We start from the raw sequence: 57,671 nt of genomic DNA, 5'->3' as shown, positions 1-57,671 counted from the left end.
CCGCCGGCGAGTTCGACCTCGCGCTCGGCACCCGGCCGCCGCCCAGCGGGGAGCGCTGCGCGGAGGCCGCCCTGCTGCCGTTTGATTCCCACCGCCAGGCCACCGTCCAGGTGCAGACCCAGGGCCGCGCGGACGACTTCACGCTGGACTGCATGACCTGGCCGCCCGGTCCCGACTCCGTCTACCGCTTCCGGGTGGACCAGCCGAGCGACTTCACCGCGACACTCGGCGACGGCGACCTCTGGGGAGGAAGCATGCTCGCCCTGCGCTCCGCGTGTGACGGAGTGGACCTGGGCTGCGGCCCTGCCCTCTCCGTCGCCGACCTCGCGCCGGGCGAATACCTGCTCTTCGCCGATTCAGCCTTCGACGGGACGAGCAGTCCCCTCACGGTGACGGCACAGCTCACCGGGGCACGCCCCCAGGGCGAGACGTGTGGACGTGCCGTCCCCCTCACGCTTTCAGGCGGCACCGCCCACCTCACCGACACCCTCCGCGGCGCGACGAACGACGTTCCCGAGCGCTGCAGCGACTCCATCAACGCTCCCGACCGCATCTATTCGTTCACGTTGGACCAGCCCATGCTCGTCAACGCCACCGCCACGCGGCTGGGAACGAGCGGCGCGCTCTCCGTGCGCGTACAGGAGGCCCGCTACTGCGGGACGTCCTTTTCGACGGGTTGCCAGTGGGGAGCGACGTCCGCCACCGTCCAGGAGCTGCTCCCCGCGGGCACGTACGTCCTCGTCGTCGAGTCCGCCACCGGCATCGACTACACGCTCGACGTGAGCGCGGTGCCCCCACCCGAGGGGGAGTCGTGCACCAACCCTGTCGGCTTCGACCTTCCCGCGGGGGGCGGCACGCTCACGCATCAGGCCAGCACGCGGGGCAGCTCGCAGGAGAACTACGTCTATGAATGCATGGGCGCCAACCTGCTCGACCTGCCCGACCGCGTCTACCGCCTCACGCTCACCGATCCGCATTCGAACCTGGTGGTGACGGCCACCGCGACAGGCGCGAACAACGAGGCCCCGGCCCTGCTCCTCGTTACGGATTGCCTGGGCACCACACCCGTGGTCCAGAACTGCGAGTCGACGGTCCAGGCCTCGCGCGTCCTGCGGAAGACGGCCCTCCCCGCGGGCACCTACTTCCTCTGGGTGAAGAGCCCGAAGGAGGCCGGGGCCGACTACCGCCTGGACGTCTCCGCGACGCCGACCCCGGAGGGCGACACCTGCGCGGTCGCGACCCCGGTGACGCTGTCCGGAGGGCCTGCGGGCGGCTTCGCCACGCTCACGGGGACGACCGAGGGAATGTCGGACGACCTCCGCGACTGCACCCCGGCCAGCACCGCCTCCTTCCCAGAGCATGTCTATTCGCTCACGCTCGACCGCGAGCTGGACGTGAAGGTGAAGATGACGCCCGCGCAGGCCTCGGCCCGGGGCATGGTGTCGCTCGCCGACGCCGCGTGCCAGGTGTCCCAGAGCGTGTGCGGGCAGCAAGGCGCGGACGGGGTGACGACCCTGCGCGCGGGGAGCCTCAAGGCCGGCACCCACTTCTTCTCGGTCGACCATACCTCCGGAGGCCCGGACGCCTATTCGCTCGAGTTCTCCGCGACCCCGCATCAGCCGGGAGAGACCTGCGCGAATCCGCGCCCGCTGGTGTTCTCCGAGGGCGGCGCGGGAGGCACCGCGGTCCTCGCGTTCGACGCGCGTGACTTCTTCGATGAGCCGTTCTCCGACTGCTCCGTCGACGGGGCGGACGCGTACTTCACGTTCACCACCGACCGCGTGCTGGACCTGTACGTGGACGTGTCGCACGACGAGTCCAAGGGGGCGCCGCTGCTGTCGCTCATCCGGACCTGCGGCGAGAGGCTCTCCTGCCAGCCGGTCTCTCTGACCACGGGTCCATTCGGACGGGGCAGCCTGCAGCCGGGCACGTACATCCTCGCCGTGGACTTCTATTCCGCGCAGTCGGAGAGGCCCGTGACGATTCAGGCCTTGCTGACACCGCCCACCCCCGGTGACACCTGCGCGCTCGCCCTCCCGCTGGGGCTTCCCCCGGAGGGAGGCACCACCGTGCTCTCCGGAACCTTCACGGGCGCCTTCGACAACCACCAGGGTGATTGCACGTATTCGGGCCTCTCCGGCGAGGACCGCGTCTACACCTTCACCACCTCCGTGCCGATGAGCTTCATCGCCGAGGCCACCGCGGGCACGAGGGCCCCGACCCTCACCCTGCGCCGCGGCACCTGTGACGGCCCGGAGGCCAGCTGCGCCGTGGGCGGTCTGGCGCGCGCGTCCATCCGCGACGCGAACCTGGCCGCGGGGACCTACTACCTGTTCGTGGACAGGGCCTACGAAGGGACCACGGACTACTCGCTGAAGGTGTCCCTGGGTTCGATACCGGCGGGTGACGTCTGCGCCAACGCGCTCCCCCTGGGCCTGCCGACGAGCGGCCCCGGCCAGGTCACCGTCCAGGGCGACACGGGGCGCTTCTTCCACGACCTGACGCCCTCCTGCGGGGAACCGTACGAGAGGCGCGCCGCGCCGGACACCGTCTATACCTTCACCACCACGGAGCCGATGAACCTGCGCCTTTCCACGAAGGCCCTCACCCCGGGTTTCCGGCCCACCGTGGCGCTGCGCCGGGCGTGTGGCGGCGCCGAAACCGACCTGCGGTGCGCGGCGACTCCCGACAATTCGCCCGACACCTGGACGAGCTACCGCGACCTGCCCGCGGGCACGTACTACGTCGTCGTCGACGGATTCAGCACCGCGTACGTGGGTGACTTCGAGCTGGTGGCGCGCCTGTCCCGGCTGGACCATGCGGAGCCAGGCGAGAGCTGCGCGAATCCGGAGCCGTTGACGCTCTCCCAGGGCGGTTACGGGCGCGCGACGCTCACCCGCGCGTTCGGGGACTTTCCTGACCACGAGGGCTGCGGGAGGAGCGATGGCAGCGATGCCGTCTTCGCGGTCACCACCGACCGTCCACGGCGCCTCCATGCCCGCGTCTCGGGCTCGCGGGCGGAGACACAGCCGGCGCTGTCCGTCCGGCGCAGCCCCTGTGACGACACCGCGTCGCAGCTTGCCTGCATGCTCGCCCAGAACGGCCACTCCCGCGTCTCCACGGACCTGCCCGCGGGCACGTCGTACCTCCTCGTCAAGTCGGGACTGCTCACCCCGGCGGGCACGTTCCAGCTGGACGTGGAGGTCGACGACTTCGGGCCGGGCGACCTCTGCGCGGGCGCCCTCCCCCTGGCCCTCTCGAATGGCGCGGCGGGCGGCACGGCGACCGCCACCTTCAACCCGGCCACGCACGGCTCGGACGCGACGCTGACGTGTGACTCCGGCAGCCGGCCAGACACCTTCTTCACCTTCACCACGGACCGGGTGCTCAACCTGTCGGCCACGCTCCTGCGTCCGAATCAGTACACGGGCGAGCCGTTCTCCATGGGGCTGCTCGCAGGCTGCGGAGGTCCAGAGCTGGCGTGCCGCGGCCCCGACTCTTCCTTGGACCCGCTGGTGCTCACGCGAAGCGCACTGCCCGCGGGCACCCACGTCCTCGTCGTCCGGGGTGGACTGGGCACCACCTTGAACCTGACGCTCAACCCCTGAGCGTCAGCACCGCCGAGGGGCGCCGCGACTGTTCACCCGGGCAACCGAGGCGGCGATGCGTGCCGGGCGACGGGTGACGTCCCGCCCGTCCCGGCGGAGAGTCACCCCATGCGCCATGGACTCGTGACCTCGTTCCTCTCCGCCCTCCTGCTGAGCGCCGTCTCCGGAGCCCAGCCGGTGGAGACCGCGCCCCCGAACGTCCCGGAGTTCAAGCCCGCGTTCCCGCAGCAGACGCGCGCCCCGGAGGTGAAGACGCGCACGCCCATCGTGGTGACGGAGATCGCCTCCGGCTTCAACAAGCCGTGGGCCATCGCGTTCCTGCCGGATGGGCGCTTCCTCGTCACGGAGAAGCCCACGGGCTCGCTCTTCATCGTCACCACCGCTGGCAAGAAGTCGCCCCCGGTGGCGGGCCTCCCCAAGGTCGACGGACGCGGACAGGGCGGGCTGCTCGACGTGGAGGTGGGGCCCGACTACGCGAAGAGCGGGCTCATCTACTGGACCTATTACGAGCCGCGCGAGGGCGGCAACGGGCTCGCGGTGGCGCGCGCGAAACTGGTGGATGGCCCGAAGCCGCGCATCAAGGGACTCCAGGTCATCTTCCGCATGCAGCCCACGCTCGAGTCCACGCTGCACGCGGGCGGACGGCTCGTCTTCACACCGGACGGCAAGCTCTTCGTCACGCTCGGCGAGCGCTCCATCCTCCCCGGCCGCGTCCAGGCGCAGGACCTGAAGAGCGACTTCGGGAAGGTCGTCCGCATCAACCCGGATGGCTCCATTCCCCAGGACAATCCCTTCGTGGGCAGGAAGGACGCCCGGCCGGAGATCTGGTCCTCCGGACACCGCAACATCCTCTCCGCGGCCCTGGACGCCCAGCAGCGGCTCTGGATCGTGGAGATGGGACCGCGCGGAGGCGATGAGCTCAACCGCCCGGAAGCCGGCAAGGATTACGGCTGGCCCACGATTGGCTATGGCGAGGAATACTCGGGCCAGCCCATCCACAAGACAACGCAGGCCGCGGGCATGGAGCAGCCTGTCTATTATTGGGATCCGGTCATCTCCCCCTCGGGGCTCACCATCTACTCGGGGGCGCTCTTTCCGGAGTGGAAGGGGAACTTCTTCATCGGCGGCCTGTCCAGCCAGGCGCTGGTGCGGCTCGTCTTGAAGGACGACCTCGTGGTCGGAGAGGAGCGCCTGCTCACGGAGCGCAACGCGAGGATTCGCGAGGTGGTCCAGGGGCCCGACGGTGCGCTCTACCTGCTCACGGACGCGTCGAACGGCCGCCTGTGGAAGCTCACCCCGGGGACTCCATGAATTCCCAGGAGAGATATGCTTCAAGCCGAAACATCCTCACCGGGAGACACACATGATGACGTCGTTGAAGAAGGCGGGCCGGGTGCTGTTCGCGATGGGCGCGGGTGCGTTCGTTTCGTTTGGGGCCACGCTGGCGCTGTCCACGCCCACGACCGCGGAAGCATCTCAGGTGGAGTGCTACGCCGAGGAGTGCAATGCCAGCTGTGTGGCGAAGGGCTTCCGCCTGGGCAAATGTGTCAAGGCGGCCTGTACCTGCTTCTAATACCGAAAGCTTCGTGTCGTTGGCGCGTCTCGAGCCTACGCCCTGGGCGTCGAAACCGGCCCCTTCAGGTCATGGACTCGCCGCGGTCGCGCCCACGAGTGGGCCGGAACGGAGGTCGTCGATGACAGTTCCGGCTCGCATTCTGGTTGTCGAGGATGACGCCCCCATCGCCGCGGGCCTCGTACGTGGCCTGAAGCAGGCGGGGTTCCAGGTGATGCTCGCCACCGACGGGGAGCTCGCATTCGAGGCGTCCGAACACGAGCGGCCTGATTTGGTGGTTTTGGACCTGAATCTCCCCGGGAAGGACGGCTTCGAACTGTTGGACGCGTGGAAGGGCCCCGGCTGCGCTCGTTTGGCCTGGGGGCGGTGGACTATCTCGCCAAGCCCTTTTGGATGGAGGAGCTGGTCGCGCGCATCCGCGCCAGGCTGCTGCTCCTGGAGGAGCGACCGCGCCGCGTCCTGCGTTGGGACGATGTACGCCTGGACCTCGATGCGCGCGAGGTGAGCATCGAGAGCACAGGCCCCGTGTCGCTGACCCGCCATGAGTTCAACGTGCTGGCGTATCTCGTGGAGCGCCCCTGCAGGGCCATGACGCGGGCCCAGATTGCCCAGCACGCCCTCCCGCCCAATGAGGAGCGCGATGACCGGACGGTGGACTCCCATGTCGCACGCCTCCGGAAGAAGCTCGGGCCGGCGGGAGCGCGTATCCGGACGTCCTGGGGCATCGGATACCAGTTCGCCCCGCCAGAGGAGTCTTCGTGAGGCTGTACAACCGTCTGGCACCGCGCATCCTCGCGGCCTCCTCGCTCCTGGGCCTCCTGGGGACGCTCGGGACCTCCTACCTGGCGACCTTCATGGGGGTGGATACCGCGTTGCCGCGGAGCACGCGCTTCGCCACCTCGCTCATCCAGTCCACCCATCGCGAGGAATGTGTCGGTTTCTCGTTGGAGTTCTCCAGCAACATGCCGCGAGGGTTGAGGGTGGTCATCGAGGGCCCCCAGTCGTGAGGCGGAGGGCCGTGGGTGGCGCGTTCGTGCCTCGTCACCCCATGCCACTCGCGGACGTCAGCGAGACTTGCGTATGCAGATCTTCTTCAGGGTCGCCGCGCAGGTGTCTTCCAGGGCCTTGTCGCTCTTCTTGTCACCGACCAGGACCGTGTACTTCAGCGCGTACTCTTCATTCATCATGTTGAAGCGGACGCTGCCCGTGTACGTCTTTCCCCGCGGGTCCGAGGTGGACTCGTCGGTGGGCATGTCCACGCCGTTGGCCCAGGCCCTGACTGCAAGGCACATGGCCGCGGTGGCCACCCAAAAGGCTTTCATGATTTCGCATTCCCCTCAGGTCGATTCCCCATGCGTTCACTGCGCCCCCATGGGCGACCGTGTCGACCTGCCCTCCACCATCGCGTCGAGATGTTGAGGAAGTGTGGAGAGCGTGCTCAAGGCGGGTAGACCTCGGAGTGGCCCGACGCGTTGATATCCTCCAGCAGGCTCATGGTGGAAAGGTGAGGCGATGAGGTACGGATTCGGAGGAGCGCTGGCCTCGTGCGTGCTCGTATTCGTGCTCGGGTGCTCGACACCGCAGGAGCACCTCGTTCTGGCGCATCGAGACGGGGGTGCCGTGTCCGCGGGTGACTCGCAAGCTGTGCGAGGAAAGGTGCTGGGCCCGCGGGGGGCCGTCGCGAATGCCGTGGTGCTGGCGACGGTCGCCCGGTCACCGAAGCCGCTGGAGATGATTCCCTGTCCATCCCGCGACGACTGGGAGGACTACGGGCTCCTCTCACCCCACTGCCGGGCGGCGTTGTTCACGCTGGAGTCGTGGCGCTCGGAGCGGTTCGAGGAGGAAGGTGTCCTGGTGCGCACCACCACGGACCGCGAGGGTCGCTTCACGCTGACGGGGTTGGGGGCGGGGAGCTTCACGCTCTGGGTCGAGAGCCCCTCGGGCGCGGGCCTTCGGGAGGGCATCACCGCCGGAATGCAGGACGTGGAAGTGCGGCTGGCGGAGCCGCGTCCGCTGCGGGGGCGGGTACGCGACGACAGAGGACAGTTCGCCGGGGACGTCCTGGTCACCGCCATCCACGTCACGCACCGCCGATACTTCGAGGCTCGCACCGACGCGGCGGGCCGGTTCGGGCTCCCTCCGCTTCCTCCTGGCGAGTACGTCATCCTCTTCCAGCGGGAGGGGCTGCTCTCCAGGTTCGAGGAGCTCCACGTCGCGACCCCTCCTCCTCTTGAAGTGACGATGTCGCGCTCACGGACGCTGCCAGGGCGCGTGCTGCGGGGGACGAAGCCGGTGGTGGGGGCCCGGGTGTCACTCCACGGCCCGTTTCCCAGCAGGGAGACGACGACGGACAGTGCCGGACGCTTCACCTTCGAAGGCGTGCATTCGGGGCTTCATCTCCTCGCTGCCCATCACCAGGGGCTGGACGCGCTCTCGGAGGTGAAAGTGCGAGAGGGAGAGGAGGCTCCGTCAGTCGAGCTCTCACTGGGGACAGGCGTGCGGCAGCGGGGCCGGGTCGTGGACGCCAGGGGGCAGCCCATTCCCGGTGCGACCGTGTACGCGCGGATCCGGGGTGGCACGGAGTTCGACTCCGCCTGGCCTGCGAGGAGGAAGACGAAGTCCGCCGCCGACGGCACGTATGAATTGGGCCCCCTGGAGCCTGGGCGCTACCTGTTCCAGGCCCTCACCGACGGCTTCCTCGGTGAGTGGGGCACGTGGATTCGAGTGGACGGCGTGAAGCCCAAGACCTTCGTGCTGCGCGACGCCGCGGTGGTGCGGGGGGCCGTGGTGGACACGGAGGGCCGGCCGGTGGGCGGAGCGCGACTCGAACTGTGGTCCAGGAAGGACGACATGGTCCCCTCGGACCTGCGCCACCTGGGGCCTCCGTGGTACCTGGGACTGGAGTCGGGGGGCTCCACGACGTCCCGTCAAGATGGAGCCTTCTTGCTCAACGCCACGGCGGCGGGCCCCTGGTTCCTGCGAGTCCAGCGGGAGGGCTTCCAGGACATCGTCCTTCCCGTGACGTCGCCGGGTTCGGATTTGCGCATCACGCTCGGAGAGGGCGCGCGCGTGAGGGGTGAGGTGACGAACTCGGAAGGAGCGCCCGCCCGGAACGTCCGCGTGAGTCTGTTGCCTGTCCATGACCCGACGGACTCCCTGCCCGAACTGGCCACGATGACGGATGCTCAGGGCTCCTTCACCTTGAGGGGGCTTCCCCCAGGGAAGTACCGGCTCCAGGCGGAGGCATGGAGTTCCCTCGAGAAGCGGTGTGTGGGGAGGGACTTGGAGGTTGCCGGTACGGAGGCGAAGCACGAGTCCTTGCGGCTTGACCAGGGGCTGCGTGTCTCGGGGCACGTGGTGGACTCCGCGGGGAGACCTCTGGTGGGCATGGAGGTGAGCCTTCAGCGAGATGGCACGTCGCAGGGGGGGGAAGGGCCAGGCTCCGTGTCATGTCCTTCGCACCTGTCCACCTCACGCGCCTGGGTTGGAGATGATGGGCGCTTCGAGGTGCTCCGTCTGGACTCCGGACCACACGAGCTCACCGTGCGCGCGCGGGACTACGCGTTGGATGCCCAGGCGAGCACCGGGATATCGGCATCCGAGCACGCCAAGGCCGTTGTCGTGCAAGCGGGAAGCTCGGGCGTGCGCCTGGTGCTGCGCCATGCGCCCGGCATCCGAGGGCGGCTCACCCGCGAAGATGGCTCCCCCATCACACGCTTCAGGCTGGGCGATGAGGTGGTCGAGGACTTCGAGGGCGCGTTCTATCTCTCCACGGAGGACGCGCCGCGGACGTCCCCGCTGGTGTTCAAGGCGGCTGGGCTCGTGCCTGTGTCACGCGTGGTGACAGCGAGCAGGGGGGAAGACGTGGACCTGGGAGCGGTGGTGGCGGCCCAGGGGCGGGTGGTGAAGGGGCGGGTGACGAACGCCGTGACGGGGGCCGCCGTCGTTGGCGCGCGGGTGCACCTGGATGGAGTTCCCGAGGACGCACAAGCGTGGACGGAGTGGGTGGACGTATCAGCCGCCGAGGGAGGGGTGCGCACGGCGGTGGATGGCACCTTCACCCTGACGCAGGTGGGGGAGCTCCCCGGGACTCTGCTCGTGACGCATCCCCGATTCGTGCAGGCGCGCGTGCCCCTTGCCGAGCAGGGCGTCTCCGTGCGGCTCGAGCCCGGGGCCACGGTGCAGGGCACGGTTCGTGACGTGCATACTCGCTTGCTCCGGATTGTCCTGTCCCGCCAGGGAGAACCCTTCGCGGATGACATCCGCCTGGAGGGAGAGCACTTCTCACGCTCGGACATCCCCGCGGGCACCTATGAAGTCTCCGTCGAAGCCTCCAGTGACAGGGCGCCCCCGTTCGAAATCAAGTCACAGACCGTCACGCTCCCGCCGGGAGGGACAGCGACGTTGAGCTTCATGAACATGAAGCGGGTGACGCTGCGCCTTCGTGCCCCCATCAACCTGGAGCACCTCGAGACAGCGCTGGTTCCGGGGAAGGTGCCCATGCCGAGAAGTGAAGCCGAACGGCAGAGCATCCTCATGGACGCCGACCCCATCTACGAAAGTGACGAGCGCACCTGGGTCTTCAAGTCCCTGAAGAGCGGGACCTATACCTTCTTCGTCTTCGAGCCGAGGGGCAGCGTCGTCCGGACGTTGCGCCAGGAGGTGACGTTGCCGGACCGGGGCGAGGTTGCCCGCGCACTGGAGATGAACTGGGTGGACGTGCCAGTGAGCAAGGCGGACGAAGGTGCGCTCGGTACCGGGACGCCCCGACGCTGAATGACACCCCGCACAGCCCGGGCGGCCCGCGCAGCGGAACAGGCGCACGCGGGCGGAGTTCGTCTTGACGCCCTGCCCGAATCAGGCGACGAACCGGGCCCATGCCCTACACTCCCATCGTCGCCACGCTGGGCTACGTGATGTCGCCGGACGGCCAGCAGGTGCTGCTCATCCACCGGAACGCGCGCCCGGAGGATGCCCATTACGGCAAGTACAACGGCCTGGGCGGCAAGATGGACCGCGACGAGGACATCGCCGCGTGCATGCGCCGCGAGATTCGCGAGGAGGCCGGCATCGAGTGCACGCGCATGGCCCTGCGCGGCACCCTGTCCTGGCCCGGCTTCGGCAAGCACGGCGAGGACTGGCTGGGCTTCATCTTCCGCATCGACGCCTTCGAGGGCACGCCCCTGGAGAAGAACCCCGAGGGCTCCCTGTCCTGGGTCCCCGTGTCCTCCATCCTGTCCCTGTCGCTGTGGGATGGAGACCGGCACTTCCTGCCGCTCGTGTTCGACGCGGACCCGCGCCCCTTCCACGGCGTCATGCCCTACGAGGGCGGTCGCGCGGTGAGCTGGTCCTTCACCCGACTGTAGGGCTCCCTCCGGGCGTCCTCCGACCAACGCTCACGGCCGTTTTCCAACCAGCGCTCCGGCCTGGACCGCTAGAACCTCCGCCTCACACTTGGGACTCACGTGAAGGAGCGCGGCGCATGGACCTCATCGGACAGCTCTCGCAGCAGCTTGGAGTGGATGGCACGCAGGCACAGGGGCTCGCGGGTTCGCTCCTGAAGCTGGTGCAGGGCTCGGTGCAGGAGAAGGTGGGCCCGGACGCGGCCCGGCAGATGGACCAGGCCATCCCGGAGATGCAGGGCTGGCAGCAGCAGGCACAGGCCCCCGCGGGTGACGGCGGCGGCCTCATGGGCGCCCTCGGCGGCATGCTCGGCGGCGGTGGTGGCGGTGGTGGCGGTGGCGGCCTCATGGGCGCCCTGGGCGGCGCGGCGGCCCACGCGGGAGAGATCGCTGGCGTGGTGGCCATCCTCCAGCGCTTCAACCTGGACGCGAGCAAGGCCACCCTGGTCGCGCCCCTGCTCCTCAACTTCCTCAAGTCCCGCCTGGACCCGGGCCTGGTGGGGAAGATCCTCGCCGTGATGCCCATGCTCGCGGGCGGCGCCGGTGGCGGCAGCGGCCCCCAGGGCGGCGGCGGACTGGGCGGAATGCTCGGCGGCATCCTGGGGAAATAGGAGCGCCGCAGCCCCTGCAAGGGCCTGTCACTCCAGGGGGTTGGGGGAAACGTCGTGCGGGAATGCAAAACAATTCCGCTCGCGGTGACTTGAAGGGGAACGGCGGGCTCACACCCGCCAGGAGCCCCGGTCATGACCTTCCTGTCCCGCATGCAGCCCTCCCCCGCTCCCATCGCCCCCCGCCGGCTTCCGGAGGCCCCGTCGCAGGGCCCCGCGAACCGTCCGGCGCAGCGGCCCGCAGTCGGGCGGCCGGGAGACGGGTTCGAGGTGCGCGGTGGGCGCGCGGGTCCGGCCGGGGTGGGTGGATGCGCGGCTCCGGCCGGAGCTGGAGGCCATGCGGCTCCGGCCGGAGGTCCGGGAGGCATCGCGGCGGGCGGCGTCAGCGGCGGCACGCAGGCGGGCCCCGTGACCGGCGGGGCTGGGAGTGATGGGCCTGGAGCCCTGGGGCTCGAAGGTGGCGTCGCGGGACAGGTACAGCCCGACGTCCTGGCCACAGGCGGCGTGGGCGGCACCGTGCAGCCGCAGGGCGCGATGGAGCAGCTGCTGCAGAGCGCTCGCGACAACGTGCCCGGCTTCACCTGGCTGGAGTCCAAGGTGGACGGGGCCCTCAAGGTGCTCGGAGCCGGCACCGACGTGACGGGCTCGCAGGCGGACATCGAGTCCATGAAGCCGGGGGACAAGTTCTCCACGTCCGGCGGCTTCGACGGCGGCTACAAGATTGGCCGCCTCCAGACGCGCGCGCAGATTGAAGTCAGCTGCGAGGAGGGCATGCGCACCCACCCGTCCACGGGCGCGCGCGAGCCGGGGCCCAACTACCGGCTGAGCATCGACTCGGAGGTCCTGGGCGGCGTGGGCTTCGAGAACAGCAAGCTCGACGCGAAGCTGCTCGCGGGGGGTGGCGGCAAGGTGGAGTTCAAGTTCGAGACGCCCGCCGAGGTGGCCCGGGCCAATCGCATCATGGACCGCATGAAGACAGGCATGCAGGCCAACATCGCGGGCGCGGCCGACATGCCTCCCAAGGAAGACATCGAGTGGCTGCAGAGCAAGATGGCCGCCGTGGAGCTCCGTGGCACGGGCGCCGCGCAGTTCGCCGCGGACATCCCCGTCCCGGGCGGCCCGCTGGTGAACAACCTGGACGTGGGCGGCAAGGCCCGCTCGGACCGCACGGTCCGCATCGAGTTCCCGGAGGGCAAGCCGCCCGAGGTCGTCATCAAGGACGCCGTCCAGGTGGAGGTGGGCGGCGGCCCGAACCGGAACCTGGAGGTGGACAAGTCCATCGTCGGGCCGGACCGGATGAAGCTCCCCATCAAGGGCGGCGTGAAGGTGGGCACGTCGCTCAAGGGCAGCGGCAAGTTGGAGGTGGAGACGCGCATCCCGCTGCCCGCCGGCTCAAAGACAGACGAAATCCTCAAGGACCCGAAGGCCGCGCTCGGCCCCGCGCTCAAGGACCTGACGGCGAACTCGCGCAGCAAGGTCACGCTGACGGTGGAGGGCGCCGGCCTGGTCCAGGGCAACGGCAAGGGCACGTCCTATGAAGTCAGCATCGAGGGCAACCCCGGCACGCTCGTGAAGAACGGCGCGTTCGGCAAGCTCCTGGAGGGGGACGTGCCAGGGGCGTTCAAGAAGGCCGGCGAGGACGCGAAGGTGGAATACAAGGAGACGTCCTACACGCAGCGCGGCGTCTCCATGGCGCCTGGCTTCAAGGTCGGCCCCGTGAAGGTGGGCTGGGAGCTGGAGGTGGCGCGGCGCACCGTGGACGGCACGCCCACGACGTGGACGGGCAATGGTGCCGACGCGGCCCGGTGGCTGGAGGGCACCCCGGAGAAGCAGGCCGCCTGAGGCTACAGCGCCATCGTCCCGGCGATGATTTCCTTCATCACCTCGGACGTGCCGCCGCCAATGGTGAGCATGCGCACGTCGCGCCACGCCCGCGCGACGTGTGACTCCTCCACGTAGCCCATGCCGCCGTAGAACTGCTGGCAGTCATAGGCCACGCGCTGGGCCAGTTCGGTGGTGAGGAGCTTGGCCATGGCAATCTCCTTCACCGGCTTCTGCTTGCGTTTGCGATTGAAGAGCTGCACCGCCTGATAGGTGAGCTGCCTTGCCGCCTCCACGCGGGTGGCGTGGTCCACGAAGGTGTGGCGCCACACCTGGAAGTCCAGCAGCCGCTTTCCAAACGCCTGACGCTCACGGCCGTAGCGGATGGCTTCACGCAACAGGTCGTCCATCACCGCCACCGTGTAGAGCGCCGTCACCAGGCGCTCCGCGTGGAAGCTGTTCATGATGTGGAAGAAGCCGTCGTTCTCCCGGCCCAGCACGTAGCGGGCGGGGATGCGGCAGTCCTCGAAGTAGAGGATGGCCATGTCCGACGAGCGGTGGCCCACCTTCTGGAGCTTCTTCGACACGGAGAAGCCCTTCACGTCCGTGGGCAGCGTCACCAGCGAGATGCCCGGCGCCCCCTCCCCGCCCGTGCGCACCGCCAGCACCAGGAAGTCCGCGCGGGCGCCGTTGGAGATCCACGTCTTCGCGCCCTGGATGACGTAGTCGTCGCCGTCCCTTCGCGCGGTGGTGCGCAGCCGGGCCAGGTCCGAGCCCGCGTCCGGTTCGCTCATCGCCAGCGCCGCGATGCGCTCGCCGGTGAGCGCGGGGGCCAGGAACTCGCGCTTCTGCTCGTCGGTGCCCAGTTCGTTGATGACCGGCGTGGCCATCTGCCCCTGCACCAGGAGCGACATCGCCACGCCCCCGTTGCGCGCCCGCGCCAGCTCCTCCGCGAAGGCGGCCACATACCAAGAGTCCAGCCCGCTGCCGCCATATGCAGGGTCGTGGCTGATACCGAAGAAGCCCAGCTCGCCGCAGCGGCGGAACACGTCGCGAGGGAACTCGCCGGCCTGGTCCCACTCCAGCGCGTGCGGAGCCAGCTCCTTCTCGACGAACTGACGCACGGTGCGGCGGAACGCCTCGTGCTCCGGGGTGAAGCGCTCATCCATGGGGTGGGATGCTGTCAGGGCCGGCCCCGCGCTTTCAAGCCGCGCCTCCGTCAGCGTGCGCGGATGAACGTGAAGGACAACGCCTGGCCGCCCCGCAGGAGCGCGAGCACCGCGGGGCTGCCCGGCGCGCCCAGCTCACGCCGCCGGGCCTCGCCCATGTCCAGCACCACCGCCCCGTCGATGGAGCGCAACACGTCCCCCACCTGGAGGCCCGCCACGTCCGCGCCTTCCGCGATGCCGCTGATGACGACGTCCCGTCCCGTCATGCCGAAGGTCAGGCCCAGCCGCCCCGGCTCCACGCGCTGAAGCCCCAGGCGCCAGTCCCCCAAGGCCTGCGTCTTCCCGGCGGCGAGCAACACCCGCCGGTCCACCAGCTCGCGCCCCCGGCTCCACGCGGTGAGCCGGTGCGCGCCCGGGGCCAGGTCCTTCAACTCGAAGCGTCCGTCCGCGCCCGTGGTGGGAGATGCGATGCCGTCCGCGTCCACATACGCGCCCGCCAGCGGTTCGTTCGTGCGCGCATCCACCAGCCGTCCGGACACGCCGCCGCCCGCGTCCACCACCACCTCCACGGCGGCCTCCGCGCCGGACGCGAGCGTCACGTCCACCTTGCCCGCGCGCCCGTCCGGCAGCGTGACCGTGACAGTGACGCGCGTGGGGAAGACGTCTTCCACCTGGAATGAGTCCCCGGAGAACTGACGCTCCACGCGGGAGAGGAAGTCGTCCTCGCCGCGCGCCGCGGTGACGGTCAGCGTGAAGCCCCGCACCTCGCGGCCTCCCGCCGAACGCACGGTGCCCCTCAATCGGGCCGCGGGCTTCAGCTGGAGCGTGAGCTCCTTCTGGGACGCGGACACGCTCGCGGCCTCGCCCTGCCGTCCGCCATTCGTGGACCAGACGCGCCACGCATCCGAACCCAGGCCGTCCAAGGCCAGCACCGCCCGGCCGGAGGCGTCCGACATCTCCTCCGCCTGGATGTCCGTGTGGCCCGCCTCCGTGGCCATCACCGTCGCGTGGACGCTCGGCGCGCCGTTGGGCTCCAGCACCGTCACGCGGAGCGGCTTCCTGGGCTCGCCCACCACCAGGTCCACGTGGCGCCGGCCTCCCGCCTCCAGCTCCACCACCTGCTGCTGGTCGCCGTTCTGGAAGCGCAGCGCGGACAGCCACGCGCTCAACTGGTAGCGCCCCGCGCCCACGCGCATCGACCACGTTCCATCCGGCTTCGCGGGCACGTCGACGGACTCGGAGGCGGGAGCACCCACCCGGTGCGCGGTGACCGTCACCGCGCCGGACGGCCGCGCTCCGTCCTCCTTGCGCACGGTGCCCTCCAGCACGCCTTCACCCACGAGCGTCAGCCGCGCCGTCGCCGTCTTCCCCGCCTCCACGCGCACGGGCTGGCGCACTTCGTCCTCGCTGTCCGCGCGGCGCGCCGCGACGTACACGGTGCCCTCCGGCACGTCCTCCAGCGTGAAGCTCCCCTGCGCATCCGTCACCGAGGGCAGCGCGTCCGGCAGCGGCCTCCACTTGAGCTGGGCCACCACCGTCACGCCGGAGAGCGGCGCCTCCGTGCCATCCACCACCGTGCCCTTGATGCGTCCCGGCGCCGCGAGCTCCAGCACCAGCTCGAAGCGCTGCCCCGCGAGCACGCCCAACCCCGTGCGCGTGAGCGGCTGGAAGCCCGGAGCGCGCACCTGAAGGTCGTAGGCGCCCGGCGCGAGTCCGCCGACCTCGAAGCGTCCATCCGCCTCCGAATGTGCCTGGAGAAGGTCCGCCCGGTCGCCATGCGCGCGCACGCCCACCGTGGCCCCCGCGATGGCCTCGCCCGAATCCTTGCGCCGCACCACGCCCACGAGCGACGCCGCGCCGCTCAGGCGGATCCGCACGTCCTTCACCGTCATGCCCGGCCCCACGACGATCGGGCCCTCGGCCGCGCCAGTCTCCGCCTTCATCGTCAGGCCCGGCCCCGCGACGGCAGCGCCCTCGGCCGCGCCAGGCTCCGCCTTCACCCTCATGCCCGGCCCCACGACGGCCGCGCCCGTCTCCTCTCCGTGGCGGGCCGTCACCTGGAACGACCCGGGCGGCACGTCCAGCGAGAAGCTCCCTGTGTCTCCGGCCTCCACCTCCACGGCGCCGTCCTCGCCCCAGGCGCTCACGCGCGCTCCCGGCGCGGGAGTTCCATCCGCGCGGGTGACGAAGCCCTCGATGAACGCGGAGCCGTCCAACTCCACGCGCACGTCCGCCCCAGGCACGAGCACGCGTGCGATGCGACGGGGCGCGTGGCCCGGGGCTCGCGCCTCCAGTTGATACTCACCGCGCGCCAGCCCATGAAACCCGAACGCGCCCCGTGCGTCGCTGAGCGCTTCATGCCGCGCCTCGTCCGGCACCGACGCGCCCGCCTGGAGGAACACGGGAAGCGCGTCCTCGAAGCCGGTATGCGGCGTGAGCGTCAGCTCCGCCATCGGCACGGGCGCGCCGCCCGCGCGCTCCACCGTCAGGCCCGTCAGCGACACACCGGGTTCCAGCAGGAGGCGGACCGGGGTCACCGCTTCGCCATGGGGACGCGTCACCTCCGCGCGCGCCAGCGCCAATCCTTCCGCATGCGCGGTGACGAGATAGGGCCCCGGACGCGCGGGCAGCACCAGCGCTCCCGCCGCATCCGTCCGGCCCTGCCCCGCCACACGCCACGACGGCAGCCGTGAGCCCGGGGACGCCGGACCTGGCAGGTACAGCGTTACCTCCGCGCCCACGAGCGGCCCCGAGGCCGTGGCGGTCTCCACGCGCAGCGCTCCATCCGCGTCCCGCATGGGCTGTTCCACGGGCGCGGTCGCCCCGCCCCCATTGCGCACCGGGGCCCGCGCCGGGACGGACGCGGGCCGCTCAGGGGATGCCACCGCTTCAGCGCGCACCTCCGCCGCGGGCGCGGAGGCGCGCATCCAGACGAAGACGCCGGCCAGCAGGAGCGCCAGCCCGGCCACCACGACGAACACCTTGCGAGACGACATGCACCCTCCGGGGGAGGTGGGGAGCCGCGCCCCAAGACACCTCACCCGGCCCCCCGGTTCCAAGGGGGCGTCTCGCGTTTTTCCGCCGCAACGCAGCGCTACAGGGGCAGGAACGCGATGCGAATGCCCAGGGTGAACAGCGCGTGGAAGCCGTCATTCACGGGATCGAGCCCCTGGTCGCGGGTGCCCACGCCGGTGATGTCCAGCGTCTGCGAACCGGTGCGCACCGTGTACTGGCCCACGGACGCGGTGATGATAGGCCCCACCGCCAGGGCCCGCGTCAGCCGCACGTCGCCGCCCAGCGTGAGGCGCGCGATGGTGGGCCCCCGGTCCGTGACGTGCGTGTCCACGTGCGTGGGGAGGAACACGCCCGGGGCGACCTGCACCTGCGTGTCTCCCTCCACGTGGCTCTTGAGGATCTCCAGGCCCAATCCCAGGCCAATCCACGGATCGAAGCTCGCGCCCGGCCGGAGGTGGTAGCGGACCTCCGGCCCCACGCGCCACTGGTAGGTGTTGCAGTCGAAGCCCTCCGGGCACGACACCTCGTTCGTCTTCGTCAGCACCGGCTCCCAGCTCCCCCACACGCCCAGGTAGAACCGCGGCGTCACCCGGAAGCCCAGCTCCGCGATGATGGGAAAGGAGATCTTCGCGGACTGGGTGATCTTCAGGTCCTGCATGCCGCCGCCCGGGGCCGGGCCGTCCGTGTAGACGTAGCCCAGGCCGAAGCCCACGTTGCCGCTCACCGCGAACTGCGGCCCGATGCGCCCCTCGGGGTGGTGTCCGCCCGACTTCTGCGTCTCCTCCGAGCTCATCGTGGGGGTCGTGGTCGTCGTGGTCGTCGTGGACGTCTCCGACTCCGTCTGGGGTTCCGCCGGGGGCTCCGGCTCCTGCGCCCCCGCCGACGTGGCGATTCCCAGCGCGGCGGCGAGTGACAGCGTCCAGCGGAACGGCGCATTCATCGAGGTCATCCGGTACATCCTCCGTGTTCGGGATGGATGCGGAAGGAAGCAAGCCGCGCGTGCCGTTAGAAGCCACCCGCCTCCAGCGCGCGCCGCCATTCGACAGACAACCCCCGTCCGCGATCAGTCGCGGACATCCACCCCACCCTCTGGGGAGGCAACCTGGCGGGGTGGATGGGAAGCGCGCGTGCGGGAGGACCCGGGAGAAGGGACGGGCGCCTCCACCGCGATCCTCAATCTAGCAAGTCGGCCCGAAAATCCAACGGGTTGACCCGGCGGTGGCCAGCGTTCACCTTGCCCGCTCCACGCACGCCCACGGGCGGAAAGGAAAGACCTCATGGCCGGCCAGGAGCAGGAGCTGTCGCCCGAGGCGCTCGCGCTCATCGCCGAGGAAGAGGCCCTGCTGTCACGCGTCCAGCAGGCGCTGACGGAAGCGCGCCGTCAGGCCGCGGAACGCACGCTGGACACGCAGGGGCTGATGGCCCAGCTGGCGGTGCTGCGCGACGACGCCACCACGGCGCACGCCGCGGACCTGCCGCACGTCTTCACCCAGATGAACGAGGTGCGCTCCATGCTGGAGCGGCAGGAGGCCATCCCGCTGCCGGACGCGCACGCCCCCTACTTCGCGCACCTGCGCCTGGCCGGGCCCACGGGCGCGCGCGACTACCTGCTCGGCCGCACCAGCTTCGCCAACCTCTCCGCCGGCGTGCGCGTCATCGACTGGAGGTTCGCCCCCGTCGCCCGCGTCTTCTACAACTACGAGGAGGGCGACGCGTTCGAGGAGTACTTCGGAGACCGGCTCTCCGAAGGAGAAGTGGAGGCGCGCCGGCTGGTCATCATCGAGAAGGGCGTGCTCACCCGCATCAGCACCGGCCCCTACCTGCTCCAGCGCGATTCACAGGGCCGCTGGCACTCGCGCGGCCGTGACGCGGCCTCCGTGCTCGCGGGCGGCAGCGGCACCGCCGCGCGTCCGGGCTTCCTGGGCGTGGGCCGGGGCGCCACGCACGTGGAGGACGCCTTCGGCGTGACGGCGCTCCTGGACGCGGAGCAGTACGCCGCCGTCAGCACCGGCCCGGAGCAGCCGCTGCTGGTGCTGGGCAGCGCGGGCAGCGGCAAGACGACGGTGGCGCTGCACCGGCTGGCCAAGGTCATCTTCGACGACGCGAAGTCGTACCCGCAGGCGCGCACCAAGGTCGTCGTCCCGGAGGCGGGGCTGGCCCGGCTCACGCGCCGGCTGCTCGCGCCGCTGGGCCTGGGCAAGGTGTCCGTGGAGACGCTGGAGGCCTGGTCGCTGGCCACCGCGCGCTCCGCCTTCAGCGTGCCCGGCATCAAGCTGTCCCCGGAGACGCCCGCGCTCGTCTCGCGCTTCAAGCGCCACCCCGCCCTGCGCCGCGCGCTGGCCGGCCGCGTGCCCGTGTTCAAGGGCAAGGCCCTGCCCCCCACGCTGGACCGGCTGCGCCTCAAGCTGGCGGACGCGTACCTGGACCGCGCCTTCGTAGAGGCCGTGGTGGCGGACGCGAAGGGAGAGCTGCCGCTCACCGTGGTGGCGGAGGTGCTGGAGCACACCCGGCAGCAGACCGCCACGCCGCTGTCGCGCCAGTACAAGGGCTTCGACGAGGACCGCCTCGTCACCGTGGACGGGCGCGCGATTGAAGCGGACACGCCGGACGCGCTCGCGGGCACGGTGGACGCGGACGACCTGCCCGTCCTGATGTTCCTCAAGGCGCAGCGGGGCGCGCTGGGCGCGGAGCGGCTGGCGCACGTGGTGCTGGACGAGGCGGAGGACTTCTCCCTCTTCGAGCTCTTCGTCGTCAGCCAGCTGCTCGCGGACAGCCGCAGCTGCACGCTCGCCGGAGACGAGGTGCAACAGACGACGGCGGGCTTCGCCGGCTGGGACGCTGCCCTGGACGAGTTGGGCATCCGCGACGCCGCCACCTGCCGGCTCCAGGTGTCCTACCGCTGCCCGCGCCCGGTGGTGGTGCTGGCGCAGCACGTGCTGGGCAAGCAGTCCCCGGCAAACGCCGCGAAGGCCGGCCGCGAGGGCGCGCCCGTGGGCTTCCACCACTTCCCCGACGAGGCCCAGGCCTGGCTGTTCCTGGGAGACGCCCTGCGCGACCTGGTGCTGCGCGAGCCGCACGCGTCGGTGGGCGTCATCGCCAGCAGCCGCGAGGCCGCCCAGTCCTTCCACCGCGTCATCCGGGAGATGCCCTGGGCGCGGCTGGTGCTGGAGGGCGACTTCTCCTTCGAGCCCGGCGTGGACGTGACGGACGTGGACAACGTGAAGGGCCTGGAGTTCGACTACGTCGTCCTGCCGGACGTCACCGCGCGCGCCTACCCCGCGGACGACGAGGCCCGCCGCAGGCTGCACGTCGCCGTCACCCGCTCGTCCCACCAGCTGTGGGTGGCCTCCTCCACCGTGCGCTCCCCGCTCATCCGCACCTTCCCCGGCGCGGACGAGTCGAATCAGGGCTGACGGCCGCCGCCCGCGCGCCACTCCTTCTGCCGCTGGGCGTGGGCCTCGCGGCGCGACAGCGCCTCCGCCTCCTGGCGCGGAATCTCCGCCAGACGCGTGCGGTGCATGTTCACGCTCAGCTCCAACAGGCCCCGGTGCTCCGCGGGCAGCTTGTCGCCGTAGTCCTGCAGCATCGTGGTGGCGAAGGCGATGGCGTCCTCGGACACCTGGCGGCGGTGCTCGTAGTACTGGTGCACCTCCTCCTCCGAGGCCTCGTTGGACTGCACCTTGCCGAAGAGGGCGTTCCACTTCGCCTTCACCCCCTCACGGCGGCGCAGCTCCTCCGGGTCCTTCGTGGGCGCGTCCAGTTCGAAGTACAGGTTGCCCGGCAGCTTCGCGCGCAGCACCTCCAGGTCCACCGGATAGGGGCCGGACTCCGCGTCCGGTGCCGCCTGCACCTGGGCCGTCGCCGCGCCCACCAGGTCCAGCCCGCCGTCCTTCGCGCGGGGCACCGCCGGCGTGGAGGCGAACACGGGCGGCGGCGCGGGAGCCTGCGTCACGGGCGCGGGCGCCGGGGCTGGCGCGGCGTCCTCCGGAGCCTGCCCGCCAAAGACAAGCCACGCCCCCACCGCCAGGGCCAGGACTCCCGCCGTGCCCAGGGGCAGCTTCCATCGCGCGTGCGTGCTCATGCCCAAGGCCATACCCCGCGCCCCGCGCCCGCCGCAACCCGTGTCATGGCCCGCCAGCAACGCACCGCGCAATTGATACAATTAAGACATGACCTCGCGCGTCAATTCTCAAATCCTGACTGACGCACGCCGCCAATCCCAATCGTTTCGGATGGAATGCTGCACCCAACACGGAATTCACTATTTTCACCGCAAGCGAAGTTTCCCCGCTTACGACTGATAAACAAAGACGTATCATCCCCGGCCGCAACCCCATTCACTCCCCCTTTGGAGGAAGCCGCATGAGAAGTTTTCTCTGGATGAGCCTTCTGGCCCTCTCCGCCCCCGTGGGCGCCGCGCATGCCGAAGTGCTGGTCGAAGGCATCGTCGACGTGCTGGTGGACGGCGGCAACAACTACGCCTGGCAGAAGGTCACGCTGCCCGGCACCAAGTGTGGCAACGGTTCGCAGTACAAGTTCTTCGTGCACAAGACGAACTCGCCCAACCTGCTGTTCATGATGGAGGGTGGCGGCGCGTGCTGGGACTACGATTCCTGTAGCGGCCGTACGGGCATCCTGGGCGCGGCGAACCCCAACGGCATCTCCGACGATTACATGACGCAGTTCACGGCCAAGTACGTGTCCCCCATCGTCAACGGGGCGGACCCGGGCCTTCCCTTCCGTGACCGCAAGGACATCGTCACGAAGGACTGGAACATCGTCTACATGCCGTACTGCACGGGCGACGTGCACATCGGCAACAACACCAAGGTCTACACGGACACGACGGGCGGACAGGCGCCGCTGACCTGGTCGCACTCCGGCTACACCAACACGCTGGCGGCGGCGAACTACGCCAAGCAGAACTTCCCCAACGTGCAGAAGCTGCTGGTGACGGGCTACAGCGCGGGTGGCACGTCCACCTCCGCTGGCTACTACTTCATCCGCAAGGCCATCAACCCGGCCAAGGGGTACATGATCAACGACTCCGGCCCCATCTTCATGGCGCCGAACGCGAACTCCCTGTCGCGCCCGCTGCACGACAAGATCCGCTCGTCGTGGAACCTGGACTCGGTGTTCAGCCAGCTGCCGGCCAGCTTCAGCATCAACGACATGGGCTCCATCAACAAGATGGTCGCCACCGAGTTCCCGAACGATCAGCTCGCGTACACGGGCTACACGATGGACTACAACTACTCGCGCTATTCGTATGAGCGCTTCAAGACGCCCAACGACGAGGCGTCCGTCCACGCGTACTGGAAGACGGACCAGGACGCGTTCGTGAACGAGCTGAACAAGTACAACAACTTCAGCTATTTCATCCCGCACCACCGCGCCATCAACGCCAGCCACTGCAGCACCATCATCACCTTCGTGGGCGCGCACGCCTGCCAGCGCATGGAGAAGAAGTACTGGTACGAGTACGTCTCCAGCCCCTGGCAGTCCTGGGCCTGCCACGGCGAGATGGTCCCCATGGACGTCTTCCTGTCGCGCTTCATCAACAGCAACCAGCGCGTCCGCATCTACGAGCCGGCCAACAACTACAACAACGAGGACGCGGGCATGAGCATCCTCGCGCCCCTCATCAACGGCGCGCTCGGCGGGTAATCCCCTCCGTCCTTCGCTGAAATGAAAACGGGAGCGGGCCTGAGAAGGTCCGCTCCCGTTGTCTCTTCCGGGGCCTTTCAGGCCGCCCGGAGGCTTCAGGTGAGGTTGAGCGTGCCCACGTAGTCCTCGTGGCCGAAGCGGTCCACGTTCACGCCGAAGGCCTGGGCAATGGTGGTGAGCAGCTTGTTGTGCTCCACCGCGCCCAGAAGCGGCTTGCCCGGGCCCTTCCAGTCGCCCAGCGGGTCCTTCCCGGGGCGCAGGGACAGCATGCGGCCCATGCGGAACTTCCCGCCCGCGCCGCCCGCCAGCACCGTGGGGATGGACACGTTCATGTGGCCGGCCGCGTCGCCCAGCTCGTTCCCCCACAGGATGACGGTGTTGTCGAGCACCGTGCCGCTGCCCTCGGGGATGGACTTGAGCGTGTCCATCAGCCGCGCCACCTGTTCGGCGTACCACCGCTGCACCGCCACCATGCGCAGGCGGATTTCGGTGCGCGCCGGCTCGGACTGGGTGTCCGTGCGGTGGGCGATGTCGTTGTGGATGTCCTCGTCGATGCCAATCCACGGCATGGACGGCCCGGGGATGGTCATGGTCACCACGCGCGTCAAATCACACGCGAACGCCCGGGCGATGAGGTCCATGTGCAGCTCGGTGAGGACGGGCATGTTGTTGATTTCGCCCAGGTCGTTCACCGCGCCGGAAGGCGCCGCCGGCTTCGAGCAGCTGAGCGCGCCGGAGCTGGTGAGCCGCCGCTCGATGTCGCGCAGCGCCGCCAGGTGCGTGTCCAGCTTGGTGCCTTCCGCGGCCGCCAGCCGCGACTTCAGCCGGGTGGCGTCCTTGATGAGGTAGTCCAGCAGGCTCTTGCGCCTGGTCAGCAGGGCCTGCGCCTCCGCCTCGGAGCCGCCCATGCTGGCGAAGAGCCGCTTGTAGACGTTGGCGGGGTTCAGCTCGAACGGCACGCGCGAGCCGTTCTCCGTGAAGGAGATGCTGTTGTAGACGTGCTGGGCGCCGAACTGCTCGAAGGCGTGCAGCTGCAGGGAGCGGAACTGCGTGGAGCCGCCCACCGCGTTGCCAATCACCTGGTCCAGGGACGCGTTGTTGGGCAGCTCGTCACCGCTGGACACCTCCACCTGGCTGCCGGTGAGGAAGGTGACGGGGCCGCCCTCGTGGCCGGTGCGGCCGTGCTCGTAGAGGACGCGGTAGTCCAGGCCGTCCAGCACCAGCAGCTTGTCGCGGTGGCGCTGGAGCGGCTGGAGGACGGAGTTCTCGAAGTCGATGTTGAAGCTGGTGTCATTGCCCTTGGGCACCCAGTACTCCGGCAGCAGGCCGTGAGGGGTGAACAGGGCGATGAAGCGCAGGGGGGCGGCGTCCGCCGCTTCGGCCACGGAGCTGGTGAGCAGGTGCGCGAAGGGCGCCGCCATGGCCGTGCCGGACAGGAGCTTCAGGATGCTGCGTCGGGAGAAGTCGCGGGGCATGGAAGTCAAAGCTCAACGGGTGGGCAGACGCCGCTGGGTGAAGGAAGACGAACGCACCAGGCTGACCAGCACTTCGGTGATTTTCAGGCGGTCCGTGCGGTAGGGGCCCGTGCGCATGGCGGCGAGCAGCTCCGCGTCCGAGGCGTGCTCGTCGCGCCCCATGGCGTAGCGCACGAACTGCAGTGGCACGCAGTTGGCCAGCTCCTCGCTCGTCGTCAGGTAGCGCGCCAGCTGCGCGCCACCGGTGAAGTCGCCCAGGTTGGTGGTGCCGTCCCTGGCAATCACGGCGCCGCTGGCGTCCACCTTGCGGCCGTTCTCCTCCGTGCGGTGCTGGCCCAGGCCGTCGAAGTCCTCCATGCCGAAGCCCATGGGGTCGATGGTCTTGTGGCAGCTGGCGCACGCGGGGTTGTTGGTGTGCGCCGCGAAGCGCTCGCGGGTGGTGGCGTCCTCCGACAGGGCCGGGGGGATGGTGGACACGTTGGCCGGCGGCGCGGGCACCGTGCGGCACAACAGGCGCGTGAGCACGAACTTGCCGCGCTTGATGGGCGAGGACGAGTCGAAGTGGGCGTACGTGGACATCACGCCCGCCTGCGTGAGGATGCCCAGGCGCTCCGGCGGCAGCGTCACGCGGCCCAGGCCCGTGGCGTCATCCACGTTGGTGCGCTCCAGCTCGCCGTAGAAGTTCGCCAGCGTCTCGTCCACGAACGAGTAGTTGGCGCCCAGCAGCTCCGCCACGGAGCCCGAGTGCTCCTTCACGATGAAGTCGATGAACGCGTCGCGCTCGCGGACCATGGAGTCGCGGAAGTCCACGCTGTAGTCCGGGTACACGAGGTTGTTCTTGTTGACCTTGGCCAGGCCGCCCAGCCCCAGCCACTCCACGAAGAACTGGCGCAGCTTCACCTGCGCGGCCTCCGTCTTGAGCAGGCGGCGCGCCTGGGTCTCGCGCTCGTCCGCCGAGGACAGCGTGCCGGCCTTCGCGGAGGCGAGCAGCGTGGCGTCCGGCGGTCCACCGGTCACCATGAAGGACAGCTCGGAGGCGACCTCGTAGGCGGTCAGCTCCACCACCTGTCCCTTGCGGGCGGTCTCCGGCCCCAGCTCCGTGCGGTACAGGAACGACGAGGAGGAGAAGAGCGCCTGGAGCACCAGCTCCGCGCCCGTCGCCATGGTGCCGCCCTTCTTGCCCTCGTTGAAGAGGGCCAGCAGGTCCGTCTCCTCGTCCGCCGTCACCGGCCGGCGGAAGGCGCGCTCACCCACGCGCTGGATGAAGGCGCGCGCGCACTCGTCCTGCGTCTTGCCCTTGGGGCACGCGTAGAGGTCACTCAGTTGTGACTTGCCCTGCTCCGCCAGCGTCACCGCGGCGGTGTCGAGCTGATCCGCCAGGAGCGACGTCACCTGGAGGCGCTCGTGGGTGGAGAAGCCGAGGATGGTGTCCTCGGCCGCGAAGCCCTGGGCGATGTCGACCTCGGTGCCCAGCACCGCGGTGGCGGACTTGTTGTACTCGTCGCGCGTCAGCCGGCGCACCCGAGCGGGCGCCGCCGCGCTTTCAGGCTCCGCGTCCTGCCCACCGATGTTGCCGGTGCAGGCGGAGGCGGACAGCACGAGAGCGGAGGATAGGTAGAAACGACGCAATGGCATGATGTCTGGCATTCCTCGCATCCGCGCGGCCTGAAGCACCGGCGCACAGGCGACCCGCATTGTACTGGTTGCCCCCCACGCGGACACGGGGGAATTCATTTCCGAGCGTTTCCAAGCTTCCCCGAGGAAGAAGCCACCCTCACGGAGCAGGAAGTGCGAACGCACCTGTCAGGTGCGCACACGGTGCGTGCACGACTCAGGGAGGAACTTCCTCACCTCGCGCCTTCCACCAGTTCTCCCCGTAGCTGATGCAGATCTGCTCACCAGGGTGGATGTCCCGCAGTGCGTGATAACGGAACACATCGAGATCTTCCGCGCGGCTATAGGACGCGTTGGGTTCGCTCGAGTGATTGTAGATCATCCCGTAGCCCATCACGAGCGCGACCCAGTCACCCTCGCGGGGCTCTTCGTTGCGGTGCCAGCGAATCTCGAAAACATAGTCGTCGAGCGGTTCACCCCGGAACTGCTGCTGCGGGACCTTGAGGTAGTGGCACTCCTCGATGAGTTCTCCCGCGGCGATGAAGGTGTCCGTGAAGACGCCCATGCCCCACTGACACGGCCGCACCTTCACGCCGGGGTAGAGGAACAGCGCCGGGCCCAGGTTCATGAGTGCGTCGCTCTCGCTTCCGGTGGCGTCCACGCGAAGGCGAACCATCGCGCAAGACGGGCCGCCACGGGAAGCGGGGGCGCAGGCGTGAGGCCTTCCGTGACTTCCGGTGAAGTCAGCCTGCCTGCCCCCCGGGCACGGGGCGGCGGCGGAAGGTGTGGCGCAACAGGTACAGGCCGGGAAGCAGGGGCAGCCACAGGGTGAAGCCGCGCAGGAGCAGGGTGCCCGCGAGCGCCGCCTCCACCGGGACGCCGAAGAGGTTGAGCATGCCCACGGACGCGGCCTCGTAGGTGCCCACGCCGCCGGGGATGATGGACACCGTCTCCGCCATGGAGGCCACCATGAAGCTGACGAACACGGTGCTCAGGGGGACCTCCTGTCCCAGGGCCTGGAGCATGGCGCCCAGCGTGGCCGCGTCCAGCACGTAGACGCCCAGTTGCAGGAGGACGCCGCGCGCGAGCAGGCCGGGGTTGAGCAGCATGCCGGGCGGCACCTCCGCGATGGCCTTGAGCAGGGTGCCCAGGGACGGGATGCGCCGGGCGAAGCGGCCCGGCTTCCACTCGCGGTGCCGCGTGGCCCAGAGGATGCCCAGCGGGATGATCAACGCCACCACGCCGAAGCCGGTGACGAGCCATTGGATCCAATCGTTCAGCTCGGATTTGCGCCAGAGGAAGTAGAGGCTCACGCCCACGCCCAGCGCCTGCGCGATGTAGAAGCACAGCACCGTGAGCAGCACCGCGCCCGCGGCGATGCCGGGGTTCGCGCCTTCACGGCGCAGCCCGCGGCCCACGAGCAGCGACCCGCCCACGCCGCCGGTGGGAATCACCTGATCGAACGCGAGCTTCATCAGCGACAGCCGCGCCAGCGACCAGAGCGAGGTCTTGATGCGCGCCCGGTGCAGGACCATCCACCAGATGCCCGCCACGCACAGGTACGTGCCCACCTGGCACGCGGCGGCCACCAGCAGCCACGCGGGCCGGGCCTGCCGCAGAAGCTCCAGGAACTGCCTCTCCTCGTTGTGGCGCGAGAGGATGAACGCCAGGAGCGCCGCGAGCACCAACACCCCTGGAATCCACCAACCCCGCCGGCGCTTCGCTGGCACCTCCAGCGGCTCTTCCAGGGTGGGAATGGGTCCGGCGCGAGTGCCCTGCATGCGTCTCCTTCCTGGGAATGGGATGGCTTCGGAAAGGATGCGCTTCCTGGCCCCATGGGGCAGGTCCTGGAGCATGGCGGCCCGCCTGCCCTCCGTGCGAGGAGACAGGCGCCGTGCTGCCTGCTCGCGAGGGCGGTCTGGTAGAAGCCCGCGCATGTCCGACGACATCCTCGTGCTGGCGTACGCCGGCTGTGACACCTGCAGGAAGGCGCTGAAGTGGCTGGAGGCGCGGGGCGTGCCCCACCGCACGCGCGCCATCGTGGACCAGCCGCCCACCGTGACGGAGCTGCGCCACTGGATTCCCAGGAGCGGCGTGTCCGTGCGCAAGTGGCTCAACACCAGCGGGCAGAGCTACCGCGCGCTCGGCAAGGAGAAGGTGGACGCGGCCTCCGACGCGGAGCTGGTGGAGTGGCTGGCGAAGGACGGGAAGCTGGTGAAGCGGCCCGTGCTCGTCACGAAGGAGTCCGTCACGGTGGGCTTCAAGCCGGAGGCCTACGAGGCGCTCTTCCCCCTTCACGCGTCTTGAGGGCGGGCGGGCGGACGAGCCCCCGTCCGACCGTCGTCGCGTGCGGGGGCGGTTGCCACGTTGAGTGGGCATGGAAATCGGATCCAGACGCCCGTTGGGGGAAATCCTCCTGGAGCTGGGAGTGGTCGACAAAGGCCAGCTCCGCCTGGGGCTGGTGCACCACCACGAGGTCCATGTCCCCCTGGGCCGCGCCCTGGTGAGCGAGGGCGTGTGCACGGAGGCGGACGTCCTGCGCGGGCTGGCCATCCAGTTCGACGTGGAGGCGGTGGACCTGGACCGGCATCCGCTCGACCGTTCGCTGACCACCCTGGTGCCCTCACGCATCGCCCGGCAGTACGGCGTCGTGCCGCTCAGCCTGGAGACGCGCGAGGACAAGGAGGTCCTGCACCTGGCCGTGCCCGCGCCGCTGTCGCTGGACGCGGTGGATGACGTGCGGGCCGTGTCCGGCAAGGCGCGCGTGGAGCCGCACCTGGCCTCCGACAGCGCCCTGTCCCGCGCGCTCAGCGCCCTCTATGGCATCCGCGAGACGGCGGGGGCCGCGCAGGAGCCGCCCCGTCCCGCCGTGCCCAGCCCGCCGCTGATGCTCTACGGCTGGCCGCCCGTCACCGCGGTGCTCATCTCCCGCACGCTGGCGCGCAACGGCATCCCGTCGCGCGTCGCCACGCCGCTGGACGTGCTGCACACGCGCGACAATGACGTGGTGCTCGCGCCCCTCCAGGCCATGGAGGGGCTGCTCGCGGGCGAGGTCCACATCGAGGGCTCGCTCATCGTCCATGGAACGTCGGACGACGAGGGCTTCGAACGGGCGCGGAAGGTGGAGGCGCGCGGCTTCCTGGCCAACCCGCGCGACGAGGAGTTGCTCCTGCGAGCCGTGCGCAGGCTCCGTCCAGACGCGGGCAGCGAGAGTTCCTGGCCGCGCCACTCCTGAATCACGGGAAGGCCGCTACGGCGCCGTCGGAGCTCCCGGCGGAGCCGTCGGAGCCAGGGCCTGCATCGCCGGCTTCATAGGCGCGATGGCGGGGCGCGTGGTGTGCTTCTCTTCGGGCTCCAGGTGCTCCAGCCCCAGCACGCCCAGCACCTCCGGGTACACCTTGTTCGCGAAGTAGCGCCCGCCGGCCACGGTGAAGTGCACGCCGTCCGTCATGCGCAGGCGCATGGGCTTGCGGAAGCCCTCCACGCGGGCCTGCTTCAGCGCCTTGCCGCGCGCGTCGGTGAAGTAGGGCCGCGTGTCCAGGTGCACGGCGTCCCCGCGCGCGGCGATGACCTCCCGCTGCAGGTCGCGGATCACCGTGAGCTTCTGCTCGAAGCGCTGGCGGCTCGTGGCGGGCAGCTCCAGCCACACAATCTTGCGGTTCGGCGCGGAGATGGCCGTGACGAAGTCCGTCAGCCGCTGGCGGTATTCGCCCTGCCAGTCCGGCTTGCCCCAGGCCACGGTGGCGCGCCCCTGCCGCGTGTGCAGGGCCTGCCCGTCGTTGCCGCCCAGGATGACCACCACGACGTCCGGCTGGTGCTGCTGCACCTCCTGCTGGCCGACCTCCAGCCAGTCGAAGAAGTCCGGGCGCGCCAGGCCCGTGGACGACTTCGCGCGGCGCTCACAGCGGATGCGAGGGTGCGCGGCGAGCTGGTTCTGGAGGTACTCCCCGAAGCCCGTGGCGATGAGGCTGTCACCCAACAGCAACACGGTGCGGCGGGGCGCTGGCGCCGGAGCGGCGGCCTGGGCCGGAGCGGTGGGCAGCACGGGCGAGGCGGTCAGCCCGGGGGCGGATTCCGCGGAGGCCTGCGCCGCCGTGGACAGGAACGCCAGGAAGAGGAGCGCGCGAAGAGGACGGGTCGACATCGGCGGAGGCGAAACTACTTCCCGCGACCGCATCCGTACACCCCCCCGCCAGGCGGGTGGATCCGTCGAACCGCGCGCGGGTTGTCAAGGCCGCGCGCGGCGTCAGGCCACGGAGCCTGCGTCCGCCCCGAGCCCCCGGGCCGTCAGCACCGCGAGCCCCGCGGGCGCGAGCGCCTGGAGCCATGGCGTGAGCAGCCGCGCGCACTCCTCCGGGTGTGAGAAATAGGGAACGTGTCCCGCGCCGCGCAGCAGGTGCCGGGGTGTGCCCTCCGGCAGCGACGCGGCCAGCCGCTCCAACGAAGACGGCGGCACCAGCACGTCGCGGTCCCCCTGGATGCACAGACACGACACGTTCAGCGGGCGCAGGTCCGGCGGCGGCGGCTCCGTGTGGATGGAGAACGCGCGCCGCAGCGTCGTCAGCTGCTCCAGCAGCGTGGTGGGCACCACATCCGCCACCTGATGGGAGGCCACCGGGCGCCAGGCCGCCAGCGACGCAGCGACGCGTCCGGGACGTCCCAGCACCGCGATGGGTCCCATCATCGAGATGAGCCTTCCGCGAGGTCCCACGTGCGAGGTGCGCGTGAACGCTCCCAGGAAAGCAACCCCACGCGTCGCGCCGCCCGCGGCCAGGTGCGCCGCCACCATGCCGCCAAAGGAGCTGGCCACCACCGCGTCCACCTTGCCCGTGACGCGCAGCACCTGCTCCGCCAGGGCCCTCGCGCCACACGCCGCATGCTCGCCTTCCGGGTACTCGACCATGACGGGACGCGCCACGTCCGTCAGCCGCAGGGCGAGTTCACGAAAGCCTGATCCACGCGCGCCCAGCCCGGGCAACAAGAGGACACGGGGCCCCTCGTCATTCCCTGCCATGTCCGTCAGTTCCACCGTGCGACGCATGTCTCTCGCTTTCCTTGAAACGCGCCGGAGCAAACAACGCAGGCCCCCTGGGTCTGCCCCATCCCACCGGGTGGCCCGCCCGACCCACGGCCTGGGGGAAATGCTCCCGGTCCCTCGCTTGCCAGGACGGAGAGTGATACATGATTCATCCCACCACCCTTTTCCACCGACACGATTCACGGTGTCCGGAAGCCAAGGATTTTCGCGGTCGGCGTTCTGACAGCGTGGGGGCGAAGGGTTAAGAATGGTCACCGTGAATCTGCATGCCTTCGGGGAGTTTGTTCGCAAGCATCGTCCGGCCCTGGAGGTTCGGGCCGCGAGGCTTTGCGCTGGGAGTGCCGTCGACTCCACGGAGCTGGTGGGCGAGACGCTGGAGCGCGCCCTGTCCGTTTTCGAGCGACTTCAGGACCAGGACACCGCGTCCGTGACGCAGTGGCTGGATGGCGCCATGAGCCGCTGCTTCTCGCGGATGGGCGGACAGCTGCCGGACGCGCGCGCCGCGGCGCCGGACCTTCAGCAGACGTTCGACCTGCTGCGTGCGCGCTTCCGTGAGGTTTACGCGCAGCCGGCGTTCGGCAAGAGCGCGGGCGTCACCGGCGGCTGGCGGATGTAACAAGTCCCGCGCCCTGTGTTTCAGGGCGCCGGGCGGTGGCCGGACAGCGTCTCCACGTAGGACGCGGCCACCCGGAGGAAGCGGCCCCCACGCACGCCGGTGAGGTACTGGCGCTTCATCGCGCGGGTGGCCCCCACGTAGAACATCGCGCGGCGGATGCGTTCGTTCTCGCGCTCGTTGCGCTGGCGAGAGCCCGCCATCCACGCCTCGATGGAGTCCAGGGCCTCCAGTCCCGCGAAGAAGACGACGGGGCACTCGTGGCCCTTGCATGAGAACACCGTGGTGGCGCGCACGTGGTCCACGCCGCTCACCCGGAAGTCCGTCACGTCCCGGCCGCCCTTGCCGCCGTAGGCCTCCGCGGGCACGCCCGCCTTGCGCAGCGCGTCCGTGAACGACGCGGGCATCACTGGCGCCACCACCAGGATGTCGCCGGGGTGGACGCCCTCCTCGTGCACGAGCCGGGCAATCTCCTTGGCCACCCAGCGCGCCTCGCTGGTGCTGGAGGCGAAGTCCTTCGCCTGGGGAAGCACGCCGCCGCGCTCGGTGGACTGCACGCGGTAGAGGCCTTCCAGCGTCTCCTCCGGCAGCCACAGGAGCCGCTCGCGGGCCAGCTCTCCGGCCTTCATGTACTCGCGCATGCCGGGGTCGGTGACGCGGTGCTGGCGCAACGGGTCCAGCACCACGTTGAAGGCCACGTCGAGGATGTCGCGCGTCGCGCGGAAGGTCTCCTTGAGCACGCGGGTGCGGCCCCGGAAGGACAGCCCTTCGGGGAGCTGATCCTTCAAGCTGTCGATGGGCGCCTGGCCGTAGACGTTCTGCGAGTCGTCCATGAACAGCTGGAAGCAGCGGGACTCGCGGCCGTCCTCGCCCACGCGGGGGCGCACCAGCGCGTGCAGGGCCGCCAGTCCCTTGGCGTCCATGTCCTGCGCCTCGTCCACGAAGACGGCGTCGAAGGCGTGGGGTTCCAGCCGCCGCAGCGCGCCCACGTGCTTCACCGTCACCTGGGCCCTGAGCGCGCGCAGCTGCTCCGGGCCCGCGCGCACGGTGAGCGCCTCCATGAGCAGCTTGTCCACGAGCGGCGTGAGCGAGCGGTTGTAGAAGGACACCAGCACCCGGGCGCGCGGGTTCTCCAACAGGTAGCGCGCGGCCCAGTGCGCCAGCACGTACGTCTTGCCGCTGCCGGCCACGCCGCGCACCAGGTGGTGGCCGTCGTCGAAGCGGCGCTCGAAGAGGGAGACCTGCTCCTGCGTGAAGAGCGGTCCAGTGTCCTTGCCACCCGCGATTTCTCCGCCCAGGCCCACGGGCACCAGTGGCGGCGGCGGTGGCGGCGGCGGACGCGGCTGGGTGGCGAGCAGCTCCAGCTTCGGCGGCGTGCCGGCGTGGACGCGCACGCGGGGGAGCAGCGACAGGAAGCGCGCGGGCACGGGCGAGGCGCGGGCCTCCGCGCGCGAGGCGAGCACCAGCAGGTATTCCTTCGCGCGGCTGGCGGCGACGTTGAGGATGGGCACCAAGGTGTGCGGCGGGAAGGGCCGTCCGCCGGCCACCGTGTCCACCATCACCACGTCGTACTGGGTGCCCTGCTGCCGGTGGATGGTGGAGGCGCTGAACATGTCGTGGCGCAGGCCCGCCGCGTTGCCCAGCTTGCGCAGGAGCGCCGCCTGCGCGCGGTAGGGCGTCACGCACAGCACCGTGAGGCCCAGGCGCACGGACTGGCGGGCCAGCGTCACGGCGAGCTCCGCGGACAGCTCGCGCTGGTAGCCGGAGCCCGTCTCGCCTCGGCCGTGCGTGAGGCGGCGGGTGTCGCGGCTCAGGCCATCCAGCACCAGCCACATCGCGCGGGACGGGAAGGCGGGCACGGGCGCGGGCCTCTGGGCCCGGTCCTTCACGATGTCGCCGTCCTCCAGCGCGCCGCCGTAGCAGAAGTGGCTCACCACCTTCGCGATGTCCGGGTGCATGCGGTGCTGGGTGCGCAGGAGCAGCACGTCCGGGCGCTCCGCGTCCTTCACCGCGTCCTCCAGGTGGGACAGGGCGCTGGCGCGCAGCCACGTCTGGGTGCCCTTCCCCGCCCCTTCCGCCGCTCGGCTCACGGGGCCAATCTGCTTGGGGTCGCCCGCGAGCGTCACCTGCCGGGCCAGCGGGGCGAGCAGCGCCGTCGCCGCGCGCGTCACCATGCCGGCCTCGTCCACCACGAGCCGCTGGAAGGTCTCCTCGCCTTCCAGCTCCGACACCAGCCGCAGGGCGCGGTGCACGGTGAGCACCATGAGGGGGCTTTCGCCCTTCTCCGCCTCCTTGAGCGTGGGGTCCTTCACGCGGCCACGCAAGCTGCGCAGCTCCGCCTGCATGCGGGCGAGCTCCGGCGCGGGGCCTCCCCGGGAGCGCTCCAGGGTGAGCTCACGCTCGCGCTGCTCGATGGTGTTGAGCAGCTTGCTCGTCTTGTTCTCCTCCATCGCCACGGTGGGCAACTTGTGGAGGGACTCGCTGGCGCCGGTGCCGCCGCGGAAGATGCTGCGGGCCAGGGGGCGAAGCGGGATGGGGTCGCGCTCCAGCAGGGCGCTGACGCGCATCACCAGTTCGTCCGCGGCGCGGTTGGTGGGGGCCACCGCGAGGATGCGCTCGTTGGGGTAGGCGCGCAGGGCTCGGGCGATGAGGTCCGCGACGGCCGTCGTCTTGCCGGTGCCGGGAGGGCCCCAGATGCTGCCCCACGGCTGGCGCCACAGCCGGTCCACGGGGATGAGCTCCGCGTCGCGTGGAGACGGCGTGGACGGGAGGAGCTCGCCCTTCGCGCGCGCCAGGGCGTTGGTGAGGTCGGAGGTGCGGTCCTCGTAGGCGGCCGCCGCCGCGCACAGGGCCTCCGCGAAGTCGTAGGGCCGGTAGCACCAGCGCTCGCAGGAGAGGACGCGGCGGTCCAGGTCCTCACCGGAGTCGGAGGAGGCGAAGACGCGGCCGGACTCGAAGTCCAGGTGGACGATGTTCCCGGCGAAGACCAGCTCCTCGCCCAGGAAGCCGAGCAGCGAGCCTCCGGACCAGTCCGGATCCGCGGCGGGAACGGGCACCAGCCCCAGGACGCCCGGCCCGGCCAGGCCCACTTCGCGCGCCTCCTGGATTCGCTGCGCGCGGTACTGGCTGCGCTCGGCCACCAGCGCGTCGCGCAGGTCCTCCGGAAGATAGGTGGGGGCGACCCACTGTTCCCGGCGGCGCCCGGAGGACACGGCGGCCTGCATGGCCTCGCGTTCCGCCGGGGTGACGTCGCCGGAGGCGGACACGTCGCGGGCCGGGGCCTCTTCCGGGGGACGCGCGTTGGCGACGTCGTCCACGCGAACGAGGTTCGTCGCGGGTGCCACCTCGGGAGGCGGCATGTCGGCCGAGTCGTCCACGCGGACGAGGTCCGGCGCGGGTGCCTCCACCGGAGGGCGCTTGTCGGCCGAGTCGTCCACGCGGACGAGGTCCGGCGCGGGTGCCTCCACCGGAGGGCGCTTGTCGGCCGCGTCGTCCGAACGAAGGAGGTCCGGCGCGGACGCCTCGACCGTGCCAGTGGCAGCGTTCCCCTGTCCGGCGGGACGCGCCGGCACCGCGCGGTTCACGCGGTGGGAGGCCGGCATGGACGCCAGCGCCGCGGAGTCCAGCTCCCGGAAGGTCAGCGTCCTCGCCTTCGCGGACGCCCTGCCCTTCACCTCCGTCACCTTCGGCGCGGGCTCGGCGTCCTCCGACTCCTGCGGCGGCCACGACGCGCGGACCCGGAGCACGGGCGCGGCGTGTCCCTCCTGGACGTCGGTGTCGTACTCCACGCGGAGCACGGGCATGAGGTCATCCGGAGCACGCTCGTCCCGCGGCGCCTCCCCCTGACCCGACTCCTCGTCCGTCCTGCGCATCATACGGGGTGCTCGCGGCGAGGCCCTTCCTCACTTCGGAAGCGGCGGCGCCGGGAAGCCGGCCAAGCTAGGGGAGGCGTCGATCTGCGTCAACGCGCGCGCGGGCTCCCTCGCACGCCTGCACCGTCGGTGAAGCCCTCCCCTTCACGCACGACAGCCCGGGCCGCGCACACTCGCGGACCCGGGCCGTCATTCACCGCCTTGGACCTCCGCGGGGACTACAGCAGCGGGCAGAGCAGCCCGTTGCCGGTGCCCGCCGGGCAACCCTCGCCCTGGCAGTAGTTGGGCCCCAGGCCCACGGAGAGGATGCCCAGGGGGCTGGGCACCTTCACCTTGCAGGTGCCGATGGTCGCGTTACCGGACGCGTCCGCCACCGAGTACACCATCGTGTAGACGCGGCCGTTGCCCAGCAGGCTGGACTCCGCGCGCAGCTGCGCCGACTTGCGGTCCGCGCTCAGCTTGATGTCCTGGCACTTGAAGAGGGCCAGGCTGAACAGCGCGTCCTCGGACTCATCCGACTCCACGCGGATGATGGAGGCCGACTGCTGCAGGTCCAGCGTCCCGCCGCAGGTGTCCGCCGCCGGCTGCGCGCAGTCCGCCAGCGTCACCGTCTTGTAGTCCGCGCCCAGGGTGCGGGCCAGCACCAGGTTCTTGCTCGCCCCGGCCACCGGCGCCGTCGCGTCCACCACCGTCACCGTCGCGCTGCACGTGGCCGAGTCCATCCCGTCCGACACCGAGAGCGTCACCGGCGTCGTCCCCACCGGGTACTGGCCCGCCGGGCTGGCCGTGATGCTCAGCGGCTGCGGGAAGCCATCCGGATCATACGAGCCATTGTCGATGGACGCCGCCGCCGAGCACGACGCGTTGGCCGACACCGTCACGTTCTTGCAGAGCGCCACCGGCGCCTGGTTCACCAGACAGCCGCCGCCCGCCGCCAGCGTCAGCGTCGCCGTGTTGTTCTCCTCGCTGTCCTCCGGGAAGAAGTTGAACGCGTCCGCGACCACGAACAGCTTCTGTGCGCCCTCCGGGATCTGCACCGCCGTCTCGAACGCGTAGCGCTCCTTGCCCACCAGCCAGGGCACGTTCACCGTCGCCAGCAGCGTGCCGCCCTCGGCCGGGTCCCCCGCGTAGATGCCCGCCACCGACGGGTCGATGCCCGTCGGAGCCTCGTTGACGATGAAGCCCGTCACCGTCGCCACCTGGCCGTCGTCACACGTCACCCCCAGCCCGGACACCGCCAGGTCGATGCCCGTGTGCAGCGCGGCCTTGGACTGGCCCGGCGCCACGCCCTCCTCCAGGGTTTCGGTACCACAGCCACTCAGCATCAGCAGGGAGGCGAAGAACGACAGAGGACGGCGCAAGGACATGACTCTCTCCAATGAGAAGGGCGGTGCCGGGATGGGGGGAGCGGGCCTGATGCCAGACAATGACAGCCAGGCCCGCGCCCTATTCTCTGCCATAAACGGAATTTTCTAGCAATACGGGCAATCTTGTACCCGGGTCCAGGTATACATAGACACCCCGTTGGAGCCCCAAGGACACCCCTGTCTGTCTTTGCGAGGAGTTGAGAAACGGCGCACTCCGTGTCTGGGTTTGGACGACCTGACGGGTTGCCGGTCCCTCGGGGTGCAGGAGGGCAGGCGGCCGTCGCAGTGGACAGCGCCCGCCCTGATGGGGTTGGTTGGCCCTCCCCCGCTGTTGAGGGGAACCAAGCCCATGGCCTCCATCACTCCGCGTTACGCCCACCCGTTCCTCCCCGTCACCCGCGCCGACATGCAGGCCCGGGGGTGGGAGCAGTGCGACATCATCATCGTGAGCGGGGACGCCTACGTGGACCACCCGGCCTTCGGGCCGGTGCTCATCGCGCGCTTCCTGGAGGGGCGGGGGTTCAAGGTGGGCATCATCCCCCAGCCGGACTGGCACTCGGCGGAGCCCTTCAAGGCGCTGGGGGCGCCCAGGCTCTTCTTCGGGGTGGCGGCGGGCAACCTGGACTCGATGCTCAACCGGCTGACGGCCCAGAAGAAGAACCGCTCGGAGGACCAGTACAGCCCGGGCGGGCGCACCAACTGCCGGCCGGACCGGGCCTCCATCGTCTACGCGCAGCGCTGCCGGGAGGCCTTCCCGGACGTGCCCGTCGTGCTGGGCGGCATCGAGGCCAGCCTCCGGCGCATCGCGCACTTCGACTACTGGAGCGAGAAGGTGCGCCGCTCCATCCTCTTCGACGCCAAGGCGGACCTGCTGGTGTTCGGCATGGGCGAGCGGCCCATCTGGGAGATCGCCGACCGGCTCAACCGGGGCGAGCGCATCGAGGACCTGAAGGACATCCGGGGCACCGCGCACCTCATCAACGACGCGGCGATGAAGGCCCTGGAGGCGGACCCGGCGAAGCGCGCGGCGGACCACGACAAGGTGGTGGTGCTGCCCTCGTACGAAGAGGTGGTGGCGGACACGCGCGCCTTCGCGGTGATGAGCCGGGACTTCCAGATGGAGACCAACCCCGGCAACGCGCGCGCCATCGCGCAGCGCCACGGCAACCGCGCCATCTACATGAACCCGCCCGCCCGGCCGCTGGAGGACGGCGCCGGACAGAGGCCCGGGGACACGGCCACGGTGGCCATGGACGAGCTGTATGACCTGAAGCTCAACCGCGTGCCGCACCCCATGTACAAGGAGCCCATCCCCGCCTACGAGACGGTGAAGCACTCGGTGGTGCTGATGCGCGGGTGCTTTGGCGGCTGCACCTTCTGCTCCATCACGGAGCACGAGGGGCGCGTCATCCAGAGCCGCTCCGCGCAGAGCGTGCTGCGCGAGGTGCGCGAGGTGCGGCGCATGGGGGACTTCCGGGGGACGATCACCGACCTGGGTGGGCCCACGGCGAACATGTACAAGCTCAAGTGCAAGAGCGAGGACATCGAGAGCCGCTGCCGCAAGCTGTCCTGCGTGCACCCGGGCGTGTGCGAGAACCTCCAGACGGACCACGGGCCGCTCATCTCGCTGATGAAGCAGGTGCGCGAGGAGCCGGGCATCAAGCACGTCTTCATCGCGAGCGGCGTGCGGTACGACCTGGCGGAGCGCTCGCCGGAGTACGTGAAGGAGCTGGCGGCGCACCACGTGGGCGGCCAGCTGTCCGTGGCGCCGGAGCACGTGTCGCCGCGCGTGCTGGAGAAGATGAAGAAGCCCGGCATCGAGAGCTTCGAGCGCTTCCAGAACATGTTCGCGTGCGCCAGCGAGGACGCGGGCAAGGAGCAGTACGACATCGCCTACTTCATCAGCGGCCACCCCGGCTCCACGCTGGAGGACATGGTGATGCTGGCGCAGTGGCTGAAGGAGAAGGGCAAGCGGCCCCGCCAGGTGCAGGACTTCATCCCCACGCCCATGTCGGTGGCCACGGCCATGTATTACACGGGCCTGGACCCGCTGAAGATGGAGCCCGTGTACACGGCGAAGGGCCTGCGCGAGAAGCGGCTGCAGAAGGCGCTGCTCCTCTACTGGAACCCGGAGCACTGGCCGCTGGCGCGCGAGGCGCTGAAGCTGGCCGGGCGCGAGGACCTGATTGGACGGGGCCCCAAGGCGCTGGTGCCGCCGGAGTCCGCCGCGGAGGCCTCGCGCCTGCGGCGTGCCTCGGAGAACGCGGAAGCCGGGGAGGGCCTGGCGACGAACGCATGGCCCCGGCCGGCGCAGCCACGTCCGTCCGGGCCTCGGGGTGGGGGCCGCACGCCGCGTCCGGGCCCACGCGGGCGGTAGGAGCCCCCTGACTTTCGTTCCGGGGGGAGGCTCGGGTATAGGTGCGCCGCCTTTTACGAGCGGCCACACCGCCGGAGCCCGACACCATGCCCAGGACTTCCCAGGAGCAGTCGCAGGAGCGTCACGCGTTCCTGCTCGACCTCTTCCGCAACCAGCCCGACCTGAGCCGCCAGGACGCCCTGGAGAGCTTCAAGGACCGCTTCGGCGCGACCATCAACCTGCGCACGTTCAACGAGCTGCGCGAACAGGCGAAAAAGGAGCTGTCCTCGCAGCCCGCCGCTCCGGTCGCCGCCCCCAAGGAGGAGCAGGACGTGGAAGTGCAGGACGAGCGGGCAGAGGTGACGGCGGAGGACGCAGGGACGCTGCTGAAGGCCGCGGCGACTCCGGAGCTGCACGCGGGTGCGGTGCCGGCGAAGAAGCCGAAGGCGAAGGGCCCGGGCGCGCGCAACGTGTTCGTGGACGCGTCCGCGGAGCAGCTCCAGTTCCTGGAGCGCATCGTGCAGCAACTCCAGGAGGCCGGTGCCGCCAACCTGCGCATCGACCACGCCACCGACCGGTGGATGGTGCTGGTGGTGGATTCCAAGTAGCCGTCTGGACCGTCAATGCCTGACACCCAAGGCCCGCCTCCCCTCTCACGGGGAGTGCGGGCCTTGTCGCTTCAAGGGTGCGCAAATATATACCTAAAGAAGGAATTCGTGACCAGTTTGACATAATAGCAAAACCAAACTATCCCTTCTGTCTGTGGATGCGCTCACGCATTCACAGACTCAGGGGAAACCGATGACCCGTTCGATTCCTGCGCTGGCCTTGGTGGTGGGTGGATTGTTGTTCGGCTGTGGTGGGATGCCCGAGGAGGGCGAAACCCAGGAGCCGCAGGCCGGGTCGGAAGGCAATGTCTCCCAGAGCGCGGTGCAGACCAATCTTGTCTCTGGCGTGACCGTGACCTACACCCCCGCCACCGACACCTTCACGGTCCACGACACTTTGGCGGATGGTCACTCCGCCGTGGCGGACATCATCAACCACAACACGGGAAGCAATACGCAGTGCTGGAATCCCAATGGCGCGGGAACCTCCAAGTCTTGCGAGCGGAACTATCCCAACAAACCTGTAATCTCCTTTCGTGCGTGTACGGGTGAGTACGGCCCTCGCAGGCTCGTCGCCTGTTCCGGCTGGTTGACGATCAACTCGTTCGCGCCCGAAAAGAAGTAGCAACCCGTCAGGCCTGCGGTCCCGCCAGGGGCAGTGACACCGTGAAGGTGGCGCCGCCCCCTGGCGTCTCGGACAGGCCCACGGTGCCGCCGTGGGCCTCCACCACCTGACGGGCGATCCACAAGCCCAGGCCCAGGCCTCCGAAGTTGCGCACGGATACCGCGCGCTCGAAGCGCTGCCAGATGCGCTCCCGGTCCTCGGGGCGCACGCCCATGCCGTGGTCCACCACCGTCAGGCGCGCGCTCGGGCCCACCTGCTCCACGTGCACCTCCACCGGCTTGCCCGGTCCGTACTTCAACGCGTTGGACAGCAGGCCCTGCACCACCTGCTCCAGGCGCGCCCTGTCGAAGCGGCCCCGCACCGGACCCGCGATTCGCAAGGTCACTTCGCAGCCCTCGCGGCACAGTTCCTCCCGCGCCTGGGCCACCTCCTCCGTCACCAACGCGGCGAGGTCCACGTCCTCCACGTTCAGGTGCACCGGCCCCGCGGACAGCAGGGACATGTCGAGCAGCGTCTCCACCACCGTGGCCAGACGATGCACCTGCCGCCGCGTGAACAGGAGCCGCTCGCCCAACCGGGCGTGCGCGTCCGGCCCCAGGCCCCTCTCGATGAGATCCAACTGGAGCCGGAAGCCCGCCAGCGGCGTCTTCAATTCGTGGCTCACCACCGACAGGAACTCGTCCCGCGCGCGGACCGCGTCCTGCAACACCGCCTCGCGCGACGACAGCTCCGCCACCTCCCTGCGCACCCGCGCCATCTCCAGCTGCGTGCGCACCCGTGCCGCCAGCTCACGCGCGGAGAAGGGCTTCACCAGGTAGTCATCCGCGCCCGCCTCCAGGCCCTCCACCGAAGCCTCCTCGCCCGCGCGCGCTGACAAGAGGACGAAGGGGATGGCCCGCAGCCGGGGATCCGCGCGCAGCTCGCGCAGCAGACCGAAGCCGCCCAGGCGCGGCATCATCACGTCGCTCAACACCAGGTCGGGCGGGCGCGCGCGGATGGCCTGGAGCGCGGCGTAGCCGTCCTCCGCTGTCTCCACCGTCACCGACGCGTCCAAAAGCCCCGTGATGTATTTGCGCAGGTCCGCGTTGTCGTCCACCACCAGCACCCTCGCGGACATGGGTGGCAGCAGCGGAGTGGCCCTCACTCCTTCCGAAGTTCGCGCCCCATCCTCCGGGCCCGTCGGCGCCAGCCATCCGCGGATCTCCTCGACGTAGGCGGACGCGCTCCGCTCGACGGAGTGCGCGGGACCTCTTCCCTCGGGAACGAGCTGCTCGCGCGGCAGGTGACTGCTGCCCAGGGGCACCGCGACACAGAAGGTCGTGCGCTGCCCCAGCACGCTCGTCACGTCCACGGTGCCTCCGTGCAGCTTCGTCAGCTCCTGCACCAGGCTCAGGCCAATGCCGCTGCCCTCGTGGCTGCGCGAACGGGCGTTCTCCACGCGGTGGAAGCGCTCGAAGATGTGCGGCAGCTCCGCCTCCGGGATGCCGCTGCCGGTGTCCCGGACCGTCAGCCGCGCCTGGCCGTCCTCAATGTGCAGCCGGACGTGGACGCCTCCCTCGAACGTGAACTTCATCGCGTTGGAGAGCAGGTTGAAGACAATCTTCTCCCACATCTCGCGGTCCACCCAGACGGGCTCTGTCAGCGGCGGCAGGTCGAGCGTGAGGGTGAGCTGGGCTCGCTTCGCGATGGACTCGAACTGGCTCACCAGCTCCGCGGTGAAGGCGGACAGGTCCGTGGGCTGGAAGGCCGCGCGCACGCGTCCGGCCTCCGCTCGGGTGAAGTCGAGCAGCGTGTTGACCAGCTTGAGCAGCCGGGTGGCATTGCGCTGCACCAGGGACAGCCGCTCCGCCAGACGCGGGGCCAGCGGCTCCGTTGGATCCGACAGCGCGTCCTCCACGGGCCCGAGAATCAGCGTCAGGGGCGTGCGGAACTCGTGGCTCACGTTGCTGAAGAAGGCCGTCTTGGCCCGGTCCAGCGCCGCGAGCCGCTCCATCCGCTCCACGGCCTCCTGCCGCGAACGCGCACTGGAGGCAGCCGTGGCCAGCGACCCCGCCACCAGTTCGAGGAAGCCCCGGTACTCCCCCTCGGGGCTCAGGAAGGGGCTCAGGCCCACCACCAGGAAGCCCAGGTCTCGGTCCCCTTCCGCGTGCGGCAGCGGCAGCACCAGGGCGGGCCGGGGCGGCTCCGCGACCTCCGACGGCAGCGGTGCGCCAAGCCACCCATTCACGTCGCCCACCCGCCAGGCCTGGCGCGTGCCCGCCACCGGAGCCAGGAGCCCTCCCGCGGGCCCTCCAGCCTCCGGCGCGCGCAGGTCGAAGTGCGCGGGCACCGCCGCGCTCCGGGCGCCCATGCCGGTGGAGCCCACGAGCGAGGCCCGTGCCCCGTCCGCGTCCGTGACGTAGAGCCACGTGAAGGGCAGGTCGGCGGGGTTCTCCCCCAGGGCGTCCAGGCCGGCACGGCACGCCTCCTCCACGGAGCCCGCGCCGCCTGTGCGCTGGGTGAGCAGGTGCAGCGTGCGCAATCGCCGCTGCCCCAGGACCTGCCCTGTCGTCTCCAGGGCCGGTGTGTAGAAGCCCACCACCTTGCCGTCGTCATCCAGCACCGGGCTGTAAGACCAGGTGAAGTAGGCCTCCTCGGCGGAGCCACCCCGCTGGATGGGCAGCGACTGGCTCTCCGCCCAGTTCGCCTGCTTCGTGCGCTCCAGCTCGTCGAACATGCTGCCAAGCGGGTGCCACAGCTCCGGGAAGACGTCGCGCAGCGGCCCCAGTGCATGGTCTGGATGCTTGGCGCCCATGATGGGAATGCCCGCGTCGTTGTAGAGCTGCACGCGCTCCGGTCCCCAGTAGATGAACATGGGGAAGCGCGTCGTCAGGCACATGCTCACCAGGGTGCGCAGCGTCGGCGGCCATGACGCGATGGGCCCCAGCGGCGTCCCGGACCAGTCCCGCTCCAGGATGAGCCGCCCCATCACGCTGCCGCCGCGCAACGACTCCAGCCAGCCCTCGGGACGCGGCGCGGCCCCTGCGGCTCCGGCCGGCTGCGGCGCGCTCTGTTCGTTCTTCGGACGGCTCAGGGGGAGGCTCGAGGAGTGCGGGACGCGTGGACGAGGGGACCTGAGGTGGACGTAGCCAGCCGGTCTCCCCACTTCAACGCCGGAGTCCGCCAGACGGCCCTTTCCGTCGCCTACCAGGCAGGGCCTCTCAGCCGAGGGGCCTCGAACCTGCCCACCCCTTCTCCATGGGGGCAGGCGGGCAGCCGCTGGTGGACTCCCTGGACGCAGTGTCCGGGAGCAGGGGCCCCGCCGTTTTCAGACGGGCAATCCCCGCGCGGCCTGGGTGAGATGGCGGGATGACGCGAATTCCCTTCGGCCTTGTCCTCGCGCTGTCCCTGGGTTGCGCCAGCAGGCAGCAGCCGTCCCCTCCTCCCGCGCGGGAGTGGGCCACGACGCTGTACCGGGACCACCCGCTGGTGGGACGCATCTGGGACGTGGCGGGAGGCCGCTTCGTGGACGAGAGCGCCCTGCGCGCGGCCGTGGTGCCCGCGCGCTTCGTGCTCCTGGGCGAACGGCACGACCACCCGGACCATCACCGGCTCCAGGCGGAGCTGGTGCGCGCGAGGACGGACGCCGGTCAGCATCCCGCGCTCGCCTTCGAGATGCTGGACGTCACGCAGCAGCCCGCCGTGGACGCGGCGCTGAAGGCCCATCCGGAGGACGCGGAGGGCCTGGCGAAGGCGGTGGACTGGGCCAAGAGCGGCTGGCCCGCCTTCAGCCTCTACGCGCCGGTGTTCGCCGCGGGCCTCCAGGCGCACCTGCCCATCGTCGCCGCCAACCTGCCCCGCGCGCAGGTGCGGGAGCTGGTGATGAAGGGACCGGAGGCGCTTCCTTCCGACCTGCGCTCGCGCCTGGGGCTGGAGGCGCCCGTGCCCGAAGCGGAGGCGAAGGCGGTGCGTGAAGAGTTGGACCGCTCGCACTGCGGACAGCTTCCCCAGGAGATGCTGGAGCCCATGGCGCTGGCGCAGCGGGCGCGCGACGCGATGATGGCGGACCGGCTGCTGGAGACCGTGCCCGCGGACGGCGCGGTCCTCATCACCGGCAACGGCCACGTCCGGAACGACCGGGGCGTCCCCGCGCACCTGGAGCGCCGCGTGAAGGACGTCACCGTGCTGAGCGTGGCGCTGCTGGAGGTGTCACCGGAGGCGCTGAACCCCCAGGACTACGCGGCTGTCGTTGGCGCCACCACCCTGCCCTACGACTACGTGTGGTTCACGCCAGCCATGCCGGAGGACGACCCGTGCAAGGCGTTGCGGGAGCGCAACAAGAAGCCCTAGCACCGCGAGTGTCAGACCCCGATGGTACGTGAAATGGCGGCACCCGATGCCGCCGCTGCAATTGATTCGTTTCACATTCGTACCCATCGAGACCGGAGACACTCCAGGAGTGAAACTCCTGAAGGGTGATTCCATCCCATACGCAACGGATTTCACGACAACAACAGTCGCGCCGCAATGTCGAATTGAACTGTCAATTCAAGACACCCTCACGTAATCAATAGCGCATCCGGGTTCCCCGGATCGGCTGTCTCCCCCCTGACAGCCTGAACCACCATCCAAGAGAATGACAATGACGACTCGAAGCCTCGGGTTTCGTGCGTGGCGTTGGAGCGCGGTGCTTTCTTTGGCGCTGACGGGCTGTGCCGTGGAGCCCCAGCCGCAGGAGCAGGCCCCCCAACAGGAAGAGCAGGCGAAGGTCCTGGAAGCGCAGGCGCATGAGCTCACCCCACCCGCGGGGTGTAGTGAGATCACCATGGGCGCGCTGTCGAACGGCGTCCAGCTGACGCCGGTGATGTACGGCGGACAGCCGACCTATCAGGGCACGTTCAACGGCCTGGGAGACCCGGCGCTGAAGGACACGGCGTTCGTCCGGCTGGACGTGAACACGGCGACGGGCGTGCATGACCTGGCGGCCGGTGGCGCCAACACCTTCACCTGCGAGCAGTGCGTCTGGGGCTACCAGGACGCGGGCACGACGGGCCAGAAGCTGTTCGTGGCGGACACCGGTGCCCTGCTGCTGGCGCTCAAGGTGTCGCCGCAGCAGTCGGTGGGCGTGCTCTACAACGTGACGCTGCGTGAGTCGGTGAACGCGGCGCCGCTCAGCGCGCCCTACAAGGGCAGCGCGGTGGTCCCGGGTGGCGAGTGCAAGTGGATCCGCTACGCGACCTGGAACACCCTGCGGCCCATGGGCTGCGACCCGCGCGAGGGCTCGTGGACGGCGAACGTGCCGGGTCACACCTGCGTGGCGGACAACTACTTCGCGGATGACGGCACGCTGGAGAAGTCGCAGGGCACGGGCACGCAGGGCGCGGCCTGCACGCGCACGCCCGCGGCGGATGCCAACCACCCGGCGACGACGGACTGCGCGCAGGGCTTCGCGTGCTCCGACCTGTTCACGGATGACCGGCAGTGCCTGAAGACGTGCGACCCGATGGCGGCGGTCCCCGGCTGCCCCACGGGGACGGTCTGCGGCGTCTACGGCACGTGCATCGAGCAGTCGGTCCTGGAGCCCCTCGGCTTCGATTTCGACCCCGCCCTGATTGGTGAGACGTGCACCAAGACCTACGCCGAGTTCTGCGGCACGGAAGGGGCGCGCGGCGCGTGCGTCAGCCTGAACGGCCAGACGAAGTGCCAGCCCTACACCCGCGCCCGGTCGGAGTGCGGTCCGGGCGAGGAGCTGGGCTTCATCAACTACCCGCTGTCCGGTGGCGGCTACGACCGCACCACCGGCTGGTGCTACCACGACGGTCTGTAGGCCCGGCGTGGGGGGAGCCCGGCCGTGGAGGCCATGGCCGGGCTCCCTGAAGTGACAGTGTCTCCAGGGACGGCACTCCGGGTGGAGGCGGTCCGGTATGCTGACGCACATGCTCTGTCCTGCCTGTACGGAACCGCGTGCGCCAGACTCCGGGCCCCTGTGCCCGGAGTGCGGTGCCGCCCTCGTGCCCGCCGCCGGGCGGCACCTGGATGACTTCGTGCTGGCGCGGATGCGACGGCGCATCGAGCACTGGCGCTTCGACGGGTTGGTGGATCCCGCCACTGCGGACCGGCTGGAGGCCTCGCTCGCGGCGCCTGTGGAAGCGGGCGCGAGCGCTCCGGAGGCGCCCGCGCTCGAGGCCGGGGTGGTTCCGGTTCCGGTGGAACCGGCGCTCGACTCCGCGGCGCGGGTGGAAGCCTGGGCGGATGACGTGGCCGGTTCGCTGCGTCGCGCGGGCGGGTGGCGTCCGGGGTGGTTGGCCGCGATCGCGAACTCGCTGGACGAGACGGCGCGGGCGGAGCGGGAACAGGCGGCGCGGCGACGGGTGGTGGCGCAGGACGTCGGAGAGTCCTCCCGCGTGGAGGACCTGGGTGACGATGCGGCCCGGGCCGAGCGCGAACGGGCGGCACGGCGGGTGGTGGCGCTGGATGACGGCGAGTCCTCCAGCGAGGAGGACATGGGTTCGGCGTTGGGGTCGGGTCAGGCGTTGTTCGGCCGGGGGCACCTGGACTCACTGGGAGGCAGTGGCCTGGAGGCGGTCATCGCGCTCGACGAGGGCGACAACCCTCCCCGCCTCAATGAGTACATCTGGTGGTTCCTCGGCGCGGTGCTCGTGCTGGGCGGCTCGCTCATGGGCGTCCGCGAGGCGTGGCGGGCGCTGGGTGGAGTGCCCCGGCAGCTCATCGTCACGGGCGCGCTCCTGGGCTACCACGCGGCCTTCATCGGGCTGGGCACGTTCCTGGCGCGGCGCTCGAGGTCGGCGGGGCGCGTGCTCGCGGGCATCGGGCTCGCCTTGCTGCCGGTGGTGTTCATCGCGCTGTCGGCCCTGGTGGCGCTGAATCCCGTGGTGGGCGTTCCCGCGGCGTTCGGTGTCGCCGCCGTCGCGCTCCTTCCGCTGCGGGCAGCTGGACGGCTGTGGCGCGGGGCTTCCGCCACGACCTTCGCGGTGGCGCTTTTCCCGTCGCTCCTGGCGGGGCTCCCGCTGATGGGTTGGGGCGACGCGCCCTGGCTGCGTACGCTGTGCGCGTTCGCGGGCGTGGTGGCGCTGGGGGCTTCGGTGTGGCGGGCGCGCGCGGGCACGGCTTCGTTCGCCGGGGTCGGCGCCGCGCTGTATGGCGCGCTCTGGCTGGCGGTCTTCTCCGTGGCGAGCGGCCCCTCCGGGTTCGATGCGCTGGAGCCGGGGGCGCCCCTGTTCGCGGGGCTCGTGCTGTGGGCGGTGGCGCTGGGCGCGGTGGTGGCGGCGGGAGCATCCTCGGAGGCCGTCCGGGCGGCGCATCCCCGCGCGGCCCCGGTGTTCGAGACGCTGGCGCACGCAGTGGTCGCCAGCGGCGCGCTCGCGGGGGCGCTCGGCGCCTTCTCGGTCTTCCCGGGTGAGGACACCTGGGTGGATACGGCATCCGTCTGCGCGCCCGTGCTGGCCGCGCTCGTCTTCTTCCTGTTGGAGTTCCGCCGGCGGGCCCTGGTGCATCCCGCCGTCATGGCGGCGCTGCTCGCGGGGGCGTTGGTCGCGCGCGTGCAGGCACCGGATTCTCCGGCGTGGTGGTGCTTTGGCGTCGCGGCGGTGGCGGCCGGGTTGATTCTCCTGGCGCGCGTGACGTTCTCCGCTGTCGTGCGCAACCGGATGCTTGCGTGGGGTGTCGTCGTCTCGCTGGCGACGATGCCCGCGTTCTCCGTGCTGGCGTGGATGCAGGGGACGAACGCGCCCTGGCCCCAAGCGTACACGGGTGCGGTCATCGCGTTCGCGGCCCACTTCGCGGGGCGGTGGCGGTGGCGGGGCCTCCACTACCTGGGCGGTGTCGCGTTGCTCTTCGGGGCGCGCTCGGCCGTGGACGGGACTCCGTGGCTCGCGTCCAGCGCGGCGGACCTGGGCGTCTTCGGGCTCGCGGCGGTGCTCTACGGACTGGCTGGGCTCGCGCAGTCCGCGTGGATGGAGCGTCAGGGTCTGCGGGACGCGTTCCGGCCCCTGGAGGACCTGTCTCTTGTCATCGCCGCGCTCGGGGTGGCTCGGGCGCTGGGGGTCGCGCCCGTGTTGCCGGATGCGCTCTCGGGTGTCGTGGTGCCCTTCTCGACGGTGATTGCCTGCGTGCCCACGGCGGTGGCCACGGGGGTGCTGCTGCTTCGCGTCCGGCGCGATGGCAGCCGGCTCGTCGGCTTCCTGGCGGCCATGGGGCTCGCGCTCACGGTGTCGCAGGGCCTGGGCACGGTCTCCGACTTCACCTCGGCGCGGGCCGCGCTCGTGGCGGCGGGCCTGGGCTTCGGCTTCGCGCTGTTCGCGATGCTTCGCGGCCAGGGTCTCGACAAGGTGAAGGGCCGGCGGCTGCTGGACGTCTTCCCGCTGCCTTTCGGTGCGCGGGGACGGCCGCTGTTCACGGATGGCTTCGCGGGCGCCGCGCTCGTGCAGGCGGTGCTCGCGGTCATCACGCTCGTCAACTGGATCGCCCTGCCGGACAGCGCCGAGCGTCCGGTGGCCCTGCTCGCGGGCGTACTGCTCACGGCTGGCGCGCTCCTGGCGTTCGTGTCGCGTGGCTTCGTGGCGTTCCAGCTGCGGGGTTCGGTGGTGACGCTCGCCCTGAGCGGTGGATTCATCGTGCTCACCGGGGCCGTCAATCGCGCGGGCCGGCCGCTTCCGCCCGACGTGTCGGCATTGCGCCTGCCCCTCATCGGCATCGCGCTGTGGTTCCTCGCGCTGGGCTTGCGACGCGTGGGACCGTGGGTGGCGCAGCGACTGGAGAGACCCAAGCACGGGCCGCTGTACCACGCGGTGCCGCACCTGGGCGTGGCCGTGCTGGCCGTGCTGCTCCTGAAGTCCGCGCTCGTCGTGGGACTGCCGGCTCCGTCACGCGCGCTGGGCCTGGTGCCGCCGCTCCTGGTGCTGGGGCCGGCGCTGCTCACGGTCCTGCTCGCGGCCTCGTTCCGCTCGCGGGTCCTGGCACATTGGGGGCTCCTGCTGGGGATTCCCGGCGCCGCGCTCTGGGCCGCGCAACTGTCGCTGCTTGGAAGTCCGCTGGTGGCCCTGATGCCTCCCGACGGGCAGTGGATCCGCGCCACGGCGGTGGACAGCATCAGCCCGTCACTGGACTGGCTGCACCCGGCGGCCTGGATGCCTCCGGGCAGCAGCGAGTTCCTCCTGTGGCAACAGGCGTTCGCCGGTATCGCCGCGGCCGGGCTCGTCTACGCGGTGTTCGCGGTCGCGGTGGCCCGGATGGACGCGGCCCGTGCGTTCTTCCGGCGGCTGCTGTCCCTGCGCACCGATGACACCTCGGGGCCCTTCCTCCAGGCCCTGCCCCGGGAGACCCTCACGGCCGTGGGGCTCGTGGTGGCGGCGGCCTTCTTCCAGCCCGGTTTGGTCTCGGCGCAGCTCGTCCTCGCCATCGGGGCCGTGCTCTTCGTGGGCGGTGCGCGCGGGCCTGGGCGCGGCGTGCTGGGGGTGGGCCTGCTGCTGCTCGTGCATGCCCTGGCCCACCTGATGCCGCACCTCGAGCCGTGGCCGGGACCCACGCTGGCGCTGTTGGGGCTCGGGGTGGTGGTCGTCGCGCCCTGGCTCGCGAAGCGGCGGGGCCACGACGAGGGCCGCACGCGACTGCGTACCCACCTGGCCGTGCTGCCCTACTTCATCGCGGCGATGGTGTATGCGCTGGCCGTCGAAGGGCACACGTCATCGACGCTGGCCGTTCCCGTCCTCGTGTTGGAGATGTTCGAGAGGCTGATGGGCGAATGGATGATGTCCTTCGCCTTCCCCCTGACGCTGGGAATCCTCTCAGCGGCCCTCCTCGTGGCGGCCTTCCAGTGGCGCGGGGCGCTCGCCGGGCTCATCGCGGGGCTCGGGACCATGGTCGCCGGAGGCGCGGTCGTCGCCACGGGAATGACGGTCCTCGCCCAGGCCATGCCCACGTACCTGTCCCTCTTCACCCAATCCGGCGCCACGCTGGCATTGGCCGCCGCGGGGAGCGCACTGGCCCTCCACGTCGCTCGACGTGTGACGTCCCGCCGCCGGAGCGACGTCGCGGGAGGCATGGGCTGGGGCCGCGACCTGTGGCTGGTGACGAGCGCGGCGCTGCTCGCGACCGTCGCCGTGGGAGGCCAGGCCTCCGAGGACGTGCTGCCCGTGGCGCTGGCGGCCATCGGGCTGGCCGTGGGCGTGGCCCTGCATGCCGCGTGGCGCGAGCACACGGGCCGCCATGTCTACTTCGTGCAGCTCTCGGTGGTGGGCGTCTACGCGCTGGTGCGCGGGCTGCACGCGCAGGGCCTCCGCCCCGAGCATGACGCCCTCTTCGCGCTGTCGCTGGGCTTCGTCCTCGTCGGTGTGACGGTGCTGGCGCGCAGGGCGGGCGTGCGGCCCGTGGAGCAGGCGACGCGGCGGTTCGCGGCGCTCCTGCCCATCGCGGTGGCGTTCATCCTCCCTGGCGATGCGACGGGCGACGCCGCACTGCTCGCGGGAGGCTCCGGCCTGCTGTACGCGGCGCTGGGCGCGGTGGAGCGCAGCCGGATGTTCGGCGCGTTCGCCGCGGCGGCCTGCAACCTGGCGCTGCTCATCGCCGCGCTCGCGTTCGGCCTGGAGGGGCTGGAGGTGTACCTGGCGCCGCTCGGGCTGCTGCTTTTGATGATGGGACAGCTCTTCACGTCCAGCCTCCCGCACGCGGCGCGCAACGCGGTGCGCATCCTGGGCGGACTGCTGCTCTATGTGCCCGCGGCGGCGAAGCTGACGGCCAGCATGGGCCAGTCCGAGGATGGCACGTATGCGATTGTCTTCGGCGCTGTCTGTCTTCTGGGGGTGGCCGTGGGCATGGCCCTGCGCATCCGCGCCTACCTGGCGCTGGGGACGCTGTTCCTGCTCCTGGACGTGGTGGCCAACCTGCTCGACGCGGGCTTGCGGGACCACCGCATCGGCTTCCTGGTGATGACGCTCACGGGCCTCACCATCGTCACCGGGCGCGTGATGGCGACCTTGAAGCGCCAGGAGTGGGACCTGCTGCTGCGGCGCGTGCGTGTCCAGCTGCGGGGCTGGGACTGACAGCGCCGTGCGGGGGGCGGACGGATTCCGTGCATCGATTTTGGGCCCGGGGTCTCATCGGAAGCGATGAACGCGCCCTTCCGAACCCTGCCGGTGTGCCTGTTCCTGCTCCTGTCCGCGCAAGGACAGGCCGCGCCGCCCGCTACCGCCCCGAAGCCCGGGCCCGCCCGGTCCGTGAGCGCTCCGACCGACGCCGAGCGTTACGCGCGCCGGTGCCAATCCCAGACGGCCCAGCGCATCGCCCGGCCCCAGGGCACCATGTTGTGGGGAACCAAGCGCGGCTGGGATCCGGAGAAGACGACGGAGGAGCGCACCAGCGTGCTCGTCTCCGTGGCGCTGGACGCGCCCCGGCAGGCGGAGGACGGGGTGACGGGCCTGCGCTTCGAAAATGGCCGGCTGTGGGCGGTCCCCCCACCGGAGACCAGGGCGACGGTGAGCGACGTGGTGGGCACCGTGCTCCAGGGCACCGCCAGCGACGGCAAGCCCGTGGAGGTGGCCATCTGCGGCGCGGAGCCCGCGGCGGACGACCCCACCCGCGTCTTCTACCGCATCGAAGCGTGGAACCCCGTGGCGCGCGAATGGGAGAACCCCTGCGTCGCGCTGGACCGCTCTCCCGCGCCTCGGGCGCTGGCGGTGGGCGGCGTGTGGGACGCGAGCGGCGCCCACGCCGACGCGGCGGACCGGGTCACCTTCGCGTGTGAGAACGGCGCCATCTCCAAGTGCATCCTCTGGGGCTACGCGCCCTGGGCCTCGCGGGACGGGAAGTCGCTGGCCGGCCTCCACCAGGCGTGCACGCGGCTGGCCCGCGCGGACTACTGCGGCAACGGCCGGAGCCACACGCGCCAGGACACCACCATCGACATCTATGACCGGATGGGCGTGCTGGAGCGCGCGACGGAAGTCACGAGGGAGTGGGACCCGGCGAAGGGGTCCTTCGAAGCGGCCTGGGCACCCGACGGCGCCACCTGCCTCTCCCGCACCCGCGACGGCCGCGCGCTGGAGGGGATCCTCCAGGAGTGCCCCGGCCGGTTCCAGGCGAGCACGGGTGACGCACGCGACGAGGGAGAGGTGTGCACGGTGAGCCGCGGAGACGTGAAGCCCGGGGCCACGCTGCTGCGCAACCTCTCCTATGGCCCTCCGAAGGCGGAGCCCGCGCGGGTGCAGTAGTTCAGCCTTCCGACGTGGGCTCGCGCTTCTCGTCGAGGAGCTGGCTGAGGGTCAGGTCCAGCTGGCTGTCCACGAAGGCGATGAAGCTCTGGAAGTCCTCCGTGGAGAGGCCCAGCTGTTCCTGCAGACGGCGCCGGGTCTCCGTGTAGACCTGCTGCTGCACCCGCTTCAGCCAGCGGGAGATGGTGGACTGGTTGACGCGGAAGAGCGGCGCCATCTCATAGGTGGAGAGCCGGTCGGCGAAGTGGAGGCGGAGCAGATGGCGGTCCTCGGCCGACAGCGTGGCAGCGGCTTCCCGCACGGCCTGACGGAAGGCCGCGTGGTGGCGGCGCTTCATCACGTCCAGCTCCGGATCCAGGCCCTGCGCGGGCAGCGCCTTGAACAGCTCCTCCGCGTCGTCCCCCGTGGAAGGCTTCTCCTGTCCACGCAGCTTGTTGGTGATGCGGCTGGCGATGACGACCACCCAGCTCAAGAGGCCGCCACGCCCCGTGTAGTCCGCGATGGCGGGCGTGTGGCCCGTGTTGGCCACCAGGAGCTTCACGCCCACGCGCTGGCGGACCTCGTCGATCATCGAGTCGGGTTGGCGGAGGCTCCGCAGCCGCTCCGGCAGCCGGGCCAGGTAGTGGCGTTCGAAGGCCTCCAGCGCCACGGAGTGGCCCTGGAGGCACGCGCACGCCAGGTACAACTCCGGCAGGGACAGGGCGGAGACGAGCGGCGCGACGGGCGCGGTGGGGCTCGCCGGGGGAATCCGCTCCGCGACGTGGGTCACGAAGCGCTCGGCGGGCAGCGGAATGCCGGGCCAGCGGGCCTGCGCGTCCTCCCAGGCGTGCGTCAGCAGGGCGTCGAGTTCCGCGAGCGCTTCCGGCGAGGGGGCCACGAAGCGCGTCTTCGTGTGCGAGAGGAAGGTCGTGGCCAGTGCGGACACCTGGGACATGGCAACGCCATACCATGCCGCGCCCCGACCCGCCCCCCACGCGCGTCGCGCGCACGGTGCGGGGGGGCGTGTCCGCGTGTGTCATTGAACGCCGCGCGCCACGTGGCTAGCGTGAAGGTTCCCACTCCGTGAACGCGCCCCCTTCCAGCTGTCTGACCGACGACATCCTGGTCCAGCTCCTGGAGGATCAGCTGACGGACGAGGCGCTGGCGCAGGTGCACCGCCACGCCGCGGGGTGCAACGAGTGCCGGAGCATGCTGGCCACGCTCACGCCCGGCATCCAGCGCTCGTCCGTGGAGGACCCGGAGCCCTCGGACGAGAGGGAGACGGACCGGCTGCCGCCGCCGGAGCCGGAGCCCTGGACGCCGCCGCCGTCGTTCGATGCGTTCCGCCTGGAGCGCCCGCTGGGCCGGGGCGGGATGGGCATCGTCTACCTGGCGCACGACACGTCACTGGACCGGCGCGTGGCGGTGAAGTTCATGGCGGCGACGCAGCCGGATGAACGCTTCCGCGACCTGTTCACCACGGAGGCCCGGGCGCTCGCGCGGTTGCAACACACGAACATCGTCAGCGTGTTCAGCGTGGGCGCGGTGGACGGCCATCCGTACATCGTCTCCGAGTACGTCGTCGGCGAGACGCTCGCGGAGCTGCCCCTGCCGGTGCCGTGGCGCCGGGTGCTGTCCCTGGGCGTGGGCCTGGCGCGGGGGTTGGCGGCGGCGCACCGCCAGGGCGTCCTGCACCGCGACCTCAAGCCCTCCAACGCGCTCGTCACGCGCGAAGGCGAGGTGAAGCTGCTCGACTTCGGCCTCGCCGAGCGCGTGGAGGTGGGCGCGGAGCTGGCGTCCGGCTCGCCGCTGCTCGTGGGCACCCTGCCCTACCTGGCGCCGGAGGTGCTCACCGGAGGCCCGGCGTCCGCCCGCAGCGACCTGTATGCGCTGGGCCTCATCCTCCATGAGCTGTGCACGGGTCAGGTGCCCCGCCGCGCCTCGCGAAGGCCCGAGGACACCCCGACCCGCGCCGCGCTGGGCACGGAGGTGGACCCCGACTTCGCCGCCCTCATCCAGCGCTGTCTCGCGGTGGATCCGCTGGAGCGCTTCGGTTCGGCGGAGGCGCTGAGCGAATCACTGGAGCAGTTGGAGCGCTCCATCGCGCCCGCGCCGCTGGCGGCCGGCAATCCCTATCGAGGGCTCGCGCCGTTCGCGGCCGAGCACCGGGCGCTCTTCTTCGGACGCGAGGGCGACATCCGCGCCGTGCTGGAGCGCCTGCGCACGCGGCCGCTGGTGCTCGTCGCTGGCGACTCCGGGACGGGCAAGTCCTCGCTGTGCCGCGCGGGCGTGCTGCCCCGGGTGGCGGCCGGAGACCTGGGCGACGGGCGCGAGCCGCACGTCGTCACGCTGTGGCCCGGCCATCGCCCGCTCGAAGCGCTGGCGGCGGCGCTCGCGCCGGTGTTGGGGCGAAGGGAGGCGGAGCTCGTCACCGCCCTCACGGACACGCCGGCCTGGCTGGGACAGGCGCTGCGCGAGACGCATGGACGCGGGCGGGGGCTGCTGCTCTTCGTCGACCAGTTGGAGGAGCTGCTCACCCTTGCCGACCCCGGCCAGGCGGCGCACTTCGCCCGACTCCTGGGAGAGCTGGCACTGCCGTCGCCCGGAGTGCACGTGCTGCTCGCGGTGCGGGGCGACTTCCTCACGCGCCTGTGCGCGCTCCCGGGCCTGGGGGAAGAGGCGGAGCGGGCGCTCTACATCCTCCGGCCCCTGTCACCCGAGGGCGTTCGCGAAGCCATCATCGGCCCGGCCCGTGCGCGAGGCGTGGCCTTCGAGTCGCCAGAGCTGGTGCGGACGCTCGTCGACTCCACCGCGCATGGCGTGGGCAGCCTCCCGCTGCTCCAGTTCGCGCTCGCCGAGCTGTGGGAGCGCCGCGACGCCGCCCGGGGCCGCATCACGCGCTCGGCGCTGGAGGCGATGGGCGGCGTGGCCGGAGCGCTGTCCCGGCATGCGGACGGCGTGCTCGCGCGCATGAGCTCCGCGGAGCATGCGGCGGCGAGGCGGCTGTTGCTCCAACTGGTGACGGCGGAGGGCACGCGCATCGAGCGCAGCGCGGAGGACCTCGCGGACGCCTCGGATGACATCTCCCGCGCGGCGCTGCGTGTGCTCGTCGAAGGCCGGCTGTTGCACACGCGCACGGTGAGCGACCTGCCGCGCTGGGAGATTGCCCACGAGTCGCTCATCGCGAGCTGGGGCACGCTGCGCGACTGGCTGGACGACGACATCGGGCACCGCGTGCTGCGCAAGCGCGTGGAGGCGGCCAGCGCGGAGTGGGACCGCCTGCGCCGCTCCAGCGAGGCCCTCTGGGGTCAGCGCCAGTTGGATGAGGTGCGGGTGCTGGAGCCCGTCACCCTGGGCGCCCGGGAGCAGGCCTTCCTCCGGGCATCCCACCGGGCCGTGCGCCGCGCGCGCTGGGGACGGGGCCTCACCGCGCTCGTGCTCGCGCTCGCCGTCCTCGCGTCCTACGTCGGCCTCCGGCTCCAGGCGTACCTGGAGGACTCGCGCTTCATCGCCGCGGAGCTGGGCACCGCGAAGGAAGCGCTGGCCTCGGGCCGCACCCTCGCCGCGAGGGCGCTCGCGAACCGCGTGGAGTCGCTGGCCATGTTCGACGGCCGGCCCCCCTCCTCGCTGGGCCCGGAGACCGCGACGGATGCCACGGGCCTGCGCAGCGCCGCGGAGAAGCGCTGGACGGAGACGCTCGCCCTGCGCGACCAGGCGGAGGCCGCCTTCACCCGCGCCAGCCGGAGCCTGGAGCGAGGCCTGGACCGCGACCGCCACCATCTCGACACGCGCCGGCTCATCGCGCAGGTCCTGGCCGAGCGCGTCCTCCTCGCGGAAGCGTTCCACCAGCGCCACGAGCGCGACGCGTGGCTCCAGCGCCTGGAGCAGGAGGTGGACTCAGCGAAAGAGGGCGAGGCCTCCCTGCGGCGGTTCCGCGAGCCCGCGGAGCTGATGGTCGAAAGCACTCCACCAGGGGCCCGCGTGTCCATCACGCGCGTCCTCCGGAGCGACGGGCCGTTCCGCCGCGAAGCCGCTCCGGACACCGGAGGCTCACGCTTCGTCCTCCCGGAAGGTTCCTACCAGCTCCACGTCACGCAGCCGGGACGGGTGCCCCTGGACGTTCCGGTGTTCCTCACGCACGGCGAGCGTGAAGCCTTGCGCCTCACGCTCCCCACCCAGGTGCCCGAAGGCTACGTCTACATCCCGCCGGGCTGCTTCCTGCTGGGCAGCGCCGAGCCGGAGGTGGTGCGCCGCTTCACCTTCAGCCCGCCCATGCATCGCTACTGCCTCACCGGCGGCTATCTGGTGGGCCGCGACGAGGTGACGTTCGGAGACTGGCTGACCTACCTGGAAGACCTGCCACCGGACGCGCCCGCGAGGCGAATCCTCGAACAGCCGCACTTCGGCGACGGTGGCACCATCACGCTGCGGTGGCGTCAGGGCACGGGCTGGGTCTTCACCTTCCACCGCACCCGCGAGGAGTTCCGCACCGCGAAGGAAGGCGAGCCCCTGCTCTACGCGGAGCGCACGCGGCACGCGAGCGTCGACTGGAAGCAGCTGCCGCTGTCCGGCGTCTCCGCGCAGGACCTGGAGGGCTACTTCTACTGGCTCCACCGGACGAAGCGGCTGCCGGGAGCGCGCCTGTGCGGCCAGCACGAATGGGAATACGCGGCCCGGGGCGCGGACGGCCGCCGCTATCCCCACGGCGACCAGCTCCAGCCCGACGACGCCAACATCGACGCGACGTATGACCGGCGGCCGTTGGCCTTTGGCCCGGACGCGGTGGGGACGCATCCCGCGTCGGTGAGTCCGTTCGGCCTGCGGGACCTGGCGGGCAACGCCTACGAGCTCACGCGCTCCGTGACGCCGGAGTTCGGCAGCGTCGTGCTCCGGGGAGGCTCCTGGTATTACGACTCGTTCGTCGCGGCGAGCGCCGACCTGTCCCCCGGTGACGCGACCGCGCGGGACGTCCGCATCGGCGTGCGCGTCTGTGCTTCGTTCGACCCGCGCTGAAAGAGCTGCTCAGCCAATCACATACACGCGGTTCGGGATGCCGTC

General features: G+C 70.7%; 38 protein-coding genes and 1 pseudogene (2 of these 39 cut by a window edge). 23 read left to right on the top strand and 16 right to left on the bottom strand.

Features of this window, described 5'->3' with window-relative positions; all coding sequences use genetic code 11:
- The 6 genes and pseudogenes from GTZ93_RS17765 to GTZ93_RS17745 all read left to right on the top strand — a co-directional run.
- A protein-coding gene (locus tag GTZ93_RS17765; protein ID WP_139920940.1) for a hypothetical protein crosses the window boundary here: on the top strand, window positions 1-3,608 show its 3' portion. Its footprint begins 574 nt before the window's first position; only the last 3,608 of its 4,182 coding nucleotides appear in the window; its start codon lies beyond the left edge, outside the window; the stop codon is at window positions 3,606-3,608.
- A gap of 108 nt (window positions 3,609-3,716) precedes the next feature.
- Complete coding sequence (locus GTZ93_RS17760) at window positions 3,717-4,919, top strand: PQQ-dependent sugar dehydrogenase (protein WP_139920942.1); 1,203 nt, start codon at window positions 3,717-3,719, stop codon at window positions 4,917-4,919.
- 52 nt (window positions 4,920-4,971) lie between these two features.
- Entirely contained in the window at window positions 4,972-5,181 is a 210-nt protein-coding gene (locus GTZ93_RS17755; RefSeq protein ID WP_139920944.1) for a hypothetical protein, read from the top strand.
- Window positions 5,114-5,446: pseudogene (locus GTZ93_RS43275) on the top strand (hypothetical protein); the annotation flags it as partial. The gene GTZ93_RS17755 and the pseudogene GTZ93_RS43275, both read left to right, overlap by 68 nt.
- Window positions 5,447-5,508: 62 nt before the next feature.
- Window positions 5,509-5,943 (top strand): response regulator transcription factor, encoded by a 435-nt coding sequence (locus GTZ93_RS42810; RefSeq protein WP_257979381.1) that lies wholly within the window; start codon window positions 5,509-5,511, stop codon window positions 5,941-5,943.
- Window positions 5,940-6,188 (top strand): hypothetical protein, encoded by a 249-nt coding sequence (locus GTZ93_RS17745; RefSeq protein WP_139920945.1) that lies wholly within the window; start codon window positions 5,940-5,942, stop codon window positions 6,186-6,188. The genes GTZ93_RS42810 and GTZ93_RS17745 overlap by 4 nt, the downstream gene beginning before the upstream one ends.
- Before the next feature lie 57 nt (window positions 6,189-6,245).
- Here the strand turns inward: GTZ93_RS17745 and GTZ93_RS17740 are convergent, their stop codons facing one another.
- Window positions 6,246-6,503: a hypothetical protein gene (locus tag GTZ93_RS17740; protein ID WP_139920947.1), complete on the bottom strand. Its 258-nt coding sequence runs from the start codon at window positions 6,501-6,503 to the stop codon at window positions 6,246-6,248.
- A 190-nt stretch (window positions 6,504-6,693) separates the two neighbouring features.
- Between GTZ93_RS17740 and GTZ93_RS17735 the strand changes: the two genes are divergently transcribed.
- The 4 genes from GTZ93_RS17735 (at window position 6,694) to GTZ93_RS17720 (ending at window position 13,033) form a co-directional block, all read left to right on the top strand.
- Entirely contained in the window at window positions 6,694-9,957 is a 3,264-nt protein-coding gene (locus tag GTZ93_RS17735) for a carboxypeptidase-like regulatory domain-containing protein (RefSeq protein ID WP_161662887.1), read from the top strand.
- A gap of 101 nt (window positions 9,958-10,058) precedes the next feature.
- Window positions 10,059-10,547 carry an NUDIX hydrolase gene (locus GTZ93_RS17730; RefSeq protein WP_139924131.1) on the top strand — a complete coding sequence of 163 codons (489 nt, stop codon included), beginning with the start codon at window positions 10,059-10,061 and terminating at the stop codon, window positions 10,545-10,547.
- A gap of 116 nt (window positions 10,548-10,663) precedes the next feature.
- On the top strand, window positions 10,664-11,194 hold the full coding sequence (locus tag GTZ93_RS17725) for a DUF2780 domain-containing protein (protein ID WP_161662886.1): 531 nt from the start codon (window positions 10,664-10,666) through the stop codon (window positions 11,192-11,194).
- 132 nt (window positions 11,195-11,326) lie between these two features.
- A complete protein-coding gene (locus GTZ93_RS17720) occupies window positions 11,327-13,033 on the top strand; it encodes a hypothetical protein (protein WP_161662885.1) in 1,707 nt (568 codons plus the stop codon).
- 2 nt (window positions 13,034-13,035) lie between these two features.
- On the opposite strand, the gene GTZ93_RS17715 is transcribed toward GTZ93_RS17720, so the two are convergent.
- The 3 genes from GTZ93_RS17715 to GTZ93_RS17705 all read right to left on the bottom strand — a co-directional run bounded on the left by GTZ93_RS17715 (window position 13,036) and on the right by GTZ93_RS17705 (window position 18,145).
- Window positions 13,036-14,181 (bottom strand): acyl-CoA dehydrogenase family protein, encoded by a 1,146-nt coding sequence (locus GTZ93_RS17715; RefSeq protein ID WP_139915548.1) that lies wholly within the window; start codon window positions 14,179-14,181, stop codon window positions 13,036-13,038.
- A 50-nt stretch (window positions 14,182-14,231) separates the two neighbouring features.
- Window positions 14,232-17,177, bottom strand: a complete 2,946-nt coding sequence (locus tag GTZ93_RS17710) for a carboxypeptidase regulatory-like domain-containing protein (protein ID WP_139915549.1) — start codon at window positions 17,175-17,177, stop codon at window positions 14,232-14,234.
- Window positions 17,178-17,275: 98 nt separating this feature from the next.
- Window positions 17,276-18,145 carry a hypothetical protein gene (locus GTZ93_RS17705; protein WP_161662884.1) on the bottom strand — a complete coding sequence of 290 codons (870 nt, stop codon included), beginning with the start codon at window positions 18,143-18,145 and terminating at the stop codon, window positions 17,276-17,278.
- Window positions 18,146-18,473: 328 nt separating this feature from the next.
- Between GTZ93_RS17705 and GTZ93_RS17700 the strand changes: the two genes are divergently transcribed.
- Entirely contained in the window at window positions 18,474-20,609 is a 2,136-nt protein-coding gene (locus tag GTZ93_RS17700) for an ATP-binding domain-containing protein (RefSeq protein ID WP_139915551.1), read from the top strand.
- Here GTZ93_RS17700 and GTZ93_RS17695 read toward each other — a convergent pair.
- On the bottom strand, window positions 20,600-21,277 hold the full coding sequence (locus GTZ93_RS17695; protein WP_139915552.1) for a hypothetical protein: 678 nt from the start codon (window positions 21,275-21,277) through the stop codon (window positions 20,600-20,602). The two genes, GTZ93_RS17700 and GTZ93_RS17695, sit on opposite strands and share 10 nt — an antisense overlap.
- 281 nt (window positions 21,278-21,558) lie before the next feature.
- Between GTZ93_RS17695 and GTZ93_RS17690 the strand changes: the two genes are divergently transcribed.
- Window positions 21,559-22,863 carry a pectin acetylesterase-family hydrolase gene (locus tag GTZ93_RS17690; protein WP_120578763.1) on the top strand — a complete coding sequence of 435 codons (1,305 nt, stop codon included), beginning with the start codon at window positions 21,559-21,561 and terminating at the stop codon, window positions 22,861-22,863.
- Between the two features lie 95 nt (window positions 22,864-22,958).
- Here the strand turns inward: GTZ93_RS17690 and GTZ93_RS17685 are convergent, their stop codons facing one another.
- From GTZ93_RS17685 to GTZ93_RS17670, 4 genes are all read right to left on the bottom strand, one after another.
- The gene (locus GTZ93_RS17685; protein WP_139915553.1) at window positions 22,959-24,338 is read right to left on the bottom strand and encodes a DUF1552 domain-containing protein; all 1,380 of its coding nucleotides are present in this window, start codon (window positions 24,336-24,338) and stop codon (window positions 22,959-22,961) included.
- Window positions 24,339-24,350: 12 nt separating this feature from the next.
- Complete coding sequence (locus tag GTZ93_RS17680; RefSeq protein WP_257978958.1) at window positions 24,351-25,973, bottom strand: DUF1592 domain-containing protein; 1,623 nt, start codon at window positions 25,971-25,973, stop codon at window positions 24,351-24,353.
- Window positions 25,974-26,169: 196 nt separating this feature from the next.
- Window positions 26,170-26,613, bottom strand: coding sequence for an SET domain-containing protein-lysine N-methyltransferase (locus tag GTZ93_RS17675; RefSeq protein ID WP_257978959.1), 444 nt, complete (start codon window positions 26,611-26,613; stop codon window positions 26,170-26,172).
- 82 nt (window positions 26,614-26,695) lie between these two features.
- Window positions 26,696-27,733 (bottom strand): lysylphosphatidylglycerol synthase transmembrane domain-containing protein, encoded by a 1,038-nt coding sequence (locus GTZ93_RS17670; RefSeq protein ID WP_139915555.1) that lies wholly within the window; start codon window positions 27,731-27,733, stop codon window positions 26,696-26,698.
- Between the two features lie 154 nt (window positions 27,734-27,887).
- Between GTZ93_RS17670 and GTZ93_RS17665 the strand changes: the two genes are divergently transcribed.
- Window positions 27,888-28,259: a Spx/MgsR family RNA polymerase-binding regulatory protein gene (locus GTZ93_RS17665; protein ID WP_139915556.1), complete on the top strand. Its 372-nt coding sequence runs from the start codon at window positions 27,888-27,890 to the stop codon at window positions 28,257-28,259.
- Between the two features lie 70 nt (window positions 28,260-28,329).
- The gene (locus GTZ93_RS17660; RefSeq protein WP_139915557.1) at window positions 28,330-29,187 is read left to right on the top strand and encodes a GspE/PulE/PilB domain-containing protein; all 858 of its coding nucleotides are present in this window, start codon (window positions 28,330-28,332) and stop codon (window positions 29,185-29,187) included.
- A 15-nt stretch (window positions 29,188-29,202) separates the two neighbouring features.
- On the opposite strand, the gene GTZ93_RS17655 is transcribed toward GTZ93_RS17660, so the two are convergent.
- Together GTZ93_RS17655 and GTZ93_RS17650 are read right to left on the bottom strand one after the other, a co-directional pair.
- Window positions 29,203-30,096 (bottom strand): SGNH/GDSL hydrolase family protein, encoded by an 894-nt coding sequence (locus GTZ93_RS17655; protein WP_139915558.1) that lies wholly within the window; start codon window positions 30,094-30,096, stop codon window positions 29,203-29,205.
- Between the two features lie 102 nt (window positions 30,097-30,198).
- Window positions 30,199-30,993, bottom strand: a complete 795-nt coding sequence (locus tag GTZ93_RS17650) for an alpha/beta fold hydrolase (RefSeq protein WP_120595632.1) — start codon at window positions 30,991-30,993, stop codon at window positions 30,199-30,201.
- A gap of 244 nt (window positions 30,994-31,237) precedes the next feature.
- Here GTZ93_RS17650 and GTZ93_RS17645 point away from each other — a divergent pair, with 244 nt between their 5' ends.
- Window positions 31,238-31,606: an RNA polymerase sigma factor gene (locus GTZ93_RS17645; protein WP_126933545.1), complete on the top strand. Its 369-nt coding sequence runs from the start codon at window positions 31,238-31,240 to the stop codon at window positions 31,604-31,606.
- 20 nt (window positions 31,607-31,626) lie between these two features.
- Here GTZ93_RS17645 and GTZ93_RS17640 read toward each other — a convergent pair whose 3' ends face one another.
- Both GTZ93_RS17640 and GTZ93_RS17635 read right to left on the bottom strand, forming a co-directional pair.
- On the bottom strand, window positions 31,627-35,478 hold the full coding sequence (locus GTZ93_RS17640) for an AAA family ATPase (RefSeq protein WP_139915559.1): 3,852 nt from the start codon (window positions 35,476-35,478) through the stop codon (window positions 31,627-31,629).
- 215 nt (window positions 35,479-35,693) lie between these two features.
- Window positions 35,694-36,842: a hypothetical protein gene (locus GTZ93_RS17635; RefSeq protein ID WP_139915560.1), complete on the bottom strand. Its 1,149-nt coding sequence runs from the start codon at window positions 36,840-36,842 to the stop codon at window positions 35,694-35,696.
- A gap of 349 nt (window positions 36,843-37,191) precedes the next feature.
- Between GTZ93_RS17635 and GTZ93_RS17630 the strand changes: the two genes are divergently transcribed.
- The 3 genes from GTZ93_RS17630 to GTZ93_RS17620 all read left to right on the top strand — a co-directional run bounded on the left by GTZ93_RS17630 (window position 37,192) and on the right by GTZ93_RS17620 (window position 40,431).
- Complete coding sequence (locus tag GTZ93_RS17630) at window positions 37,192-39,219, top strand: YgiQ family radical SAM protein (protein ID WP_139915561.1); 2,028 nt, start codon at window positions 37,192-37,194, stop codon at window positions 39,217-39,219.
- 86 nt (window positions 39,220-39,305) lie between these two features.
- Window positions 39,306-39,806, top strand: a complete 501-nt coding sequence (locus GTZ93_RS17625) for a hypothetical protein (protein ID WP_120577814.1) — start codon at window positions 39,306-39,308, stop codon at window positions 39,804-39,806.
- Window positions 39,807-39,999: 193 nt separating this feature from the next.
- On the top strand, window positions 40,000-40,431 hold the full coding sequence (locus tag GTZ93_RS17620) for a hypothetical protein (RefSeq protein ID WP_126933547.1): 432 nt from the start codon (window positions 40,000-40,002) through the stop codon (window positions 40,429-40,431).
- Between the two features lie 7 nt (window positions 40,432-40,438).
- On the opposite strand, the gene GTZ93_RS17615 is transcribed toward GTZ93_RS17620, so the two are convergent.
- Entirely contained in the window at window positions 40,439-43,417 is a 2,979-nt protein-coding gene (locus GTZ93_RS17615; RefSeq protein WP_180945997.1) for a hybrid sensor histidine kinase/response regulator, read from the bottom strand.
- Window positions 43,418-43,779: 362 nt separating this feature from the next.
- Between GTZ93_RS17615 and GTZ93_RS17610 the strand changes: the two genes are divergently transcribed.
- The 4 genes from GTZ93_RS17610 to GTZ93_RS17595 all read left to right on the top strand — a co-directional run bounded on the left by GTZ93_RS17610 (window position 43,780) and on the right by GTZ93_RS17595 (window position 52,634).
- The gene (locus GTZ93_RS17610; protein ID WP_139915562.1) at window positions 43,780-44,760 is read left to right on the top strand and encodes a ChaN family lipoprotein; all 981 of its coding nucleotides are present in this window, start codon (window positions 43,780-43,782) and stop codon (window positions 44,758-44,760) included.
- Window positions 44,761-45,052: 292 nt separating this feature from the next.
- The gene (locus GTZ93_RS17605; protein ID WP_257978960.1) at window positions 45,053-46,237 is read left to right on the top strand and encodes a hypothetical protein; all 1,185 of its coding nucleotides are present in this window, start codon (window positions 45,053-45,055) and stop codon (window positions 46,235-46,237) included.
- A gap of 184 nt (window positions 46,238-46,421) precedes the next feature.
- Window positions 46,422-51,467 carry a hypothetical protein gene (locus GTZ93_RS17600; RefSeq protein ID WP_257978961.1) on the top strand — a complete coding sequence of 1,682 codons (5,046 nt, stop codon included), beginning with the start codon at window positions 46,422-46,424 and terminating at the stop codon, window positions 51,465-51,467.
- Between the two features lie 66 nt (window positions 51,468-51,533).
- Window positions 51,534-52,634 carry an ADYC domain-containing protein gene (locus GTZ93_RS17595; protein ID WP_139915565.1) on the top strand — a complete coding sequence of 367 codons (1,101 nt, stop codon included), beginning with the start codon at window positions 51,534-51,536 and terminating at the stop codon, window positions 52,632-52,634.
- Between the two features lies 1 nt (window position 52,635).
- Here GTZ93_RS17595 and GTZ93_RS17590 read toward each other — a convergent pair whose 3' ends face one another.
- Entirely contained in the window at window positions 52,636-53,568 is a 933-nt protein-coding gene (locus GTZ93_RS17590; protein ID WP_139915566.1) for a sigma-70 family RNA polymerase sigma factor, read from the bottom strand.
- A 128-nt stretch (window positions 53,569-53,696) separates the two neighbouring features.
- Between GTZ93_RS17590 and GTZ93_RS17585 the strand changes: the two genes are divergently transcribed.
- A complete protein-coding gene (locus GTZ93_RS17585; protein ID WP_139915567.1) occupies window positions 53,697-57,626 on the top strand; it encodes a bifunctional serine/threonine-protein kinase/formylglycine-generating enzyme family protein in 3,930 nt (1,309 codons plus the stop codon).
- A gap of 9 nt (window positions 57,627-57,635) precedes the next feature.
- Here the strand turns inward: GTZ93_RS17585 and GTZ93_RS17580 are convergent, their stop codons facing one another.
- A protein-coding gene (locus GTZ93_RS17580) for a GNAT family N-acetyltransferase (protein WP_139915568.1) crosses the window boundary here: on the bottom strand, window positions 57,636-57,671 show its 3' end. 483 nt of this gene lie beyond the right edge of the window; the window shows 36 of its 519 coding nt (coding positions 484-519); its start codon lies off the right edge, out of view — the gene reads right to left on this strand; its stop codon occupies window positions 57,636-57,638.

This window comes from Corallococcus exiguus (assembly GCF_009909105.1).
Taxonomy (GTDB): domain Bacteria; phylum Myxococcota; class Myxococcia; order Myxococcales; family Myxococcaceae; genus Corallococcus; species Corallococcus exiguus.
This window is presented reverse-complemented; position numbering and strand designations above follow the sequence as displayed.

What these genes read in the sequence shown, in the direction of transcription:
- GTZ93_RS17760 (WP_139920942.1), top strand. Translation starts at nt 3,717, where the DNA reads ATGCGCCATGGACTCGTGACCTCGTTCCTCTCCGCCCTCCTGCTGAGC.
- GTZ93_RS17755 (WP_139920944.1), top strand. Translation starts at nt 4,972, where the DNA reads ATGATGACGTCGTTGAAGAAGGCGGGCCGGGTGCTGTTCGCGATGGGC.
- GTZ93_RS17740 (WP_139920947.1), bottom strand. Translation starts at nt 6,503, where the DNA reads ATGAAAGCCTTTTGGGTGGCCACCGCGGCCATGTGCCTTGCAGTCAGG.
- GTZ93_RS17735 (WP_161662887.1), top strand. Translation starts at nt 6,694, where the DNA reads ATGAGGTACGGATTCGGAGGAGCGCTGGCCTCGTGCGTGCTCGTATTC.
- GTZ93_RS17730 (WP_139924131.1), top strand. Translation starts at nt 10,059, where the DNA reads ATGCCCTACACTCCCATCGTCGCCACGCTGGGCTACGTGATGTCGCCG.
- GTZ93_RS17725 (WP_161662886.1), top strand. Translation starts at nt 10,664, where the DNA reads ATGGACCTCATCGGACAGCTCTCGCAGCAGCTTGGAGTGGATGGCACG.
- GTZ93_RS17720 (WP_161662885.1), top strand. Translation starts at nt 11,327, where the DNA reads ATGACCTTCCTGTCCCGCATGCAGCCCTCCCCCGCTCCCATCGCCCCC.
- GTZ93_RS17715 (WP_139915548.1), bottom strand. Translation starts at nt 14,181, where the DNA reads ATGGATGAGCGCTTCACCCCGGAGCACGAGGCGTTCCGCCGCACCGTG.
- GTZ93_RS17710 (WP_139915549.1), bottom strand. Translation starts at nt 17,177, where the DNA reads ATGTCGTCTCGCAAGGTGTTCGTCGTGGTGGCCGGGCTGGCGCTCCTG.
- GTZ93_RS17705 (WP_161662884.1), bottom strand. Translation starts at nt 18,145, where the DNA reads ATGACCTCGATGAATGCGCCGTTCCGCTGGACGCTGTCACTCGCCGCC.
- GTZ93_RS17700 (WP_139915551.1), top strand. Translation starts at nt 18,474, where the DNA reads ATGGCCGGCCAGGAGCAGGAGCTGTCGCCCGAGGCGCTCGCGCTCATC.
- GTZ93_RS17695 (WP_139915552.1), bottom strand. Translation starts at nt 21,277, where the DNA reads ATGAGCACGCACGCGCGATGGAAGCTGCCCCTGGGCACGGCGGGAGTC.
- GTZ93_RS17690 (WP_120578763.1), top strand. Translation starts at nt 21,559, where the DNA reads ATGAGAAGTTTTCTCTGGATGAGCCTTCTGGCCCTCTCCGCCCCCGTG.
- GTZ93_RS17685 (WP_139915553.1), bottom strand. Translation starts at nt 24,338, where the DNA reads ATGCCCCGCGACTTCTCCCGACGCAGCATCCTGAAGCTCCTGTCCGGC.
- GTZ93_RS17680 (WP_257978958.1), bottom strand. Translation starts at nt 25,973, where the DNA reads ATGCCATTGCGTCGTTTCTACCTATCCTCCGCTCTCGTGCTGTCCGCC.
- GTZ93_RS17670 (WP_139915555.1), bottom strand. Translation starts at nt 27,733, where the DNA reads ATGCAGGGCACTCGCGCCGGACCCATTCCCACCCTGGAAGAGCCGCTG.
- GTZ93_RS17665 (WP_139915556.1), top strand. Translation starts at nt 27,888, where the DNA reads ATGTCCGACGACATCCTCGTGCTGGCGTACGCCGGCTGTGACACCTGC.
- GTZ93_RS17660 (WP_139915557.1), top strand. Translation starts at nt 28,330, where the DNA reads ATGGAAATCGGATCCAGACGCCCGTTGGGGGAAATCCTCCTGGAGCTG.
- GTZ93_RS17655 (WP_139915558.1), bottom strand. Translation starts at nt 30,096, where the DNA reads ATGTCGACCCGTCCTCTTCGCGCGCTCCTCTTCCTGGCGTTCCTGTCC.
- GTZ93_RS17650 (WP_120595632.1), bottom strand. Translation starts at nt 30,993, where the DNA reads ATGCGTCGCACGGTGGAACTGACGGACATGGCAGGGAATGACGAGGGG.
- GTZ93_RS17645 (WP_126933545.1), top strand. Translation starts at nt 31,238, where the DNA reads ATGGTCACCGTGAATCTGCATGCCTTCGGGGAGTTTGTTCGCAAGCAT.
- GTZ93_RS17640 (WP_139915559.1), bottom strand. Translation starts at nt 35,478, where the DNA reads ATGATGCGCAGGACGGACGAGGAGTCGGGTCAGGGGGAGGCGCCGCGG.
- GTZ93_RS17635 (WP_139915560.1), bottom strand. Translation starts at nt 36,842, where the DNA reads ATGTCCTTGCGCCGTCCTCTGTCGTTCTTCGCCTCCCTGCTGATGCTG.
- GTZ93_RS17630 (WP_139915561.1), top strand. Translation starts at nt 37,192, where the DNA reads ATGGCCTCCATCACTCCGCGTTACGCCCACCCGTTCCTCCCCGTCACC.
- GTZ93_RS17625 (WP_120577814.1), top strand. Translation starts at nt 39,306, where the DNA reads ATGCCCAGGACTTCCCAGGAGCAGTCGCAGGAGCGTCACGCGTTCCTG.
- GTZ93_RS17620 (WP_126933547.1), top strand. Translation starts at nt 40,000, where the DNA reads ATGACCCGTTCGATTCCTGCGCTGGCCTTGGTGGTGGGTGGATTGTTG.
- GTZ93_RS17610 (WP_139915562.1), top strand. Translation starts at nt 43,780, where the DNA reads ATGACGCGAATTCCCTTCGGCCTTGTCCTCGCGCTGTCCCTGGGTTGC.
- GTZ93_RS17605 (WP_257978960.1), top strand. Translation starts at nt 45,053, where the DNA reads ATGACGACTCGAAGCCTCGGGTTTCGTGCGTGGCGTTGGAGCGCGGTG.
- GTZ93_RS17595 (WP_139915565.1), top strand. Translation starts at nt 51,534, where the DNA reads ATGAACGCGCCCTTCCGAACCCTGCCGGTGTGCCTGTTCCTGCTCCTG.
- GTZ93_RS17590 (WP_139915566.1), bottom strand. Translation starts at nt 53,568, where the DNA reads ATGTCCCAGGTGTCCGCACTGGCCACGACCTTCCTCTCGCACACGAAG.